At 39.5% G+C, this 57,671-nt stretch carries 60 protein-coding genes and 3 pseudogenes (1 of these 63 running past the window's edge); 59 read left to right on the plus strand and 4 right to left on the minus strand.

Going from position 1 to position 57,671, the window contains the following annotated elements:
- From JCM10596_RS30145 to JCM10596_RS08675, 36 genes and pseudogenes are all read left to right on the plus strand, one after another.
- Positions 1-87, plus strand: a pseudogene (locus JCM10596_RS30145) (GTP cyclohydrolase I FolE); the annotation flags it as partial.
- 51 nt (positions 88-138) lie between these two features.
- Complete coding sequence (mtrB, locus tag JCM10596_RS08505) at positions 139-360, plus strand: trp RNA-binding attenuation protein MtrB (protein ID WP_025026755.1); 222 nt, start codon at positions 139-141, stop codon at positions 358-360.
- A gap of 91 nt (positions 361-451) precedes the next feature.
- Complete coding sequence (locus tag JCM10596_RS08510; protein ID WP_025026756.1) at positions 452-985, plus strand: hypothetical protein; 534 nt, start codon at positions 452-454, stop codon at positions 983-985.
- A 63-nt stretch (positions 986-1,048) separates the two neighbouring features.
- Entirely contained in the window at positions 1,049-1,762 is a 714-nt protein-coding gene (locus JCM10596_RS08515) for a heptaprenyl diphosphate synthase component 1 (RefSeq protein ID WP_025026757.1), read from the plus strand.
- 21 nt (positions 1,763-1,783) lie between these two features.
- Positions 1,784-2,503, plus strand: coding sequence for a demethylmenaquinone methyltransferase (locus JCM10596_RS08520; RefSeq protein WP_034680952.1), 720 nt, complete (start codon positions 1,784-1,786; stop codon positions 2,501-2,503).
- Positions 2,504-2,533: 30 nt separating this feature from the next.
- Positions 2,534-3,421 carry a UbiA-like polyprenyltransferase gene (locus JCM10596_RS08525; RefSeq protein ID WP_034680958.1) on the plus strand — a complete coding sequence of 296 codons (888 nt, stop codon included), beginning with the start codon at positions 2,534-2,536 and terminating at the stop codon, positions 3,419-3,421.
- Positions 3,418-4,020 carry a UbiX family flavin prenyltransferase gene (locus JCM10596_RS08530; RefSeq protein WP_439644820.1) on the plus strand — a complete coding sequence of 201 codons (603 nt, stop codon included), beginning with the start codon at positions 3,418-3,420 and terminating at the stop codon, positions 4,018-4,020. The genes JCM10596_RS08525 and JCM10596_RS08530 overlap by 4 nt, the downstream gene beginning before the upstream one ends.
- Positions 4,021-4,022: 2 nt before the next feature.
- The gene (locus tag JCM10596_RS08535; protein ID WP_025026761.1) at positions 4,023-4,868 is read left to right on the plus strand and encodes a menaquinone biosynthetic enzyme MqnA/MqnD family protein; all 846 of its coding nucleotides are present in this window, start codon (positions 4,023-4,025) and stop codon (positions 4,866-4,868) included.
- Between the two features lie 41 nt (positions 4,869-4,909).
- A pseudogene (gene hepT / locus JCM10596_RS24625) lies at positions 4,910-5,874 on the plus strand (heptaprenyl diphosphate synthase component II).
- 115 nt (positions 5,875-5,989) lie between these two features.
- Positions 5,990-6,433 carry a nucleoside-diphosphate kinase gene (gene ndk, locus JCM10596_RS08545; protein WP_025026762.1) on the plus strand — a complete coding sequence of 148 codons (444 nt, stop codon included), beginning with the start codon at positions 5,990-5,992 and terminating at the stop codon, positions 6,431-6,433.
- Between the two features lie 93 nt (positions 6,434-6,526).
- Positions 6,527-7,303 (plus strand): CheR family methyltransferase, encoded by a 777-nt coding sequence (locus JCM10596_RS08550; RefSeq protein ID WP_025026763.1) that lies wholly within the window; start codon positions 6,527-6,529, stop codon positions 7,301-7,303.
- Between the two features lie 36 nt (positions 7,304-7,339).
- Positions 7,340-7,663 carry a hypothetical protein gene (locus JCM10596_RS08555; RefSeq protein ID WP_025026764.1) on the plus strand — a complete coding sequence of 108 codons (324 nt, stop codon included), beginning with the start codon at positions 7,340-7,342 and terminating at the stop codon, positions 7,661-7,663.
- A gap of 110 nt (positions 7,664-7,773) precedes the next feature.
- Positions 7,774-8,946: a chorismate synthase gene (aroC, locus tag JCM10596_RS08560; RefSeq protein WP_025026765.1), complete on the plus strand. Its 1,173-nt coding sequence runs from the start codon at positions 7,774-7,776 to the stop codon at positions 8,944-8,946.
- Positions 8,947-8,948: 2 nt separating this feature from the next.
- Entirely contained in the window at positions 8,949-10,073 is a 1,125-nt protein-coding gene (aroB, locus tag JCM10596_RS08565) for a 3-dehydroquinate synthase (protein ID WP_025026766.1), read from the plus strand.
- Entirely contained in the window at positions 10,048-10,434 is a 387-nt protein-coding gene (gene aroH / locus JCM10596_RS08570) for a chorismate mutase (protein WP_025026767.1), read from the plus strand. The genes aroB and aroH overlap by 26 nt, the downstream gene beginning before the upstream one ends.
- Positions 10,435-10,720: 286 nt before the next feature.
- Positions 10,721-12,267 (plus strand): annotated as a pseudogene (gene trpE, locus JCM10596_RS24630) (anthranilate synthase component I).
- Entirely contained in the window at positions 12,260-13,291 is a 1,032-nt protein-coding gene (trpD, locus tag JCM10596_RS08580; protein WP_025026768.1) for an anthranilate phosphoribosyltransferase, read from the plus strand. The pseudogene trpE and the gene trpD overlap by 8 nt, the downstream one beginning before the upstream one ends.
- Positions 13,284-14,063 (plus strand): indole-3-glycerol phosphate synthase TrpC, encoded by a 780-nt coding sequence (gene trpC / locus JCM10596_RS08585; protein WP_025026769.1) that lies wholly within the window; start codon positions 13,284-13,286, stop codon positions 14,061-14,063. Before trpD ends, trpC begins: the two co-directional genes overlap by 8 nt.
- On the plus strand, positions 14,050-14,709 hold the full coding sequence (locus JCM10596_RS08590) for a phosphoribosylanthranilate isomerase (protein WP_025026770.1): 660 nt from the start codon (positions 14,050-14,052) through the stop codon (positions 14,707-14,709). Before trpC ends, JCM10596_RS08590 begins: the two co-directional genes overlap by 14 nt.
- A complete protein-coding gene (gene trpB, locus JCM10596_RS08595) occupies positions 14,702-15,922 on the plus strand; it encodes a tryptophan synthase subunit beta (protein WP_025026771.1) in 1,221 nt (406 codons plus the stop codon). The genes JCM10596_RS08590 and trpB overlap by 8 nt, the downstream gene beginning before the upstream one ends.
- Positions 15,919-16,749: a tryptophan synthase subunit alpha gene (trpA, locus tag JCM10596_RS08600; protein ID WP_081791971.1), complete on the plus strand. Its 831-nt coding sequence runs from the start codon at positions 15,919-15,921 to the stop codon at positions 16,747-16,749. Before trpB ends, trpA begins: the two co-directional genes overlap by 4 nt.
- Positions 16,750-16,798: 49 nt before the next feature.
- A complete protein-coding gene (hisC, locus tag JCM10596_RS08605) occupies positions 16,799-17,884 on the plus strand; it encodes a histidinol-phosphate transaminase (RefSeq protein WP_025026773.1) in 1,086 nt (361 codons plus the stop codon).
- Between the two features lie 2 nt (positions 17,885-17,886).
- Positions 17,887-18,996, plus strand: a complete 1,110-nt coding sequence (locus tag JCM10596_RS08610) for a prephenate dehydrogenase (RefSeq protein WP_025026774.1) — start codon at positions 17,887-17,889, stop codon at positions 18,994-18,996.
- Between the two features lie 75 nt (positions 18,997-19,071).
- The gene (aroA, locus tag JCM10596_RS24635) at positions 19,072-20,382 is read left to right on the plus strand and encodes a 3-phosphoshikimate 1-carboxyvinyltransferase (RefSeq protein WP_234410452.1); all 1,311 of its coding nucleotides are present in this window, start codon (positions 19,072-19,074) and stop codon (positions 20,380-20,382) included.
- A gap of 416 nt (positions 20,383-20,798) precedes the next feature.
- Positions 20,799-21,383, plus strand: a complete 585-nt coding sequence (locus tag JCM10596_RS08620; protein WP_025026775.1) for an RNA polymerase sigma factor — start codon at positions 20,799-20,801, stop codon at positions 21,381-21,383.
- 8 nt (positions 21,384-21,391) lie between these two features.
- On the plus strand, positions 21,392-22,012 hold the full coding sequence (locus JCM10596_RS08625; protein WP_025026776.1) for a hypothetical protein: 621 nt from the start codon (positions 21,392-21,394) through the stop codon (positions 22,010-22,012).
- Between the two features lie 107 nt (positions 22,013-22,119).
- Positions 22,120-23,382, plus strand: a complete 1,263-nt coding sequence (locus JCM10596_RS08630; protein WP_025026777.1) for a tetratricopeptide repeat protein — start codon at positions 22,120-22,122, stop codon at positions 23,380-23,382.
- 72 nt (positions 23,383-23,454) lie between these two features.
- The gene (locus JCM10596_RS08635) at positions 23,455-24,552 is read left to right on the plus strand and encodes a hypothetical protein (RefSeq protein WP_025026778.1); all 1,098 of its coding nucleotides are present in this window, start codon (positions 23,455-23,457) and stop codon (positions 24,550-24,552) included.
- Between the two features lie 125 nt (positions 24,553-24,677).
- The gene (locus JCM10596_RS08640; RefSeq protein ID WP_025026779.1) at positions 24,678-25,229 is read left to right on the plus strand and encodes a ReoY family proteolytic degradation factor; all 552 of its coding nucleotides are present in this window, start codon (positions 24,678-24,680) and stop codon (positions 25,227-25,229) included.
- 202 nt (positions 25,230-25,431) lie between these two features.
- Entirely contained in the window at positions 25,432-25,884 is a 453-nt protein-coding gene (locus tag JCM10596_RS08645; RefSeq protein WP_025026780.1) for a DUF2487 family protein, read from the plus strand.
- 143 nt (positions 25,885-26,027) lie between these two features.
- Positions 26,028-26,543 (plus strand): Rieske (2Fe-2S) protein, encoded by a 516-nt coding sequence (locus tag JCM10596_RS08650; RefSeq protein ID WP_025026781.1) that lies wholly within the window; start codon positions 26,028-26,030, stop codon positions 26,541-26,543.
- 4 nt (positions 26,544-26,547) lie between these two features.
- Positions 26,548-27,219: a menaquinol-cytochrome c reductase cytochrome b subunit gene (gene qcrB, locus JCM10596_RS08655; RefSeq protein ID WP_025026782.1), complete on the plus strand. Its 672-nt coding sequence runs from the start codon at positions 26,548-26,550 to the stop codon at positions 27,217-27,219.
- A gap of 35 nt (positions 27,220-27,254) precedes the next feature.
- On the plus strand, positions 27,255-28,031 hold the full coding sequence (locus tag JCM10596_RS08660; protein WP_025026783.1) for a c-type cytochrome: 777 nt from the start codon (positions 27,255-27,257) through the stop codon (positions 28,029-28,031).
- Positions 28,032-28,218: 187 nt separating this feature from the next.
- Positions 28,219-28,764, plus strand: coding sequence for a DUF1405 domain-containing protein (locus tag JCM10596_RS08665; protein WP_081791978.1), 546 nt, complete (start codon positions 28,219-28,221; stop codon positions 28,762-28,764).
- Positions 28,765-28,825: 61 nt separating this feature from the next.
- The gene (locus JCM10596_RS08670) at positions 28,826-29,656 is read left to right on the plus strand and encodes a sporulation protein YpjB (protein WP_025026785.1); all 831 of its coding nucleotides are present in this window, start codon (positions 28,826-28,828) and stop codon (positions 29,654-29,656) included.
- Between the two features lie 104 nt (positions 29,657-29,760).
- Positions 29,761-30,438, plus strand: a complete 678-nt coding sequence (locus tag JCM10596_RS08675; RefSeq protein ID WP_025026786.1) for a zinc metallopeptidase — start codon at positions 29,761-29,763, stop codon at positions 30,436-30,438.
- 54 nt (positions 30,439-30,492) lie between these two features.
- Here the strand turns inward: JCM10596_RS08675 and JCM10596_RS08680 are convergent, their stop codons facing one another.
- Both JCM10596_RS08680 and JCM10596_RS08685 read right to left on the minus strand, forming a co-directional pair.
- Entirely contained in the window at positions 30,493-31,086 is a 594-nt protein-coding gene (locus JCM10596_RS08680) for a Spy/CpxP family protein refolding chaperone (RefSeq protein ID WP_025026787.1), read from the minus strand.
- Positions 31,087-31,530 carry a MarR family winged helix-turn-helix transcriptional regulator gene (locus tag JCM10596_RS08685; protein ID WP_025026788.1) on the minus strand — a complete coding sequence of 148 codons (444 nt, stop codon included), beginning with the start codon at positions 31,528-31,530 and terminating at the stop codon, positions 31,087-31,089.
- 189 nt (positions 31,531-31,719) lie between these two features.
- On the opposite strand from JCM10596_RS08685, the gene JCM10596_RS08690 reads away from it, so the two are divergent.
- Positions 31,720-34,623, plus strand: a complete 2,904-nt coding sequence (locus tag JCM10596_RS08690) for an EAL domain-containing protein (RefSeq protein WP_025026789.1) — start codon at positions 31,720-31,722, stop codon at positions 34,621-34,623.
- A 63-nt stretch (positions 34,624-34,686) separates the two neighbouring features.
- On the opposite strand, the gene JCM10596_RS08695 is transcribed toward JCM10596_RS08690, so the two are convergent.
- Positions 34,687-35,547: a YitT family protein gene (locus JCM10596_RS08695; RefSeq protein ID WP_025026790.1), complete on the minus strand. Its 861-nt coding sequence runs from the start codon at positions 35,545-35,547 to the stop codon at positions 34,687-34,689.
- A gap of 149 nt (positions 35,548-35,696) precedes the next feature.
- On the opposite strand from JCM10596_RS08695, the gene JCM10596_RS24640 reads away from it, so the two are divergent.
- The 15 genes from JCM10596_RS24640 to JCM10596_RS08770 all read left to right on the plus strand — a co-directional run bounded on the left by JCM10596_RS24640 (position 35,697) and on the right by JCM10596_RS08770 (position 50,538).
- Positions 35,697-36,206: a tetratricopeptide repeat protein gene (locus JCM10596_RS24640; RefSeq protein ID WP_025026791.1), complete on the plus strand. Its 510-nt coding sequence runs from the start codon at positions 35,697-35,699 to the stop codon at positions 36,204-36,206.
- Positions 36,196-36,993, plus strand: coding sequence for a 4-hydroxy-tetrahydrodipicolinate reductase (gene dapB / locus JCM10596_RS08710; protein WP_025026792.1), 798 nt, complete (start codon positions 36,196-36,198; stop codon positions 36,991-36,993). Before JCM10596_RS24640 ends, dapB begins: the two co-directional genes overlap by 11 nt.
- A gap of 36 nt (positions 36,994-37,029) precedes the next feature.
- Entirely contained in the window at positions 37,030-37,455 is a 426-nt protein-coding gene (locus tag JCM10596_RS08715) for a methylglyoxal synthase (protein WP_025026793.1), read from the plus strand.
- On the plus strand, positions 37,448-38,179 hold the full coding sequence (gene bshB1 / locus JCM10596_RS08720; RefSeq protein ID WP_025026794.1) for a bacillithiol biosynthesis deacetylase BshB1: 732 nt from the start codon (positions 37,448-37,450) through the stop codon (positions 38,177-38,179). Before JCM10596_RS08715 ends, bshB1 begins: the two co-directional genes overlap by 8 nt.
- 17 nt (positions 38,180-38,196) lie before the next feature.
- Positions 38,197-39,336: an N-acetyl-alpha-D-glucosaminyl L-malate synthase BshA gene (bshA, locus tag JCM10596_RS08725; RefSeq protein ID WP_025026795.1), complete on the plus strand. Its 1,140-nt coding sequence runs from the start codon at positions 38,197-38,199 to the stop codon at positions 39,334-39,336.
- 155 nt (positions 39,337-39,491) lie between these two features.
- Entirely contained in the window at positions 39,492-40,718 is a 1,227-nt protein-coding gene (locus JCM10596_RS08730) for a CCA tRNA nucleotidyltransferase (RefSeq protein ID WP_025026796.1), read from the plus strand.
- Positions 40,715-41,692 (plus strand): biotin--[acetyl-CoA-carboxylase] ligase, encoded by a 978-nt coding sequence (locus tag JCM10596_RS08735; protein WP_025026797.1) that lies wholly within the window; start codon positions 40,715-40,717, stop codon positions 41,690-41,692. Before JCM10596_RS08730 ends, JCM10596_RS08735 begins: the two co-directional genes overlap by 4 nt.
- A 268-nt stretch (positions 41,693-41,960) precedes the next feature.
- Positions 41,961-42,809, plus strand: coding sequence for a 3-methyl-2-oxobutanoate hydroxymethyltransferase (panB, locus tag JCM10596_RS08740; RefSeq protein WP_025026798.1), 849 nt, complete (start codon positions 41,961-41,963; stop codon positions 42,807-42,809).
- Entirely contained in the window at positions 42,810-43,652 is an 843-nt protein-coding gene (panC, locus tag JCM10596_RS08745; RefSeq protein WP_025026799.1) for a pantoate--beta-alanine ligase, read from the plus strand. It begins immediately after the preceding gene.
- A gap of 19 nt (positions 43,653-43,671) precedes the next feature.
- Positions 43,672-44,055: an aspartate 1-decarboxylase gene (gene panD / locus JCM10596_RS08750; RefSeq protein ID WP_025026800.1), complete on the plus strand. Its 384-nt coding sequence runs from the start codon at positions 43,672-43,674 to the stop codon at positions 44,053-44,055.
- A 108-nt stretch (positions 44,056-44,163) separates the two neighbouring features.
- Positions 44,164-45,423 carry a tetratricopeptide repeat protein gene (locus JCM10596_RS08755; RefSeq protein WP_025026801.1) on the plus strand — a complete coding sequence of 420 codons (1,260 nt, stop codon included), beginning with the start codon at positions 44,164-44,166 and terminating at the stop codon, positions 45,421-45,423.
- 40 nt (positions 45,424-45,463) lie between these two features.
- Positions 45,464-47,662, plus strand: coding sequence for an exonuclease domain-containing protein (locus tag JCM10596_RS24645; RefSeq protein ID WP_051541242.1), 2,199 nt, complete (start codon positions 45,464-45,466; stop codon positions 47,660-47,662).
- A 77-nt stretch (positions 47,663-47,739) separates the two neighbouring features.
- Positions 47,740-48,291 (plus strand): helicase C-terminal domain-containing protein, encoded by a 552-nt coding sequence (locus tag JCM10596_RS27660; protein ID WP_267879682.1) that lies wholly within the window; start codon positions 47,740-47,742, stop codon positions 48,289-48,291.
- Between the two features lie 4 nt (positions 48,292-48,295).
- Entirely contained in the window at positions 48,296-49,207 is a 912-nt protein-coding gene (locus JCM10596_RS08765; protein ID WP_025026802.1) for a ComEC/Rec2 family competence protein, read from the plus strand.
- Between the two features lie 38 nt (positions 49,208-49,245).
- The gene (locus tag JCM10596_RS08770; protein WP_025026803.1) at positions 49,246-50,538 is read left to right on the plus strand and encodes an amidohydrolase; all 1,293 of its coding nucleotides are present in this window, start codon (positions 49,246-49,248) and stop codon (positions 50,536-50,538) included.
- Positions 50,539-50,607: 69 nt separating this feature from the next.
- On the opposite strand, the gene JCM10596_RS29495 is transcribed toward JCM10596_RS08770, so the two are convergent.
- Positions 50,608-50,772 (minus strand): hypothetical protein, encoded by a 165-nt coding sequence (locus JCM10596_RS29495; RefSeq protein WP_159102333.1) that lies wholly within the window; start codon positions 50,770-50,772, stop codon positions 50,608-50,610.
- A 200-nt stretch (positions 50,773-50,972) separates the two neighbouring features.
- Between JCM10596_RS29495 and JCM10596_RS08780 the strand changes: the two genes are divergently transcribed.
- From JCM10596_RS08780 to JCM10596_RS08810, 7 genes are all read left to right on the plus strand, one after another.
- Positions 50,973-51,722, plus strand: a complete 750-nt coding sequence (locus JCM10596_RS08780) for a hypothetical protein (RefSeq protein ID WP_025026804.1) — start codon at positions 50,973-50,975, stop codon at positions 51,720-51,722.
- A 20-nt stretch (positions 51,723-51,742) separates the two neighbouring features.
- Complete coding sequence (locus tag JCM10596_RS08785) at positions 51,743-52,219, plus strand: hypothetical protein (protein WP_025026805.1); 477 nt, start codon at positions 51,743-51,745, stop codon at positions 52,217-52,219.
- A gap of 192 nt (positions 52,220-52,411) precedes the next feature.
- Positions 52,412-52,939 (plus strand): hypothetical protein, encoded by a 528-nt coding sequence (locus JCM10596_RS08790; protein WP_025026806.1) that lies wholly within the window; start codon positions 52,412-52,414, stop codon positions 52,937-52,939.
- A complete protein-coding gene (locus JCM10596_RS08795; protein ID WP_025026807.1) occupies positions 52,936-54,432 on the plus strand; it encodes an AAA family ATPase in 1,497 nt (498 codons plus the stop codon). The genes JCM10596_RS08790 and JCM10596_RS08795 overlap by 4 nt, the downstream gene beginning before the upstream one ends.
- 73 nt (positions 54,433-54,505) lie before the next feature.
- Positions 54,506-55,681: a pyridoxal phosphate-dependent aminotransferase gene (locus tag JCM10596_RS08800; RefSeq protein ID WP_025026808.1), complete on the plus strand. Its 1,176-nt coding sequence runs from the start codon at positions 54,506-54,508 to the stop codon at positions 55,679-55,681.
- Positions 55,682-55,735: 54 nt separating this feature from the next.
- A complete protein-coding gene (gene asnS / locus JCM10596_RS08805) occupies positions 55,736-57,025 on the plus strand; it encodes an asparagine--tRNA ligase (protein ID WP_025026809.1) in 1,290 nt (429 codons plus the stop codon).
- A gap of 48 nt (positions 57,026-57,073) precedes the next feature.
- Positions 57,074-57,671 carry the 5' portion of a DnaD domain-containing protein gene (locus tag JCM10596_RS08810; protein WP_025026810.1) on the plus strand. Its footprint extends 164 nt past the window's final position, so only the first 598 of its 762 coding nucleotides appear in the window; its start codon is at positions 57,074-57,076; its stop codon lies beyond the right edge, outside the window.

Here is a 57,671-nt window from a genome sequence, read left to right on the forward strand (position 1 = left end):
GCTAAGACTGTCACTTCAGCTGTTCGTGGTTGTTTCGAAACAGATTCGGCTGCTAGAGCAGAGGTGTTTAGCTTAATTAAAGAGTAAATATTTTCAAGCGGCGAGAGTCAGTGATATATATTGTAAGGGGATGAACGAATGGACAGAGCGAATGAGTTTTTTGTAATTAAAGCCAAAGAAAATGGAGTCAACGTCATTGGACTTACTCGTGGCAAAGATACAAGATTTCATCATTCTGAAAAGTTAGACAAAGGGGAAGTCATGATCGCCCAATTTACAGAGCATACTTCTGCAGTTAAAATTCGTGGAAAAGCAATGATTCAAACAAGACATGGGATTATTCATACCGAAGAAGAATAAAGCAGGCTCCCCTGCTTTTATTTTTATTTCCTCAATACCCTTCTATTTTCTAGTGGATGGAGAATAGATATGTAAGAGGAGGGGATGAACAATGAAGATGATTCAGGGGCTATTTTTTGCTTCTTTTATAGCGATATTGCTTGCCATGTTATTTTCTTTTTTACCAACTGTGGATTTGCAGGTAGTAGAGAATGAATCAGCTGATCATACGAATGAACAGCCTGTTTTTCAGAATTCAAAACCGATTCACTTAGAGAGAAACGAAGTCGTATCTTTTTTAAAAGGGATTCCTCTACATTATCCCTATAAGCAAGTCAAACTAGAAAATCATGATATGTTTATCGATGTTCAGGTGAACCATAAGGAATATTTTAACCCTGATGAGGTTTATTTAGATGCTTATACCCTTGTTTTGGCGTTAATGGATCAAACAGAGAACATTAATCAAGTGTTTATTCGTTTTATTCTATTAGGAGATGAACATCATAAGCTGCTTTTGGCTATTACTGCTGAAAGAAATGAACTCTTACTAGATGGCTTAACAGAGCAAAGAGAACAATTGAATATCCCTTTGTTTCTAAAAGAAAATACCAAAGTTGTTTATGGAATAGCATGGGGCGAGTAGAATCAAATTATGGTATACTTAAGGGAATGCATAAACTCTGACCGTATTATTGGAGGAGAAGGAATGATTTTACTTCAATCAGAATACACCCAGGATCTGCAACACTTGATCCATGAGGTTGAAAAACGAACCTATATTAATTATGTACAAGAGTATGTTACGTACCCTAAACTCGACATTTTGCAATTGCACTTTTCCTATTTATTTTTATCATCTATTCATTGTCATCGAGAAGAACTAGAAAGCATCTGTATTTCACAGATGATGATTCAATTAGGCTTAGATAGTCATGAAGATGTGGGTCTGGATACAGTACATGACGAAAGAAAGATTAAAAATAGACAGCTTACGATTCTTTCGGGAGATTATTTTAGTGGTCATTATTATCTCTACTTAGCAGAGAGAAGAAATATTGACTTAATCTCTAAGTGGGCGGAGGCTATCAAGGTCATTAATGAGCTGAAAATGGACTTGCATGATCGAACTCAACAACTGAGTGTGAAAGAAAAAGAACAGCTTCAATTGGAGATCAAAACGAAATTGGGAACAGCCATTTTAGATTGGTTTAAAGCACCTAGTTATTGGTATTCAATTTATCAGGGACTTATACAATTACTAATGATGAAGGAAAATGCACAACAAAATCACCGTAACTTTGGCGAGCTTTTAGAGAGAATGGAAAGCGATCTCAATAAGTTCTCTGATCTAAAGGTCCTTCAAGAGCTTAAGATGTGGTTGTTATATATTCAGGAAACCCAGTTTGCCTTAGAGCCGTAGTATGTGAAGGAGAGGGAAATCATGAGTAGTCAGAAAGAAGATAAAGAAAAATTTGTCCATCAAGTGTTTGAGAGCGTTGCTCCAAAATACGATCTTATGAATTCATTATTAAGCTTCCGCAGACACAAAGCATGGCGAGCCTTTACTATGAAAAAAATGAACGTACAAGAAAAGCAAACAGCTATAGATGTTTGCTGTGGAACGGGTGATTGGACGATTAGTATCGCCCAAAAAGTGGGTGAAAATGGACAAGTTATCGGTTTGGATTTTAGTCAGAATATGCTTGAGGTAGGGGAGCAGAAGCGCTCGAATCAAGGACTGAATCAAATCAAATTTGTTCATGGAAATGCGATGGATCTACCTTATGAAAGTGACCGCTTCGACTATGCGACGATTGGTTTTGCCTTACGCAATGTCCCCGACATTAAACAGGTGTTAAGGGAAATGGGGCGTGTAGTGAAGCCAGGTGGGATGGTCGTATCATTAGAATTATCGCAACCTGTTTGGCCTCCATTCAGAGCCCTTTACTTTTTTTATTTTAATCGTATTCTCCCATTGATGGGGAAGCTTTTTGCCAATCGTTATGAGCAGTATAGCTGGTTACCTGAATCACTGAAGGGCTTTCCAGATAGCAAGGAGCTTGCGGCAATTTTTGAAGAAGTTGGCTTGACTCGTGTAGAAACCTATCTATTAATGGGTGGAATTGCTGCCCTTCATATAGGATATAAATCAGAGGTGTAAGAGTTGAAAAAGTTAAAAATAATACTTGAGATGATTAAATTTGAGCATACTATTTTTGCTTTGCCTTTTGCTTTTTTTGGAGCTTTTCTAGGACTACAAATGGAAATCTATACTATAAAACAAGCGTATGATAGCGAACATGTTCTGATCTGGCAACCCCACCTATCATTAGCATGGGCTTCGGTCTGGATTTTACTGGCGATGGTTGGGGCAAGGAGTGCTGCAATGGCATTGAACCGAGTCATTGATCGCTATATTGATGCTAAGAATCCTAGGACAAGCACGAGAGCGATTCCAGCAGGACTTTTATCAGCGAAAGAAGTATATCTGTTCATTATAGGCTCCTTTGCTCTATTATTTGTATCAGCCTATATGTTAAATATGCTGGCTGTTAAATTATTACCGATTGCTGTCTTTTTTCTTGTTTTTTATTCTTATACCAAGCGCTTTACCTGGACATGCCACTTGTTCTTAGGAGTTGCGATTGGCTTAGCTCCTCTTGGTGGTTGGGTAGGAACAACAGGTACATTACATATAGAGTCCATTTTATTATTCCTTGCGGTAGCCTTATGGACCGCTGGATTTGATATTATTTATGCTACTCAAGATGTTCAATTCGATCAAAAGGAAAAGCTCTTTTCAATTCCTAGTCGCTTCGGGGTGGCAAAGGCCTTGGTTATTTCGCGAGCTTTACATGTTCTAACAGTGGTATTGTTTTATTCCCTCTTTTTTGTGACTCCTTTAGGTTGGATCTATCTTATTGGATGTACGATAGCTACCGGTATTTTAATCTATGAGCATACTCTTGTGAAGCACGATGATCTTTCCAAGGTAGACATGGCATTCTTCACGATGAATGGAATTATGAGTGTGATCATATCAGTATCTGCGATTGGAGATTTGGTGATATTATCATGACAGACATAACACAAAGAAAAATAGCTGTTGGCATTACAGGAGCGAGTGGAGCGATTTATGGTGTTCGACTTGTTCAAGAGTTGTTAAAAGCGGGACATCTTGTCCATCTTGTCATTACAGAAGCTGGCTGGCAAGTGTTTAAAGATGAGCTTCGCTGGGATATTTCGGATCGAGATAAGATCATAAGTGAACATTTTTCTTCTTATGGAGAACAGCTCTACTATCACACATTGCGGGATTTTTACGCTCCGATTGCCAGCGGCTCCTATCAACATGATGGCATGATCGTGATTCCTTGCTCCATGGGAACGTTATCAGGAATTGCTCATGGGGCCTCAGGGAACCTGTTAGAGCGAGCGGCTGATGTAACCCTGAAAGAAGGAAGAAAACTGATTCTAGTTCCGCGAGAAACGCCCTTACATCAAATCCATCTAGAAAACATGTTAAAAGTCACGCAGGTAGGGGGACGAATCGTACCTGCGATGCCCGGCTTTTATCAGCTACCGAGTACAATGGATGATCTAATCCATTTTGTTGTAGGGAAATCATTGGATGCACTGGGTATCCCTCATTCATTATTTAAAAGGTGGGGAGAATAAACATGATCAAAATAGGAAAAATTTCTTACACGAACATTTATCCCATCTATTATTTTTTTGATGAACTGAAATTTGCAGATCAGGTCACCTTCATTCCACAAATTCCCTCAGAGTTAAATCAGAGAATGAAAAGAGGGGACATTGATCTAGGGCCTATCTCTTCCTTTGCTTATGCAGAAAATGCAGCGTCTTACATGCTTTTGCCGGATTTGTCGATAAGCTGTAAAGGAAAAGTACGTTCCATCTATTTATTCTCAAAGCTCCCTATTGAAAAATTAGAGGGACGATCTGTAGCGTTGACCTCAAGTTCAGCAACGTCTGTGGCTTTGTTAAAGATTTTATTGCAGCATTTCTATCAGTGTCGTGTTTCGTATGAAACGATGCAACCCTCTATTGATGAAATGCTCAAAGAACATGATGCCGCTTTACTCATTGGTGATGATGCTCTTCATGCTAAGTGGCAGAATACGAACATTTCGTATATCTATGATCTAGGTGAGTTATGGTATCATTTTACACAAAAGCATATGACTTTTGCGGTGTGGGCTGTGCGTAGAGAAGTCGTAAAGGAAAGAGCAATGTTATTAGAGGAAATCTCAGCCGAATTTCAGAGGAGTAAGCAAAAAGGACTCCAGAATTTAGGGATGATTACAGGAGAATTAAGCCGCTCTTTTGGAGGCTCCTTATCTTTTTGGGAGACTTATTATCAGGGGCTCTCTTATGATCTCTCAGGCGAGCAACAAGAAAGCTTAGAATATTTCTATCGCTTAGCATTTGAATTAGGTCTGTTAAAAGAGGCAACCCAAGTAGAAGTTTGGGTTCCTGAGAAGAAGAGTATTCCCCAGTAAATAAGATAGTAAAAGTAAAGAAGCTTAAGGTGGAACATTGCATGAAATTAGTAGATATATACAAGGAATTAAAAGATGATCTAGGTTTGATTGAGGACGAATTACATCGAGCGATCCAAACACCCCATGTCTTAATGGAAGAAACGTCAGCTCATCTTCTAAAAGCAGGTGGAAAGAGGATACGCCCCATATTCGTGCTATTGGGTGGAAAACAAGGCACATATGATATAGAGCGGCTAAAAAGTGTGGCAGTAGCTCTTGAACTCATCCATATGGCTTCTTTAGTACATGACGATGTCATTGACGATGCCCAAACAAGAAGAGGGATTCATACAGTCAAAGCGAAGTGGGATAATAAAATAGCCATGTATACTGGAGATTATATTTTTGCCAATGCTTTGCATTATATTAGTCAACTTCAAAACACTATATTACACCAGGTTTTGTCCAAGGCGATTGTTGATATGTGTTATGGGGAAATCGAGCAAATAAGAGCATTGTATGTTTGGGATCAATCCATTAAGACCTATTTCCAGAGGATCAAGAGAAAGACAGCCTTATTGATGGCTGTGAGCTGTCAATTAGGAGGCGTAGCTGTAAAGCCGATGAAAAAAGCCTACGCGCCCTTTACCGTTATGGTTATAATGTGGGTATGGCATTTCAGATCACGGACGATATTCTGGATTTTACAGCTACAGAAAAGCAACTAGGAAAGCCTGCGGGTAGTGATTTGCTGCAAGGGAATATCACGTTGCCTGTTTTAGCTGCATTTAATGACCCAGTTATACGCTCTAGTATTATGGCTGAGTTTTCAGACAATACTTCTCGTCCTAACATTCCTCAGATTATTGAATGGGTAAAAAAGAGTGGGGGAATTGACTGTTCAAAAGAAGTGGCTAAAAAGTATCTGCAAAAAGCTCGCGATGCTGTTCTATCATTACCTGAGAGAAAAAGTAGAAATACGTTAACCCACATTGCTGATTTTATTGAACAGAGAAATTTTTAATTGTTCCTTGAAATGATTTGCTAGTTTGCAGTCAATTTGATATAATCATCATCGGCGCAGCTAATGAAGCGCTTACAGATTAATTCTTTTGATTGGAGCTGACTGAATCATGGCAGTGGAAAAAACATTTTTAATGGTAAAACCAGATGGAGTTCAACGTAATTTAGTTGGAGAAATTGTTCAACGATTTGAGAGAAAAGGCTTCAAATTAGTAGGAGCTAAATTAATGACCATTTCTCAAGAGCTAGCTGAGCAACATTATGCTGAACATAAGGAAAGACCATTTTTTGGCGAGCTTGTTTCTTTTATTACATCAGGTCCTGTGTTTGCTATGGTCTGGCAAGGAGAGAATGTAATTAAGACGGCGAGAGAAATGATGGGAAAAACAAATCCTAGCGAAGCTGCACCAGGAACAATCAGAGGAGATTTTGCTGCTCAAGTAAGCATGAACATTATTCATGGTTCAGACGGCAATGAGAGTGCTGAAAGAGAAATCAATTTATTCTTTAATGCGGAAGAACTCGTTGAGTATTCTCGTGAAATTGATCGTTGGATCTAATCTTCGTACATAGTGAACAAAAAAGTCCTAATCAGGACTTTTTTTTATTTGCAATTTAGTGGTATATTAAGTTTAAGGGAAGGTGAACTAAAAATGGATGATAAAGATTTCCTACATTTTATAAGCCAAGTAAAACAGAAAACGGGAATTGACTTAAGCCTTTATAAAGAAGCTCAAATGAAAAGAAGGCTCACTTCTCTTAGAGAAAAAAGAGGATATCGCACCTTTGATGATTACTTTAAAGCCATGGTCAAAGACTCCTCCTTATTTGATGAGTTTTTAGATCGCATGACGATCAATGTTTCTGAATTCTTTCGCAACCCGAATCGTTGGGAGGCATTAGAAAAGAAGATATTACCAAGACTCTTCAAAGAAAATAAAAAGCTGAAAGTATGGAGTGCTGCCTGTTCGACTGGGGAAGAACCTTATTCCTTGGTCATGCTCTTAACACGCTTTCTTCCGCTTTCTGAAATACGGATAAAAGCAACGGATTTAGATACGAATGTAATGAATAAAGCCAAACAAGGAGTATATATTGAACGTGCCTTGCAGGATGTTCCCAAGGATCTTGTTAGCAAATACTTTACGAAACAAGATATGATGTACCATGTTACACCCGAAATTAAGCAACGGGTTGCTTTTGAGAAACAGAATTTGTTAGCGGATACTTTTGACTCTGGGTATGACCTCATCGTCTGTCGAAATGTAATGATTTACTTTACGGAGGAAGCGAAATCTGCTTTATATCAAAAGTTTTCCGATGCGCTTCGTCCCGGTGGTGTTCTATTTGTAGGGAGTACGGAACAAATTTTTCAACCACAAAAATATTCTTTTGAAGCAGAAGATACCTTTTTCTATAAAAAAGTATAACTTCTTCATTTAAAAGAGCACTCTGAAGGAGTTTATATGATTATTCAAGTAATCTGTGTTATTCTTGTTTCTTTTATTGTTTATAGACAGGGGATTCGTTATTTATTTAAAAGCCGAATCATGGATAACAATAAGAAGGCAGATCATTTCGCTTACACTGCTTTTATGATCACAGGTGTGATAGTGGGATCTTACTTTACCTTATCGTTTCTTCACAACTGGTTCCCCGCTACCCCAGTCTATCTGCAAATCATCGTGACATTCGTATCCTGTATTTTAATTGGAGAAGGAATGTACCATCGAAACAAGAATTTGATCTATAAAATTATTTCATTCGAAGAAAAAAAAGAAAAAAAGTAAATAGCCTCTGAAAAGGGGCTTTTTTATATAACACGCTTCGTTTATAATGATAAAATATATATTAAATCATTTTAATGCTTAGACGCAGTAAAGTGGAGGAGGAGAGAAGGATGAGATACTTAACTGCAGGAGAGTCACACGGACCTAAATTAACAGCGATTATTGAAGGGGTCCCTGCTCATTTACCTTTGTTAAAAGAGCATATCGATCTGGATCTTAGCAGACGTCAAAAAGGATATGGGCGCGGTCGAAGAATGCAGATCGAAAAGGATCAGGTCGAAATTACTGCGGGTGTGCGTAATGGTCATACAACAGGCGCTCCCATTGCCTTAGTTGTAGAAAATAATGATTGGACTCATTGGCAAAAAATTATGGGCTCAGAGCCTTTATTAGAGGATGATGTGAACAAGAGAAGAGTTTCTCGTCCAAGACCAGGGCATGCTGACTTAAATGGAGCTATTAAATATCAGCATCGAGATATGAGAAATATTCTTGAACGTTCTAGCGCAAGAGAAACGACGATTCGAGTGGCTTGTGGAGCCGTGGCTAAACAATTATTGTCTTACTTTGGGATTAAAGTAGCAAGTCATGTTCGACGGATCGGCTCTATTGAAGCAGATCTTTCTACTTTACAAGAGCTGAGCATAGAAGAAATTCAACAAATCACAGAAGAATCTCCAGTGCGTTGTATTGATGCTTCATCTGCAAAGCAAATGATGGAGGAGATTGACCTAGCGAAAGAAGAAGGGGACTCCATTGGTGGAATTGTTGAAGTTATTATAGAAGGTGTTCCGGTCGGGCTTGGTTCTCATGTGCAATGGGATCGGAAGCTGGATGGTAAGATTGGGCAAGCCATTCTAAGTATTCAAGCCTTTAAAGGTGTTGAAATCGGAATCGGTTTTGAAGCGGCTGAGAAAAGAGGAAGCCAGGTACATGATGAGATAGCTTGGTCAGAAGAAAGAGGATATTATCGAAAAACAAATCGTTTAGGTGGCTTTGAAGGTGGGATGACAACAGGAATGCCTATCGTCGTTCGTGGAGTCATGAAGCCGATTCCTACGTTATACAAACCACTAGAAAGTGTAGATATAGACACGAAAGAGCCTTTCTTAGCAACGGTTGAAAGATCAGATAGCTGTGCAGTTCCAGCTGCAGCCGTCGTTGCAGAGGCGGTAGTTGCCTGGGAAATAGCCAATGCATTATGTGAGAAATTTGGTCATGATCATGTCAGAGATATGAAAGATCATGTGGACCGCTATCTAGAGGAGGCGAAGAGGTTCTAATGATGGAAATGAAAGAACTAACCGTCCATCTCGGAGAACGAGCCTACCCTATTTGGATTGGTCACGGATTGTTGAAAAAAATAGCGACGTTTTTAGAACAACTCCACATCCATCAAAATCAAAAGATTCTTTTAATCACAGACTCAAATATCGGGCCGCTCTATGCTGATAAGTTGATGAACCAGCTGCGAGAAAGTGGTTATGTGGCATTCAGCTACATTGTTCCAGCAGGAGAAGGTTCAAAATCTCTAGAGCAATATGATCAGATTATGACCTTCGCTATTGAAAAGAAATTAGATCGTCATAGTTTAATCTTAGCTCTTGGTGGGGGAGTTGTAGGGGATTTAGCGGGGTTTGTAGCCAGTACTTTTATGAGAGGAATTCCTTTTATTCAACTACCGACGACGATCTTAGCACATGATAGCAGTGTGGGAGGGAAGGTAGCGATTAACCACTCCTTAGGAAAGAACCTCATTGGTTCTTTTTATCAGCCATTAGCTGTTATTTACGATACGGAAACATTGTCTACACTGCCTTACCGTGAAATCACTTCGGGATTTGCCGAAGTGATCAAACATGGGTTTATTTGGGATGCGGAATTTGTCCAGTGGCTAGACCAACATCGTGACGAGTGTCTAGCGCTTCAAGAACCTTTTCTATCTAAAGCCTTACATAGGGCTTGTGAAATTAAGACCATTGTGGTGGCGCAGGATGAGAAAGAGCATGGGATTAGAGCTCTACTTAATTACGGTCATACCTTTGGTCACGCTTTTGAAGCTCTTGGTGGCTACTCCAGCTTAACCCATGGAGAGGCCATTTCGATTGGGATGGTCTTAGCGGCGAAGCTTAGTGAAGAAATTTATGATCGACAGGATCTAATGGTTCCAGTGAGAAACCTGTTGGCTAAATATGACTTGCCTGTATCTCATCAGAACTTATCATGGAGCCCAGAAGAAGTCTTAGAAAAAATGTACTCTGATAAAAAAGTAGTTGCAGAAAATCTAAACCTCGTTCTTCTCAGAGAAATGGGGCAGGCTGAGCTTGTGAAAAATGTATCTCCTGATAAAGTGCTTAACGTTCTTATGAAAGGAGGAGATTCACTTGACACTGAGAGTCCGAGGAATTAGAGGAGCAGTGACCGTTGAAAAAGATCAGGCAGAAGAGGTTGTACAAACCACTGAAACCCTTTTGCGTGAAATGATTCAAGCCAATCAATTAGAGGCTGAAGATGTAGCAAGTATTTGGATTACGGCAACGGAAGACATTGTATCTGCGTTCCCTGCCCAAGCCATACGCAACATTGAAGGCTGGAGCATGGTTCCAGTGCTGTGTGCTAGAGAGATACCTGTCCCGCAATCTTTAGCTATGTGTATTCGAATCATGCTTCATGTCAATACCACCCTTCGTCAGGATGAAATCAATCATGTCTATTTAAAAGGAGCTAAACAACTTAGACCTGATTTAAACTTGACGCAGAAAAGATCCTAGTATAAAATGCAAATAAGTTAGTTTAGACGTAGAGTTCAAGTTAGAGTTAGAGTGAGTAATAACAAAGAAACAAAGTATGTTTAGTAGAGAGCAAACAGAATGTTTAGAATTTTTTGATGAGTTTAGTTTTTAATAAGAGATTAGATGAGAGAGAATTGAGTTGAGGAGAGCCAATAAACATCATTTGTTTATAAACAGGGCTAGCCATGTCCTGTTTTTATTTTGTATACCTATTTTTTCCTCTCTTAATTCCTCTTCATTTATTAAATGAAGGGGTGTTTGTCTTATGTTTTATCCTTCCTTTTCGGAGGTGCTTGAATTAAAATCCTCCGCCACACTAATTCCTATCAGTCAAAAGGTTTGGTCTGATAATGTAACTCCAATCCGCTTATTTCAACAAATTAAAGGTCCTTATTCCTTCTTGCTCGAGAGTGTCGAAGGGGGAGAAAAATGGGCTAGATATTCTTTCATCGGCGATCAGCCATTTTTGATTTTTTCTGCTAGAGATGGAAAGGCTTATCTTGAAGAAGGGAAAGTAGAGCCTAAGATCAAGGTAGAACTAGAAGGGCATCCAAGGCAGCTCTTGCAAGAATTATTACGAAAATACAAAGCTCCTGAGAGCTTAAAACTCCCGAGATTTTCTGGTGGGGCTGTAGGCTATATTGGTTATGATGCTGTATCACTAATAGAGAATATTCCGGCTCATATGGATGACTCCTTGCAGCAAGATCAAATGAGACTCATGTTTTGCGACGATATTATTGCTTTTGACCATTTGCAACAAGAAATAACCTTTATTTCACACTTGTTTATCGAACCTGGTCAAGACGAGCTAGAAATTCAAAGAAACTATGAACGAGTTTGTCAGCGCCTCAAGGAAAGAGTGGATCAAGTTTTTCAAAAATTACAAAAAGACCATCTTCGCTTATTTCAAGCACCTACTGAAAAAATAGATGTCGATTGGGAACGAGTTCAATCCAATTTTAGTAAGGAAACATTTATTGAAGCTGTTGAACAGGTTAAAGAGTATATTCGAGCGGGGGATATTTTTCAGACTGTGCTTTCTCAGCGTTTTGCTCTAGACATAGAAACAGATCCATTTAACCTCTATCGGGTTCTTCGTGTAGTGAATCCTTCTCCCTACTTGTATTACCTAGACTTAGGTGATGGCTCGCAATTAGTGGGAAGCTCCCCTGAAAGATTAGTACAACTAGAAGAAGGAAGGTAGAAACCAATCCGATTGCCGGGACACGTCATAGGGGGAAAACAGTAGAAGAGGATCATGCCTTAGCAGAAGATCTCTTAGCGGATGAAAAGGAGAGAGCCGAGCATCATATGCTTTTAGATTTGGGGAGAAATGACATTGGGCGTATTAGTGAGTATGGCTCAGTGACTGTTAAGAAAAAAATGGAAATTGAAAGATTCTCTCATGTCATGCATATTGTTTCAACCGTAGAAGGGCAAATCAAAAAAGATGTGGATGCAGTAGATTGCTTATTTTCCTGCTTCCCTGCCGGAACTGTTTCTGGTGCACCCAAAATTAGAGCGATGGAAATTATCGCTGAACTCGAAAGAGAAGCAAGAAATACTTATGCTGGTGCTATTGGATATTTTTCTTTTTCAGGGAACCTAGATTCTTGTATTACGATCAGAACAATTCTGGTCCATGAAGGGAAGGCGTATGTTCAGGCTGGTGCAGGGATTGTGGCTGATTCGGTACCTGAGAAGGAGTGGGAAGAAACAAGAAACAAAGCCAAAGCATTATTAGTTGCGATCCAAATGGCAGATGAACTATTTCAAAATAAGGGAGAGGGGGAGTCCATCTATGTTTAAAGCGATGCTGGCAAAAATGATGGAAAGAAAAAACCTTACAAGGGATGAAGCTTACCTGATGATGAAGGAGATTTTATCGGGAAATGCAACCCCCTCTCAAATTAGCTGCTTTATTTCACTTGTCACTTTTCGTGGAGTAGAAGCGGAAGAATTAATTGGACTGACGGAAGCAATGAGAGATTTTGCGCAAATTCTTCCAGTTCAAACTCACTACCCTATTGTGGATACATGTGGTACGGGAGGAGCTGGAGCGAAAACCTTTAACGTTTCCACAGCAAGCGCACTAGTAGCTTCCTCTACAGGATTAAGAGTAGCGAAACATGGAAATCGGGCAGTAACTAGTCAGACGGGGAGTGCGGATGTACTTCAAGAGCTGGGCTTAGAAGTAGACCTGACTCCAGAAGAGATGGCAAGGTGCTTAGAAGAGTATCATATGTGCTTTATGTTTGCCCCTTTGTATCATCAAGCGATGAGATTTGCGGCAACGACTCGAAAGGAAATAGGAATCAGAACCGTATTCAATTTATTAGGTCCGATGACTAATCCAGCTGGAGCTAAGCATCAAGTCATTGGTGTCTTTGATTTTAAATACAGTCTGATCATGGCTGAAGCTTTGAGAGAATTAGGATCTGAGCATGTCTTAATTGTAGCTGCAGAAGATGGTTTGGATGAATTCTCCATTGCTTCCTCAACAAGAGTGACAGAATTAAAGGACGGAGAGATTAGACAATACAGTATAGAGCCAGAAGATGTAGGAATCACAAGAATATCTTCACTTGAGTCCCTACGTGTGAGCTCCCCTGTTCAGAGTGCTGAGGTGATCACGAGAATTTTGCGTGGTGAAGAGAAAGGCTCAGCTTATGATATGGTTTGCTATAATGCAGGAGCTGCTCTCTACGTAGGAAAAAAGGTGGCAAATATAGCAGAAGGTGTGCAACTGGCAAGGCAAGCCATTGACTCTAAACAAGCGTTGGAGCATTACCTAAAAATGAGAATGGTCAGAGGAGCGGTCGAAAATGCTTAATAAAATTATTGAAGTAAAGAAAACAGAAGTTGAACAATTATATCAATCTGGTTATGAGTACAACTTATCGGTTTCCGAGCGTACTATCCCCTCTTTTTCCTTTGTCAAAGCACTTCAGAATCCTAAAAGAAGCTCAGCTCTCATTGCTGAGGTAAAGAAAGCTTCTCCATCTAAGGGAGTCATCAGAGAGGATTTTCAGCCTGTTCAGATTGCTGATGAATATGAAAGAGGCGGTGCTGACTGTCTTTCTGTATTAACAGATCGTTCATTCTTTCAAGGGCATGAAAGCTATATACAAGCCATCAAAGAACGTGTTTCCCTTCCCATTCTTCGAAAGGATTTTATTATAGATCCAATCCAAGTGTACCAGAGCGTCGAATTGGGAGCAGATGCGATTCTCTTAATTGCCAAAGCCTTACCTACTGATAAACTGGTCGAACTATATGAGCTAGCTGCGAAGGTAGGATTAGATGTATTAATCGAAGTGGCTAATCGAGAAGAGGTCGAAAATGTGTTGGCTCATGTGACACCGTCAATTATAGGAATCAATAATCGTGATCTATCCACTTTTACTACAAGTACAGAGGTGACAAAATCTTTACTAACTTCCATTCCAGAAGAAGTACTCGTGATCAGTGAAAGTGGGATTCATTCTGCAGAAACTGTAAGAGATCTTGAACGTCATGGAGTGAGAGGCTTCCTGATTGGTGAGCATTTCATGCGACAGGAGAAGATTAAAGAAGCGGTGGAGGCCCTCTATGTCCAAGCTTAAGGTATGTGGAAATTATCTTTCAAGTGATTTGGAGCTATTAGCCACTGTGGAAGAGCAGATAGACTATATTGGCTTTATTTTCACCCCTGTAAGTAAACGAATGGTACGGCCAGAGCTTGTAGAAGAGTGGATGAAGCACTATTCTTTTTTGCAGAAGAAAGCGGTTGGAGTCTTTCTGAACCAAGAGCTAGAGGATGTTATGAGCATCTTGCAACAAACAGGAATCAAATATGCTCAGTTACATGGTGAGGAGTCCCCTGTCTATTGTCAGGAAATAAGGGAGCGTGCAGATGTTCAGATCTGGAAGGTTTTTTCAGTAGAAGATGGAAAAGTTGCCGCTGATCTAGCAAGCTATCGTTCTTATATTGACCATCTATTATTAGATACCAAAATCAAAGGTGTTTCTGGAGGTACTGGCGTTCAATTTGACTGGAGAATTATTCCTGGGATTTACGAAGAAGTAAAGAAGCTCAATGGTTCACTCTGGATTGCAGGAGGAATTACTCCAGAGAATGTGGGACATTTACTTCAAGAATATCCCCTAGATGGAATTGATCTAGCGAGTGGTGTTGAAGGCGAAAACGGAAAAGATCGTGAGAAATTAATGAACCTGCTGAAAGGGATGAAAAGTGATGGCAATGAATGAAGCACAAATAAAGCAAAACATACCTGATCTCTATGGAAGATTTGGGATCTTTGGCGGTAAGTATGTTCCAGAAACGTTAATGAATGCTTTAGAAGAGTTGGAAATAGCCTATCAGGAGGTCAAAAAGGACCCGATCTTTCAACAAGAATATCTTCACTTATTACAAGAGTATTCTGGAAGACCGACCTCGCTATACCATGCGGAAAACCTAAGCAAGGCATGGGGAGGCAAGGCGAAGATCTACTTAAAACGTGAGGATTTGAATCATACAGGGGCACATAAAATTAATAATGCCATTGGGCAGGCACTCCTTGCTAAAAGAATGGGGAAAAAATCGATTATTGCTGAAACAGGAGCAGGGCAGCACGGGGTAGCCTCCGCTACAGTAGCAGCTCGATTTGGACTTTCTTGTAAGGTTTTCATGGGGGAAGAGGATATTAAGCGTCAAGCTTTAAACGTCTTTAGAATGAAGCTTCTAGGCGCTGAAGTGATTCCAGCCGTTTCGGGTTCTAGAACGCTGAAAGATGCGACAAATGAGGCGATTCGATACTGGGTTACACACGTGGAAGAATGTTATTACTTGATTGGCTCTGTTGTTGGACCTCATCCATATCCAGCGCTTGTCCGGGATTTTCAGCGTATTATTGGAGATGAAACAAAGCGTCAAATCATAGAGAAGGAAGGCAGATTGCCCGACACCATCATTGCTTGTGTTGGGGGAGGGAGTAATGCCATAGGGATTTTCTATCCTTTTATTGAAGACAAGTCAGTTCAACTTGTTGGAGTAGAAGCAGCAGGAAAAGGAGTGGAAACCTCGCAGCATGCAGCTACCATTACGAAGGGGCGAATTGGAGTCATGCATGGAGCCATGACCTATGTATTACAGGATGAAGAAGGACAAATTCAAGAAGCCCATTCTATTTCTGCTGGCTTAGATTATCCAGGAGTAGGTCCAGAGCATGCTTATCTAGCAAAAGAAGGAAGAGTGAGCTATCAGCATGCGACGGATTCAGAAGCCTTAGAAGCACTGGAAGAGCTCTGTCTAACAGAAGGGATCCTACCAGCTATCGAAAGTGCACATGCCCTAGCAGAAACGAAAAAAAGGGCATTGCAGGCTGAAGAGGGGCAGATCATTGTAGTCAATTTGTCGGGGCGCGGTGATAAAGATGTTCATACACTTCAGGAGAAATTAGGAAAGGAGGAGAGCCGATGAAGCAATGCATAACTCCTAGTCAAGAAATTAGCCATACATTTAACCGATGCAGGGAAGAGAATCAACCCGTTTTTATGCCTTTTGTGATGGGAGGATATCCAACCTATACAGATTCAATAGAAATTGCCTTAACTCTTCAAGAGGCAGGCGCACACTTACTAGAAATAGGCTTTCCTTACTCTGATCCCTTAGCCGATGGACCAACGATTCAACATGCTAGTGAAATAGCTTTAAAGCAAGGATTAACTCTCACGAAGGGCTTTCAACTGATCGCAGATATGAGAAAAGCGGGAATCACCATTCCTTTGGTTATCATGGGGTACTACAATCCGATCCTACAGTTTGGCATCAAAGCCTTTGTGGAAAGAGCCATTGAAATTGGAGCAAGTGGTGTTATTATTCCCGACCTTCCTTATGAAGAGTCTGCTGAGATTAGAAGTATTTCCAAGGAACTTGATTTTGCCTATATTTCTTTAATTGCACCTAATTCGAAGAAAAGAATCAAGGAAATAGCAAGTCAGGCAGAAGGATTTATCTATTGTGTTTCATCGCTTGGTGTAACAGGAGCGCGCGATACTTTCTCACATGCCTTAGAGGATTACCTTCAGGAGGTCCGACTTCATGCCAAGGTTCCGCTTGCGATCGGATTTGGGATATCTAAAAAAGAGCATGTGCAATTCTTTCAAAGCAAGGTGGATGGAATCATTGTCGCTAGTGCTTTAATCGACCTTATTCGCAAACAACTCCCTCTCTTCGAAAACCCTTCTACAAAAAAAGAAGCACTAAATTCACTAAAAAGGTTTGTAGAAGTTCTATTTTCAAAGTAATATAGAAGATAGAAATTTCCATGTAGATATCGTAGATGAGGTGAAAAGAATGAGAGCAAAATCACAAATTGCAGGCTTGCCAGTATATCAACCAGGAAAACCTATTGAAGAGGTTAAGAGAGAATTTAATTTAACGGAGATCATCAAGCTCGCATCAAATGAGAATCCGTTTGGATCTTCTCCCAAAGCAGTGGAAGCTGCGAAGGATGCTTGCGTCAATCTAGCCATTTATCCAGACGGTGCAGGATTTGAATTGCGCCAAAAAATTGCTCAATTTTATGATGTTGAAGTAGGACAGGTTATTCTCGGCAATGGATCAGATGAAATTGTCCAGATGATTTGTCGTACATATTTAACCCCTGGTAGTAATACAGTGATGGCAGAGCCGACATTTCCTATGTATAAGATAAATGCTGTTATTGAAGGAGCTGATGCGATTGAAGTGCCCTTGAAAGAGGGGGTACATGATCTTGATGCCATGCTCCAACGCATTGATTCCAATACAAAAGTGGTCTGGGTCTGTAACCCTAATAATCCTTCTGGGACCTATAATTCTGCTGAAGAAGTGGAAAGCTTCCTGCAGAAGGTACCGAGTGACGTCTTAGTGGTATTAGATGAGGCTTACTATGAATATGCTTACGCAAAGGATTACCCGGAGTCCTTACCGCTCCTAGAAAAGTATCCTAATCTCATCATTCTACGCACCTTTTCGAAAATATATGGCTTAGCTGCTTTGCGCATTGGATATGGTCTTGCTTCGAAAGAAATCATCCACTTGACGAATCATGTTCGTGAACCGTTTAACGCGAATCGAGTAGCACAAAGCGCGGCACAAGCTGCTTTGGATGATCAGGAATACGTACAATATTGTAAGGAGAAAAACCGTCAGGGGCTTGAGCAATTTTACAAAGCTTTTGATCAAATGAACTTGTTTTACTACCCTTCTCAAGGGAACTTTATTTTAGTGGATACAGGGTTGCCTGGCAATGATGTGTTTCAAACGTTGTTAAGACAAGGGCTCATTGTTCGTTCAGGACAGGCACTTGGCTTCCCGACATTTGTTCGAATTACAGTGGGTACAGAAGAACAAAATGAAAAAATGATACAGGCGCTTAGAAAAATAGTAGGGAGATAATCATGATTCATGTTTCAATGATTGGAATCGGGCTGATCGGGGGATCGATCGCCCTTTCTTTAAAAAAGCAATACGGTCAACAAATTCAAATTAAAGGTTTTGACAATCAGACCTCACAATTGCACCTTGCTGAATCCTTAGGGGTTATTGATCAAGCTGCCTTGCGAATGGAAGATGTCATCAAAGGAGCTGATGTCATCTTTTTGTGTACCCCTGTCCAAGTGCTGTGTGAACTATTAGAAAAAGTAATGGCTTCTCCTTATCTGAAGATAGGAGCTATCATCACAGATGTGGGCAGTACCAAAGAACAAATTGTTCGATTAAGTAATGAAATTGGCGGCAGTTCCAATGGTGTATTTATTGGGGGACACCCGATGGCTGGATCACATAAGTCAGGAGTGGAAGCGGCGCATGACCGATTATTTGAAAATGCGTATTATGTTTTAACTCCAGATCATCAAATCGATGCACAAAAAGTGGCGATGCTAGAGGAATTATTATTGTCAACCCAAGCGAAGATTGTAAAAATGGCACCAGCAGAGCATGACCAAATCGTAGGAGCTATTAGTCATTTTCCGCACCTTATAGCTTCTTCCTTAGTGGAACAGGTACACCATTATCATGAAGAGAATGAATGGTACCTGCGCCTAGCCGCGGGTGGCTTCAGAGATATCACACGAATTGCGTCTAGCAACCCTCGAATGTGGCGAGATATTATTCTAAGTAATAAATCCCATCTCTTAAAGCAAATGGAGGACTGGCAAGCCAAGATGGAGCAAGTTAAAGATATGATTGCTACTGGAGATGCCAGTCAGATTGAACATTTTTTTGCCCATGCTAAGCAAGTCAGGGATGGCTTGCCTGAAAGAACAAAAGGAGCCATTCCTTCATTTTATGATCTCTATGTCGATGTACCCGATCATCCTGGTGTGATTGGTCAGGTGACTACCTTGCTTGGAGAAAAAAAAATTAGTATTACCAACCTAGAAATTTTAGAAACACGTGAAGACATCATGGGAGTGTTGAGGTTAAGCTTCCGTCATGAAGAAGATCTAGAAGAAGCAAAAAACATTATGAGTCAAGCGAATTATGCTGTATATCGAAGAGAATAAAGATAGAGAAAAGAATGATAACTGAGGATGGAAGGAGTGAAGAGAGTTGAGTGAACACGTAAGTTCAAGATCACCATGGTCACAATCAACTACCTATCACCAAGCAACTGTAACCCTGCAACGGGACCTATTAATGGCGAGATTTATGTACCGGGTTCTAAGAGCTATACAAATAGAGCCTTGATCATTGCTGCGTTAGCAAAGGGGACTTCTAAGTTAAAAGGAATTCTTAGAAGTGATGATTCTTATTGGTGCATTGATGCATTAAAACGATTAGGGATCCATATCGAAGTAGAGGGAGATAGTGTCATCATTCAAGGCTGCAATGGAAAATGGCCATCAAAAGAAGGAGAGCTATTTATCGGGGCAGCAGGGACGATCGCCCGCTTCTTACCAGGAGCTTTAGCAGTAGCGAAAGGTGGGAACTGGATGGTAGACGGAATTCCTCAATTGCGTGAGCGTCCACTAAAGCCGTTGATTGATGCACTTCGAGAATTAGGGGGAGAGATTGAATACCTAACCGATAATCCTGGCTTACCACTGAGAGTGCATGGAACAGGATTACAAGGAAAGAAGATACAGATCCCAGGAAACGTATCCAGTCAGTTCTTAAGTGGACTATTAATTGCTAGTGCGTATGCCGATGAGCCAGTTACAATTGAGGTCATAAATGGACTTGTTCAACCTGCGTATATTGGAATCACACTCCAATTAATGAAGCAGTTTGGAGCGAAAATTGAACACTCTGAGGACTATAGTCTGCTTACTGTATATCCTACGGGATATGAGGCGAAAGAAGTTGTCTTAGAAGCAGATGCTTCAACGGCATGCTATTTTCTATCTTTAGCTGCCTTAACCCAAGGGACAATCCGTGTCACAAATGTTGGGTACCATTCCTTTCAGCCAGATGCTAAATTCATTGACGTACTGGAGAAAATGGGCTGTACCGTTCAAAAAACGGACGAGTATTTAGAAGTGAAAGGACCTCAGCAGCTAAAAGGTGGCTTTGATGTTGATATGAAACCAATGTCTGACCAAGCTCTGACGATTGGAGCTTTAGCTCCATTTGCTGATGCTCCAATTCATGTTCATAATGTCGCCCATATTCGATCTCATGAGTCAGATCGTATCTCGGTGATCTGTCACTCCTTAAAAGCAATGGGGCTGCAAGTGGAGGAAAAGGAAGATGGGTTTACCATTTATCCTGGAGAATTACAGGGAACTACTTTAGATCCGCATGATGATCATCGTAATGCTATGGTATTTGGACTGCTAGGAACGAAGGTTCCTCATATTCATATCTTAGACCCTGGGTGTGTGTCGAAGACATGTCCGGCTTATTTTGAGGAGTTAAGGAAGCTAGGTCTTGATGTAGAATTAAAATAAACAGGAATAAAACAGAAAAAAAATAAAAAAAATAAAAAAGTTAAAAATAATGGTTGACTTTGGCAGTGGAGAGGGTATAATAAAAGTACAGTATGGTTTCTCTCCACTCCTATCCATAAATGATTCGACGTATTGTCGATCCGTATATTGTAAGCCTTTTCATAGGCTTGATATACGGTTTTTTTTTATGCTTTTTGACTCTCTATTCATTTTAACTAGAAAAAGAAATCAAAATGGCAAAAAACGAATCTATTATGTTATGATAGTGTTGAGAAAAAGAAGAAAAAGTCTGCTTTTGTCGAATGACGATAAAATATTACCATAAATTTTTTCAAGTAAGGTCGAAACAAATTTTTGAACCTAGCGTCTATTACTTTTAGAGAAATAGAAGCTGGGGAATGAATGGGGGTATAAACATGAATGATTCCCAGTTGATACGTGAAATCAAAGATGGTCGAATTGAGTTGTATTCACTTTTAATCGAACGGTATGAAAAAAAGATTCATTTATTTATTATGCATATGTTAAAACCATATGGCTATGAGGGTTTAGCTGAGGATTTGTGCCAAGAAACCTTCTACAAAGCCTATAAAAGCTTACAGTCTTTTCGTGATGTGGAAGCTACTTTCTCCACTTGGTTATATACGATTGCTCGTAATACGGTATTAAGTGAGCTTAGAAAAAGTAAGAATAAAGAACTGTTTTTGGAAGATAGTTACTCTATTCCTAAAGTAGCACTAGAAAAACTTCCTGAACAAGAGCTGCTAAAAAACGAACGCGAGCACTTAGTCAGGCAAGCCATTAATAACCTGCCTGAAAAACAACGTTCTGCTTTGATTTTAAGAGAGTATGAACAATTAGATTATAAGGAAATTGCTCATATATTAGATGCCTCCGTTAGCTCGGTGAAATCATTGTTATTTAGAGGAAGAGCCAATGTCAAAACACAGCTGGAGTCTTATTTTGTTGATTATATAGCTATGGAGAGCAATAAAGGATGAATTGATGAATGAGATGTGTAGAGGTGCAATCACTGACAGCTCAATATTATGCGGATCAAGTTGATGAGTATACACGAATACGAATTCACCACCATCTATCTCAATGTCCACACTGTACGGAAGCTTATGAGATGTGGAAAAGAGGAGAAGAATATCTTTCATCGTTAGCTCAGGTTCCTTCCCCTACAGGGCAGCAATCCTTGAATCTGAAGCAGAGTGTGATGGGGAGAATCCAGCAGGAAGAAAAATGGGCAAATCCTGTCGTGAATCGTCCAACAAACAATGTGAAAAAGCCGAAGGTCATTTTTTCATTTTTTCTCTCCATGCTATTGATCCTTGTAATATTAGCCTCTGCTACTTTATTTATTCCGGAGCAAACGATTTCTACGGATTCTGTTACGCAGGTCAAGCTCCTTGATGGTTTTGATATTAATAAGATTGTAATTAAGGATTCAGTCGGAGCCGAAACGGACTCAACCTCTATGAAATTCACAGTTGTATCCAGTTTGCAGGATCCCATTATTTATTCGTTACCTGTAGAAACCAATGAGCCTCCTTATGTCCTTATTTTAGCCGTGTTTAGCATTGTTTGTATTATTTTAGGTATGAGTTGGATAACAAGAGTCTAATACTATGAACAAAGGAGACTTCGAATGTGAAGTCTTTTATTGCATTAGTGGAGAAAACATAAGATATAAAATAGATTGTATCAATTGAAAGTTCAGGAGATGAAAAAATGTTTGAAACTAAAATCGAACGCTATTTTGAAATGCTTGAAGCTGGGATGGTAGAGGATGCGTTACAGAAGCTAAAGAAAATATGGGAGGACCCTTTTGTTTCTGATGATTTACTGTATACGATTGCAGAAAATCTACATCATTATGGTTTTGTACAAGAAGCGATTGAGATTGTTCAGGGATTACTAGTTAGGTATCCTGAAGAAAATGAATTAACGCTGTTTCTGGCAGAGTTATTTGTCGACGCTGGTCAGGAGGAAGAGGTTCTTTCTTTGTTACATGAGATTCAGCCACAGGCTGAAGAGGACTATATTCGGGCGATATTGCTTTCCTCAGAAATTTATCTCATGCAAGGGCTATTTGAAGTAGCGGAGCATAAAATCAAAGGCGCTCTTCGTTATTATCCAGATGAGAAAATCCTGCATTCTGCTCTAGGAGAGGTCTTTTATCAGCAGGAGAATTACTCTTTAGCGCTTCATAGCTTTCAAAGAGGGACTGAAATTTCAACTTATGCTAAGATGGCAGATTGTTATGCCCATGTGGGGCAATTTGAAGAAGCCTTAAGTTATTATGAAAAAGCGCTGTCTACTCAGCCAGATCAAGTCGATCTGCTATTTGGTTATGGGATTGTTGCTCATCAGCTCCAAGAATATGATAAAGCGATCGAGAAATTAGTAAAGGTGACTAGGCTTGATCCTTTTTACACTTCTGTGTACCCGGTGATTGTAGATAGCTATAGAAACACTAATCAAATAGATAAAGCTCTAGAATACGTGGAGCAGGGACTCAAATATGATCAATATAACCCCCATCTATTTTATATAAAAGGAGAAATCCATCATAAACTTGGTCAATTGAATGAGGCTATGCAGCAGTTCCTAAGATCGATAGAAATAGATGATACCTATCTCCCTTCACTTGAATCTCTAGTTGAAATTCATAAGGAAGAAGAGTCGTGGGAAGATGGAATTATTGTATTACATAAGATGATCGATGTCATACCTGAGCGCGGAGATTTATATACGAAGCTGGGGCAACTCTATGAAGAAATAGAAGAATGGGCTAAGGCTGAAACTGCTTACAGAGAAGCAATTCAGCTTGATGAAGAAGATGTAGAGGCGCTTAATAGACTTGCTTTTCTTCTTCGGGATGAAGGAAAGAGAGAAGAAGCCATCACATATTGGAGAAAATCTCTTTCTATTATACCTGACCAATGGGAAATTGAAGAAATTCTTAGTGAGTACGATGCTAGGAAAGAATAGATAGGTATAACTTGATGAAAATCACCTCATAATGAGTAATAGGATTTCTGGAAAATGAGGTGATTTTGTGATATGAAGCTTTCAGAATATTTATTATATAGAGATATACAAGAATTAAGTCAAATGGCTTCTCTATACCGGTGTGATTGTAATGTCAATTCTAAATTAGAACTGGTTCAAAGTATTCATCATTCCATGATGAGCAAAAACGCTTACCCCAGCATATTAAAGGAATTAGATAAAAATGTACTGCATTTTTTGTTGTATATTTTATATCAAAATACATCGACGTTTAGTATAGATGAATTAATGGCAAAAGCGAAGTATGTACGCGATCAATTTCAATCAGAGGAATCACCTAGAACATGGATCACTCAGCTCCTCAAACGAGGATGGTTATTTCCTAGCTCTTCCAGGTTTCAAGTGCAGCTTGATATGGCAGATGATCTAAACAGATTGTTGAGGAGCCAGATAATGGACTATATCAAGCAAGAGTACCAGATTAGTACAAGGGCTGAACTCGACCTTAGCTATCGAGATGAAGGAAAAGCTATTCAATATGATGTAGGGATCTTTTTGGCGCATATCGCTAAAGAACCGGTACCCATCACCGTCGAAGGAGTTATCCATAAAAGAAATCAGCAGCTTTTGCTAAAAAAGCTAAGTGTTGAAGAGGAATTAATTCTAGACAAGAGCTGGAGATTCGGCTATGGTAGAAGATTTCCTGCCTACCCCAATCGTTTCTCTCTTATTTATGATTTTTGTTTTGCTCAAAAATGGATTGAGGAAGAAGCGGGTGGCTATGTTACATTAAGTTATTTAGGAGATAAAGCCTTAGAGCAGGAAGAGTGGAAGCTACCTTCTACCTTTAAAAGAATGGTGATGTTTTGGGTTAAGCTTTATAAACAGCCGATTCCAAGTCTCCCTTTCCTTATCTTATTAGTAAATGAGCTTACACAAGGAGAATGGATTGATACAATACAGCTTTTTAATGTAACAAAACCGTGGTTAAAGAAATATTATTATGATGAGATTGAAACGATCTATCGGGAAAGATTTTTACAAATGCTTGTTCACTTGGGGCTTTTGCATATGACAGTGGAAAAGCAAGGGCAGCCTGTATACTGTCGATTAAATCCGATCTTAATTGAAGAGATATTTAAGAGCTAAAATTCATAAAATTATATTTTTAAAAATTGAGAAAAAAGCAGGGAATTTTTAAATCAACACGAATACAATATAGTAAAGACACGAAAGATCTTTCATTCACCTTGCAGTAAAAAGGAGGGGTGGGCATGAGTCAGATTATCACAATTTCAGAAAAGAAAAAGTTCCTGCAATGGTTTCTTTCTAAGTATGAGCTTAAGAAAAGGGAATGCGCTTGGTTATTAACGTACCTCATGTCAGATGACGAATTAATTGACAAAGTACGATTTGTTGACGAAACGAACTCCGATGATATTCGCTCTATGTTCATGTCTACCAAATGTGTACGGGGTAATGCTTTTCGATTTATTAAAGGCAAGTTAACTACTTCAGATGTCGAGAGAGCTTTTCATGATATTCGTTTGCATCCTGAAGAAGAGATCCTAATTACACTTTCGTTCCATCAGTCAGAATCATGCTATGAATATGCGGCTGTACGGGAGGTTGATCCTATGGAGAGGTATAATGTTACTTCGAACAGTTGGTATAGTTTACTTGCAGAAATGGTTCTAGATGAGGCTATTGAAAGATTCCAAAAAGAAAGACTGTATCAACAGATTAATCAGTCATTAGAGGATAAGGACAAAGAAAGCTTTCTAAGATTAAGTCGTCGCTGGACAGAACTTCATACTGAAGAATAATGAATCAATAAATAAGAGTTTATCCTGTTCTAACCATCGATAAGACTCCTCCTCTATAGAGGAAGATAACCGACGGCTAGAACCAGATAAAGGCTCGGCAATCGCCGAGTTTTCTTTATGTCAAGTTCAATTTTTTATAGTTTATAAGGAATAGAATCGTACACGGTAATAAAAGATATAATATAGAAAGTAGGCATCAATTATGAAATGGGATATTCATTCGATTGAAAAATTTCTTGCAGCAAGAGAATACATAGATACTGCCTTAATACCTATTGCGAAATTAGATATGGGTCCCACATGCAAGCAATCCGTAGAAAAGCTCAATACCCAGCTTAAAGTAGCTCAATACATTGAAGATCAGCTTCAGGGACGCTTAATGCTTTTTCCTCTGTATACCTATGTTAGACAAGCCAGTGGTTCAGCATTAACGGAACAGGTTTCGCTTTATACTGAGTATTTGTTAGAGCATGGATTTCAGTATGTGGTATGGCTTGGGACTGAGGAGCAACGTGCTGAAATCAATAATCCTGCTGGAGAATGGCTTTTCCTCTCAGAACAAAATGAAACAAATCTAACTGAAGAAGCTGTTCAGATTAGGGGAGTGGCTGAGGAATTTTTACCAAATATCATGAATTTGTGGAAAAAAGGATAAAATATGAAATAAGTTTACCTTTTTTTAGACATCCTATTCTTGACGTGACATGAAGATTGGACTATTATTGATATGTCCTAGTATATAATTATGTTATTCATGTCCGTAGAGGACTTATTTTATTGTGTAGGGAGGTTAGACAAATGAGTGAAAGAAAGCAACAAAGTGTATCAAGAAGACAGTTTCTGAACTACACTTTAATGGGAGTTGGCGGGTTCTTAGTGGCAGGAGTAACTACACCAATGTTAGGGTTTGCTATCGATCCTGCTTTAAGACCTGAAGCGGAACGTGATATGGTTGCTGTCGGAAATATGAAAGACTTTTCTGAAGAACCAAAACGCGTCGACTTTAAACTCCCTGTTCAAGATGGTTGGGCCAATTATGATGTTTCACTATCTGCATGGGTTACCAAGACAGGTCCGGCTTCAGTGCTAGCGCTTTCGCCAATCTGTAAACACTTGGGATGCACCGTCACTTGGGGAAGTGATAAGGCTCCCGCAGATCATTTCTATTGTCCGTGCCATGATGGGTTGTACACGAAGGATGGATCGAATGTACCTAATACACCGCCCAATGCTCCATTAGATGTGTATCAATATGTAGTTGAAGAGGACGGAACATTGAAGTTAGGAAAACCTGTTCCTCGAGAGGAGTTGTAGAAACGTGCTTAAAAAAATGTATGATTGGGTTGACGAACGAGTAGATATTACCCCGATGTGGCGAGATATCGCAGACCATGAAGTACCTGAGCATGTTAACCCTGCTCATCACTTTTCAGCATTCGTATATTGCTTTGGCGGCTTGACCTTTTTTATTACCGTCATTCAAATCCTATCAGGAATGTTTCTAACCATGTATTATGTACCTGATATTGTGAATGCTTGGGAATCTGTAAGATATTTACAGAATGAAGTGGCTTACGGTCAGATTGTTAGAGGGATGCATCACTGGGGTGCTAGCCTTGTTATCGTAATGATGTTCTTACATACCTTGAGGGTGTTTTTCCAAGGTGCTTACAAGAAGCCGAGAGAACTTAACTGGGTTGTCGGTGTGTCTATTTTCGGAGTTATGTTAGGTTTAGGATTCACAGGATATCTTTTACCATGGGATATCAAAGCTTACTTCGCAACACAAGTAGGATTAGAAATTGCTGCCGGATTACCTTACATAGGGGATTTCGTCTATACTCTGCTTAATGGAGGCGACATCGTGGGAGCGCAAACATTAGCGCGTTTCTTTGCGATTCATGTTTTCTTCTTACCAGGGGCCCTTCTTGCTTTAATGGGGGCGCATTTCATTCTGATTCGTAAGCAAGGAATTTCTGGACCACTATAAAATGGAGGTCTCTCCAGCAATAAGGGGGGTAAATAATGGCTAACAATCACGATAAGGATATTAAGTATGTTGGGGATTCGAGGATTACTGCGAAACGTACTCCTAATATCCCACCTGATTATTCTGAATTTCCCGGGAAGACAGAGCCTTTCTGGCCGAACTTCCTACTAAGAGAATGGATGGTAGGAGCAGTTGTATTAATTGGATTCTTAGTCTTAACGGTTTCACATGAACCACCACTTCAAATTAAGGCTGACCCCACTGATACAAACTATCTACCTATACCTGACTGGTATTTTCTATTCTTATATCAATTATTAAAGTATACGTATGCTTCAGGACCTTATGAGTTAATCGGCTCCGTTGTTATTCCTGGTTTGGCTTTCGGTGGCTTGTTTTTAGCACCGTGGTTAGATAACGGTCCTGAAAGAAGACCTTCTAAACGTCCTGTTGCTACCGGTTTAATGCTGATGACCATCGTAGCTATTTTCTACTTAACATGGCAAGCGGCTGATCACCATGATTGGACGCAGGATGAGCGGTACTCAGCCAAGAATCAAGTAGCCATAGATACCAATACAGACGGCTATATCCAATATTCAAGTTATTCCTGTATAGGATGTCATGGAGATCAGCTTCAAGGTGGAGCCGCTGGACCTTCCCTTGCGAAGGTTGGTGCAGAACACGATGCTGACTATATCAGAGATGTTATAGTCAATGGTAGTGAAAACCAAGCAATGCCTGGCGGACAATTTGGAGGTACTGAAGAGGAATTAGAAGTATTAGTAGAATGGTTATCAAGTCTAGAATAAAGCTTAAGAGAAAGCTGACTCAGAATGAGTCAGCTTTCTTTATCACGTTCTAAGCATCGGTAAGACTCCCTCCTCTATAAGGAGGGAGATAGAAGTCTACTTTACATAAGGTGGGGGTGTTTTCGTGTTTCTTTGGAGTTATTTCATCTCTTGGTTAGGGAAAAGATCGACTCTATGGTTGGTACTGATGATTAATTTTCTGGGTACGATCTACGGTTACTATTGGTATAAGGAGCAGTTACTTCAAACAAGCTGGTGGCTATGGCCTTTTGTGCCTGATAGTCCGACGGCAAGTTTATTTTTTTGTTTCGTATTAATTGCTTTATTATTACATAAAAAATGGCCACTTGTTGAAGCATATGCAGCAGTAACATTATTTAAGTATGGGATCTGGGCAACCATTATGATTCTGTGGACCAATCAGCTTGGAGGTAAGCTTCAATGGGAGCACTATATGCTAATGACCTCACATGTAGCCATGGCAGTACAAGCCCTGCTATACAATCGCTATTATTCATTTAAGCTCAAGCATGTAGCCATTGTTGCTTTATTAACAATCACCAATGACCTATATGACTATACATTAGGGATTTATCCTACACTGGATTGGCGCTTGGAATCCTATCTATCTACAGTCTATTTATTTACTTTTAGTTTAAGTATTCTAAGTGTATTTTTATTTAGTTTATTAGTAAAATTAAGGTTAGAAGAAAAAAATAAAATCCTTTCCTGATTTTTTAGCATAAACTTGTCCTTTTCCCCATAGTATGAATTACTAAGGGAGGGGTTTCATAATGAAATTTATAACTAAAGGAACTATTCATGTACTAATGATCGTTGTCTTATTACTTTCATTTCATCACTTAGGGTATGCGAGTCATGGACCGGATGATCTTGAATCGATTCGGGAGTGGCAAAGGCTTAATGAATTTGCAGAAGAGGCCCTCTTTTTGTTGAATAAAAATGAGTTTGAGGCAACAAAAAAAACATTGAATGATTTATCCGCACACTTTTTAACGTTGGACACGGCGAAATATTTGGGACAGGTTGAACAGGTACATGTGATATTAAGTACAATAGTAGAAGCAAAAGAAACCTTAAACAAGGTTGAATTTGATATCAAACAGGCAGAAAGTAAATTGCTGAGAATGAGATTAGCATTAGATGCAGTTTCTCATCATCAACAACCATTGTGGATTAATTATTATCCTTCCTTTGTGAAAACAATGGATGACTTGCAGTATTCCTTAGAACATAATAATCGGGATCTTTTTTACCACTCGATCAATCTACTAGAAAAACACTTTGAAATGGTGCGCCCTTCTATGTATGTTAGTCATCCAGGCTCCGTGGTTGAAAAGCTTCATTCTCAGCTTGTCTATTTGACCACAAATAAAGAGGAGCTATGGAGGGAAAAGGATCGAGCAGTTGACATGCTCTCCTCCTTAGAACATGATGTAAATATTGCTTTCCTGAAGAAAAAAGAGGAGAGCTTGCAGTCCATTACTCTTCTCATCTTTGGTATTAGCACACTTATTCTTTCTGTATTATCTTATGTTGCTTGGAGAAAGTATAGAGGAGAACGAGAAAGAAGACCAATTACATGGAAAAAATTCATGGATTAAATATTGACTATTTTTGACCAAAAATCTTATAATATAGATAGAAAAGCGAACAGAGAAGATACAGCAGCTTTTCAACATTGTTCAAAACTTTTAGGAGGTAAGATATGGGATTTCTTGTCTATTTTATCATTATTTTAGCTGTACCAATACTCATTCAATTGTATCTAAAAAGAACATATGCAAGCTTCTTAAAAGTGTCCGCCTCATCCGGATTAACTGGTGCTGAAGCCGCTAGAAAAATCTTAGATGAAAACGGCTTATATAACGTGACCGTTGAAGTGGTCAAAGGAAAGCTGTCCGATCATTATGATCCAACTGCGAAAGTAGTCCGTTTGTCAGAGGATAACTACTTTGGAACATCTATTGCTTCTATTTCAGTGGCGATTCATGAGGTAGGTCATGCAATTCAGGATCAAGAAGGATATCCTGCCTTAAGACTTAGACATTCCCTAGTACCTATAGCTAACTTAGGCTCTAACTTTTCATTTTTCCTTATTCTTGGCGGAATTCTTTTTCAGGTTTCAGGGCTCTTCTTATTAGGAATTGCTTTTTTTGCCGCAGCGGTGCTTTTCCAGGTAGTTACCTTGCCTGTAGAGTTTAATGCTTCTTCAAGAGCATTAACAGCTATGGTGGGCTCAGGGTTGATCAAGAATAATGAAGAAGCAGGAGCTAGAAAAGTTCTGAATGCAGCAGCATTAACCTATGTTGCCGCAACGGTAATTGCCATCATGGAATTATTGCGGTTTGTATTAATGTATGTTGGAATGAATAATGACGATTAAAATTAAAATGTTGAACCTCTCCAATTGGAGAGGTTTTTTTCGTGCAACGAAATATTAATGATGCTTACCATGATTTTGGTGAGAAGGATGGGGGCTACCGTTATTCATGGAGTACCCTCGAAGTTGATCATACAATTCAATTTGTTCAGCGCTGAAAATTTCCGCAGTAGCAAGATGGGCATTTAAATGAATGCTTCTTAATTCCCCATCTAATAAGGCAATCTTTTGGCTCATCATTTCCACGTCTTGAAGCGTGATTCTTCGGTTTCTAAACTCTTCTTCAAATTGTGTTTCAAGGTCAATGATTTTAGCTCCTACTTTTTTTGCTTCGTCCTTCATTTCCTGAAAAAGTTCCTTTAGTGTTTGCTCTTGTTCATTGGTTAGAGAAAGCTCAGCCGCTAGCTCTAGGGCATGGAGAGGACCTGGATAACTATTCAATTCTGCCGTTAAGGCGTAGCCTGCTCCTGCCCCATTAAGTAAAGCATGAATCCTGTCTTCAGACATCGCCTTGATTTCTCTGTCGGTCATATCAACGTAGGGGCTTATGGACTCAGGTGATGTAAGAGTGTTGCCTTCGTTATGTAATGAGAAGCATCCTGATAAAAAGAAGGTGATTGCCACAAGTAAGAGGTAAGCTTTGTTCTGCATTCATATGTCTCCTTTCTTATTTTCTTCATCAATAGCCCGAATAAGGATATTCATTGACTCTACAACTTGCTCAAGTTTTTCTTCTGGAATATTGGCTGCAATACGATCAAATTTCTCTTTTCTAGATTGGTCTAGCCTGTGCGCCACATTTTCGCCTTTTTCACTAAGCTTTAGTAATTTTACGCGTTGATCGGAGGCAGAAGCTTCTCGCTCTAACCATCCTTTTCTTTCTAACTGCTGGAGCAACCGACTGACTGAGCTTTTTTCGAGCTGAAGTATTTGTGTTAACTCTGTTTGTGTCAGCCGCTTTTTTTTGTGAAGTTCCATAATTGTATGAGCTTCCGAAATGGATAAAGGCTGTCCACAGGGGGTTCGCTCGGCATGATGAAGTCCCAAAGAGCGAATAATTGTAATCATTTGATTATGAAAATGAAAATGGGTCAATCGCTCCTCTCCTTTCATTCGAAATAAGTTGTATGAAACAACCTTCTTTTAGTTGTATTATACAACTAAAAATGGATCTTGTAAAGAGCGTGATCATTTCTCTGCTTGAACAAAATCCTTTGAGTTATACAAGTCCACTTGGATTAGTGCTATAATATAAAGTAACTTGGCTACAGGGGGTAATTGTCATTGCGCACTATTAACGTAGAATACTCTGACCAATTTGATTTATATACATTTATTCGCGATCAGGAGATACACAAAAAAGATCAGATATTGATACAGGTGTTCACGTCTTATGTGGATGAAGAATACATTCATTCGTTACGTAGTCATTTACTTGATGTATTACCTCAGGCAACCATCATAGGAACAACAACTGATGGTGAAATATTAAATGGCCAAATTCTAACCCAAAGCACAGTTTTATCTTTTACAATATTTGAAAAAACAAGTCTATCGGCAACCTGCATCGAGTATGCCAGCAGCTCTTGTTATCAGACAGGAGTGGAACTGGCAAGGAGAGTGGTGACTAAACGGACTAAAGCCCTTCTTGTTTTCGCTGATGGTTTAAATACGAATGGAAATCAATTATTAAATGGAATTGAATCTGTTGCAGAATCTCTAGTCGTAGCTGGTGGTTTAGCAGGAGACGGAGGTTTCTTTGTCAATACCTTTGTCTTTACCAATCATAAGCTGACGAATAATGGTGTTGTGGCAGTTGCCTTAGATAGTGACGACCTACTTATTAATACCGCCTTCAGCATAGATTGGCATAATATTGGGAAGGTATTTACAGTGACGAATGCTGTTGATAATAGAGTTTACACCATTGATCATAAACCAGTGCTTGATATCTACAAGCGCTACCTTGGGGAAGCCATTCTAGAAAGAATGCCCCTTCCTAGTTTTCCATTAATTGTGGAGCGAGATGGATTACCTATCGCACGATCCGTGCTTGCGATTCATTCAGATGGTTCAATCTCTTACACAGGAGATCTGTTAGACGGAGAGAAGGTTCAATTTGCTTTCGGGAATACGGAAAAGTTACTATCTTCAACTAGAAAACTAGCCCACTCGATAAGCAAACAACCTGTAGAATCAATGTTTATCTACTCTTGTATGGCAAGGAGAAGATATTTATTTAATGGAGAGGATGTTCAAACATCCCCCTTACAATCAGTGGCACCAACGGTAGGGTTCTACTCCTATGGAGAGTTTTATCATAATAAAGGTAGAAATGAGTTATTATCTCAAAGTCTAACCATTCTGATTCTTTCAGAAAGTGAGGAAGTGCCGCATAAAGAATTTACATTAGAAGAGGAAATGGAAAATCATCAACCCATGATTGATAATTTACAAGTACTCTCTAACCTTGTTAAGGTTTCCACTGAAGATTTTCAGCTTCTCAACGAATCATTAGAGGAATCTGAACAGCGTTATAAATCTCTTTTTGAACATAATCCAGATATTGTTTACTCGCTGGACCTTAATGGAAAGCTCGTTTCTATGAATAAAGCGTATTCTAAAATATTGGGCTATCAATTAGATGATATTGAAACGATATTTAAGAGAATGGATCGTAAGGAAAAGCGGAGAATCATCAAATATTGGAGAAAGATTATTCAAGGTCATTCAGAAGCATTTGAAGTAAAAGCAACGCATCAAAATGGATCAAAGATGTATTTTCATTTAACGAAAATTCCGATTATCGTAAATCAAAAAGTGGTAGGGGTCTATGGAATAGCCAAGGATATCACTCAGCAGAAAAAAGTTGAAAATCAAATTGCCCAGCTTGCCTATTATGATTCATTGACGGATTTGCCCAATAGGGTCCTCTTTAATGAAATATTGAAGACAAGCCTCCAAAAGGCAAAGCAGAAACAACGAATGCTGGCGCTCCTCTTTATTGATTTGGATCGCTTTAAAACAATTAATGATACCTTAGGTCATTTTGTGGGAGATCAGCTACTGAAGAGAATCGCCAAACGTTTACGCAACGTAATTAGCACCAAAGGAACCGTAGCGAGATTTAGTGGGGATGAATTTATTATCTTACTTGATTCGATAGAGGACGTAAGAGAAGTTGAAGATATGGTTCGAAGTTTGTTGCAAGCCATGAAAGAACCGAATCTGGTGAATGGTCAAGAGCTTATTATTTCTACTAGTATTGGAGTTAGTATGTACCCAGAAAACGGGCATGATGCTGATTCCCTCATGAAAAATGCGGATAGTGCGATGCACAAGGCTAAAAAACAAGGAAGAAATCGATACCAATTCTTTACCACGGAGCTGAATGAAAAAAAAGCTTTAGAAAGCTTATTGCTTGAAAATCATTTGCGTAAAGCCTTAGAAAAAAATGAATTTATTCTGCATTATCAGCCCTTTATTTCTTTGCATACGAATCAGATCGAAGGCTGTGAAGCTCTGATTCGTTGGAAGCATCCAGAGTTAGGTTTAATTTCGCCCGCGACCTTTATTCCTTTAGCGGAGGAAATGGGACTGATTGATGAAATCGGTAATTGGGTGATTCGAACAGCATGTCATCAGAATAGGGTATGGCAATTGCTGGGTTACTCTCCTATCACCATGTCAGTCAATGTATCTGGACAGCAGTTTCAGAGGTCTGATTTTGTCGATCAAGTGAAGGAGATCTTAGAAGAAACGTTTTTAGACCCAGAGTATCTACACTTGGAAATTACAGAGAGTATTGCTCTAGAAGATGTTTTGCATACAATGAGTGTATTGAATGAACTAAGTGAACTAGGTGTTGGAGTAGCGATGGATGACTTTGGAACAGGGTACTCCTCCTTAAGCTATTTAAAGGATTTTCCCATCGATATTTTAAAAATTGACCGTTCCTTTATTCGTAATATTTCACTATTTGAAAGAGAAACAGCCATTGTGAAAGCGATTATTTCCATGTCCAAGAGCTTAATGATTCGAGTCTTAGCAGAAGGTGTAGAAACAGAGGAGCAGCTCTATAATTTGAGAGAGTGTGGCTGTGATATCATTCAAGGCTTCTTATTCAGTAAGCCCCTTCCTCAAAAAGAATTTGAAGTGCTTCTCCAAAATAAATATTCCTTAGACTAACAGGAAAAAAACGGGTATCTTTGCAGTAGACACAAGATACCCGTTTTGTTGTCTCTTTCTTCCTTACTCTTCTCTTAATGGTTTCTTCTGTTCGTCATGGGTGAATCCTTCACCAAGCACATCATGCACATCATTGACAGCTACGAAGGCATACGGGTCAATGGATTTTACTAAATTTTTTAAGCGAACAATCTCATTACGACTCACGACACAGTAGAGGATTTCTTTTTCACTTCCAGTAAAAGCCCCTCTGCCTTGGAGCATAGTCGTTCCTCTATCCATTTCCTTTAGAATTTTACTGGCAATCTCCTGAGCCGATTCGGAAATGATCATGGTTGCTTTTGCTGCATAAGCTCCCTCTTGCATAAAATCAATAACTCTAGCCCCGACGAAGACCGCCACGATGGTATACATAGCCAGCTTATGATCTAGATAGATTAGGGAGAAGGTAATCACAGCTAAATCGAAGGCAAACATCGTTCTCCCCATACTCCAGCCATAGTACTTGGCACAGAGTCTGGCAATGATATCGACTCCCCCTGTTGTCCCTCCATAGCGAAAAACAATCCCTAAGCCAACACCAGCACAAACCCCTGCATAAAGGGCTGCAAGAAGCAAATCATCTCCAAGATAGAGTTTGAAATCCTCGAAAAGCCATAGAAAAATAGATACAGATACCGTTCCAATAATGGTATAAATAAATGAGTTCTTACCAAGTACTTTCCAACCAATGAAGAACAGTGGGATGTTTAAGACAAGATTCGTGATCGCTGGATTAAATTCAAACACATATTTAAGAAGGAGTGTGATTCCAGTGAATCCCCCTTCAACAAGCCTGTTGGCAATATTAAAATAATTTAATCCAAAAGAAAAAATAGCACAACCGATCAAAATCATAATGATGTTCTTCAGCTTAATTGACATGTCAAATCCCCTCCGTATTCATAGCCAAAGCGAGCTCTCTGTAGTAAAATAAACTTACATGATAAATTCCACCCAAGATTGTTTCGTCTTGCTCAAACATATCATATATTGTACCATGAGCGCTATGAGAAAAGGGAGTGAAGGATATCATGGAGATGAAGAACAAGTATGTGCATGAAGCCTACTCAGCCATTTTTCAGCAAGATTTCAAAAGGGCGATAGACTCCTTTCGAAAAGCGATAAAAATTCATCCCAAAAACCATTCACTATACTACAAGCTATCGATCACTTATGCTAGAAATCAGAACCTGCAGCAAGCGATCGAAGCCATCCAGCAAGCCATTCACTTATCGCCGGAAAAACCGTCTTATTTAATACATTTGCAATCCTTAAAAATCAAGCAATTGGCTCGAGAAGCTAAGAAAGCTCTAGAGAATAAAAGCGATGTTGAGCCATTTATTGAGCCATTACTCGAATCTATTGAGCTAGACCCTTTGCAAATTGAACTAAAGTGGATTTTGGGATTAATTTATATGTACCTTGAAGATGATCAAAAGGCTGAAGAACAGATGCTAGAAATACTCAAGATAGATCCAGAACACAATGAAGCTTTACACTATATTAAAAATAGGAGTGAACAAAAGAGAGATGTCCATTAACGTAGTCGTAGCAGGTGCAAAAGGAAGAATGGGTAGTGAGGCAGTCAGAATGATTCAACAGGATCCCGAGCTAAAGTTAGTTGGTGCTGTAGACTTAAAGCTTTCTGGTGTAGATGTAGGAGAAGTGATTGGAATTGGCAAGATAGGCAGCTCCTTCTATACAGATCTAGAAGAAGTATTAAGTACATTTGAAGTAGATGTTCTGGTTGATTTTACAACGCCCATGAGTGTAAAGAAGAATATGGAACTAGCTATTCGACATGGGGTTCGTCCTGTAGTAGGTACGACAGGATTAACCCCAACAGATATTGAAGAATTGGACAACTTATGTCAGGAACATCAAGTAGGGGGGATCATTGCTCCTAATTTTGCTATTGGTGCCATTCTGATGATGAAGTTTGCTAGACAAGCAGCGAAGTATCTACCTGATGTTGAGATTATCGAGATGCATCATGATCGTAAGCTTGATGCGCCTTCAGGTACTGCCATCAAAACAGCAGAAATGATCGCTGAGGTTCGTGAAGAGCATAGACAGGGGCATCCTGATGAAAAGGAAGAGATAGATGGAGCAAGAGGTGCCTTCTTTCAAGGGTTTCCAATACATAGTGTGCGCTTGCCCGGCTTAGTTGCCCATCAGCAGGTGATTTTCGGCAGTGAAGGAGAAACGTTAACCATTCGGCACGATTCCATTCATCGTTCTTCCTTTATGCCTGGGGTTAATCTGGCGATCAAGAAGGTCCTTGAAATCAATCATTTAATTTATGGCTTAGATAAGATTATAGATTAGCACTTCGGGAATATAATAGAACAGGGAGATGGGAACATGAATATAGCCTTAATTGCTCATGATGGAAAAAAAACGGACATGATCAACTTCAGTATTGCGTATGAACATATTTTACAAAAACATTCGCTTTATGCAACTGGAACAACAGGTCAAAGAATCATGGAGAACACTGCCTTGAACATCCATAGACTTATGTCAGGGCCTCTTGGTGGAGATCAGCAAATTGGTTCAATGATCGCAGAAAATAGAATGGATCTCGTGCTTTTTTTCCGTGACCCGCTCACTGCTCAGCCTCATGAACCAGATATTATCGCTTTATTACGCTTATGTGATGTATATGGGATTCCTCTAGCGACGAATATTGGAACAGCCGAAGTTTTAGTTAAATCGATCGAACAAGGCGGTTTGGATTGGAGAAATGAAGTAAACAAAGAAGGGAAGGGAGTTATTCTAAATGAATGACCATAAATTGAATATTCTTTGTTTTGGTGCTCATCCCGATGATGTCGAAATTGGCATGGGTGGAACAATTAAGAAGCAGGTTGATTTAGGATATAAGGTTGGAATCTGTGATCTTACCTTAGCTGAGCTTTCATCCAATGGGACCGTCACACAAAGACAAAAGGAAGCAGAAGAAGCGTCAACGATTTTAGGAGTGACGGAGAGAATAAATCTAGGATTTCCTGATCGAGGCTTAGAACCAAGTCGAGATCTGTTAGGAAAAGTAGTTTCTGTTATACGGAAATATAAGCCCGAAGTCATTTTCCTACCTTATGAAGAAGATCGTCATCCCGATCATGGGATGACAACAAAGCTGGTAGAGGAAGCGATTTTCACCTCTAATATTCGCAAGTTTCAATGGGCGGGGGAGGAAGAAGAAGCACACAAAGTATCACAAGTCTATTACTATTTTATTAATGGCATGGCCAAGCCACACATTATGGTTGATATTTCTTCGTACATAGATAGTAAGAAAAAGGCACTAGAGGCCTATGAATCTCAATTTATGAATTCTTCTGGAAGTGTATCTACAAGGTTAAATCGCGGTTTTGTCGAGGTAGTTGAGGGCAGAGAAAAATGGTTTGGAAAAATGATTGATGTGAGTTATGCAGAAGGCTTTATGGTCAAGGAGCCAATGGTACTATCTAATCTTGTTCCCCAATTTGGAGAAGGAAGTGGCCTATGAAATCATCCGAAAATAAATTGAAGATTGGGATTACTTGCTATCCTTCTCTTGGTGGTTCTGGAGTGATTGCCACTGAATTAGGAAAGCTGCTGGCTGAAGAGGGGCATGAAGTTCATTTTATTACTTCAAGTATGCCGTTTCGTTTAGGGAAGTATTACCCTAATATTTTCTTCCACGAAGTAGAGGTTAATCATTACTCTGTGTTTAGATATCCACCCTATGACCTTACGTTAGCAAGCAGGATGGCTCAGGTAGCCAATAGAGAAAAGCTGGATATTCTGCACGTACACTATGCCGTTCCACATGCCATATGTGCCTATTTAGCGAAACAAATGATTGAGCATCCTATTAAAATTATTACCACTCTTCATGGGACAGATATTACTGTCTTAGGGTATGATCAAACATTAAAAGACATGATCAAATTTGGTATTGAAAAATCTGATGTAGTGACGGCTGTTTCAGAAAGTTTGATCAAAGAAACCGTAGATCTATTGCAAATCTCTCGCCCCATTCATAAAGTATATAATTTTGTGGATAAGCGAGTTTATTTTAAAAGAGACAGCAAGGAATTGAGAGAACGCCTGGCACCAAATGGAGAGAAGCTAATTGTGCATATTTCTAATTTTAGACCTGTCAAAAGGGTTATGGATGTTGCCAAGATTTTTCAGCAGATCTCTACAGAAATAAATGCCAAATTAGTTCTCATTGGAGAAGGACCTGAGTTTCCTAAAGTATGTCAATGGCTAACAGAGCACTCTCTATGTGATGATGCGATCTATCTCGGGAAACAGGAGGACACATCTGTCATCCTATCACAGATGGATTTGATGTTATTGCCATCAGAGCAAGAAAGCTTTGGCTTAGTTGCTCTAGAAGCAATGGCTTGTGGTGTGCCTGTGATTGCTTCAAATGCTGGAGGGCTACCCGAAGTGGTCGTGAACGGTCAGAGTGGGTATACCTTTCCGATTGGTGCAGTAGATGAAATGGCGAATGCGGCGATAACCTTACTTAAAGATCCTATTCTATATGAAACATTAGCTGAAGAAGCTATACATATGGCGAAAAACAAGTTCTGTGGTCACGAAATTCTTAAGGACTATGAGAATTTATACTACTCCGTCTTGAATGATCAAGTGAACCTAACAGAGTCATGAGTAAATCCTACTTTTTTCTTTTATTCGACTGGAATATCTTAGAAAGTACAATCATGATAACAAATAGTTTTTTCATCAGAAATGGCTCCCTTCAGTCTGTTCATAATAGTATATGGAAACAAGATGGAATTTGGTGAAAGTGTGAGTGATATCAGATGAATCTATTTGAATTAGGAAAAAATGTAATTCTGGTTTTGGAGGAGCATGGACACCAAGCTTATTTTGTAGGTGGTTTTGTTCGAGATGTATTGTTAGATCGACCTATTCAGGATATTGATATTTGCACTTCAGCCTTACCTGATGAAGTGATCACATTATTTGAACATGTGATACCTACAGGGATTCAACATGGGACGGTGACCGTGATGATCGAAGGTGCGCCAATAGAAGTGACTACATTTAGAACAGAGGAAGGGTATCTGGATCATAGACGCCCTTCGTCTGTTTCTTTTGTTACTTCTCTTAAAGAAGATTTATTGAGAAGAGATTTTTCTATGAATGCAATGGCAATGGACAAAGACCGAAATATATATGATTATTTTCAAGGGAGTGAAGCTCTAGAGAATAAGGTCATCACCACCGTGGGACAAGCGTTTGAGCGATTTAGTGAAGATGCTCTACGTATCATGAGAGCCATTCGTTTCAGCGCTCAGTTAGGTTTTACCATTTCAGAAGATGTTATTCATAGCATGATTCATTTCAGAGAGTCGCTTGAGCTTGTTGCGATTGAAAGGACGGCGGCAGAATGGATGAAAATCATGGATTCCCCCTATCCGAATCAGGCGATCCACTACCTCATCCAAACAAAAATTCATCAGGAGGTCTATCCCTTCCGTTGCATTGCTCGTCAATTAGAGCTTGTTCAAAAGTTTTCCTTGTCTGGATTAGAACCTATAGAGAGATGGGGGCTTCTGCTGACAGCAGAAGAACAGGATATGGACGGAGCTTATTCATTTTTAGCTTCATTGACTCTGACCAAAAAAATGAAAAATCAGGTGCTTCTCTTGGTAGAAAATCTACTGAGATACCCTACTATAACCCTCTTACAAGATTTATCGGCATTCGAACTGTATCATTTAGGTGTCGAAAACACCTTTCATCTTATTAGAATCAATCATTTAAAGACCAATGGAACCCTGCCGAACTTATCGAAACAAGTTGTGCAGGAAGGGATTATGAAACTACCACTAAAGAAAGAAACAGGTCTTGCGCTGAAAGGGCATGAAATGGCATTATATCTTCAAAAGGAGCCAGGTAAATGGATAGGCGAGACGATAGAAAGCTTGATAAGGGCTGTTCTAGAAGGAAAGGTAAGCAATAACCAAGAAGAACTGTTACAGTATCTAACAAACCTAGTGAAGCTGGAGGATGAGAATGAATGAGCTCTGTAAGGATTCAAGTACTACATCAATTATTAGAAAATGAAAAGGAATACTTGTCTGGTGAGGAGCTAAGTAAGGTATTACAGATCTCTCGTACTGCTGTATGGAAGCATATCGAAGAACTACGCAAAGAAGGGTATGTGATTGAAGCGCAAAAAAAACAAGGGTATCGTATTTTGGAGATTCCAACCACTTTATCAGCATCAACACTACTACCCAAGCTCAGCACGAAATGGTTGGGGCATGAGCTTCATGTGTATAAAGAAGTGGAATCGACCCAATTGATTGCTCAAAAATTAGCTCGAGAGGGAGCGCCATCAGGAACCATTGTGATTGCAGATACACAATTAGCCGGTAAGGGGAGGCTGGGACGGAAATGGTATTCTCCACCAGGAACAGGCGCTTGGCTGAGCTTGATTCTTCGTCCAGAAATCCCTGTTCCTTCAGCACCACAGCTTACATTATTAGCTGCGGTTGCCATTCTGAAAGGAATACGGAAAGTGACTCCGCTGGAAGCAGGCATCAAATGGCCGAATGATGTATTAATTAATGGCAAAAAAGTGGCTGGTATTTTGACAGAGCTAAGTGCAGAAGCAGATCAAATCAATCATGTGATTGTAGGTGTGGGGATTAATGTAAGTCAAGAAGAAAAGGATTTTCCTGAAGAGCTTCAGCAGATGGCGACGTCCTTGGAACAAGAGCAAGGAGAATCAATTGATCGAAATGATCTGATCGTCAGCGTATTAAAGGAATGGGAAGAATTATATGAAATGTATATACAGTATGGATTTTCTCCAATAAAAACATTGTGGGAAGCCTACACAGTTTCCTTGGGAAAAGAAATTGTTGCTAGAACTTTGCAAGGGCAATACCAAGGGTTGGCATTAGGAATTACAGATGAAGGAGTCTTATTACTCCAGGATAGGGAAGGCGTTATTCATAAAATTTATTCAGCAGATATAAAGACAGTCTAATCTGGTTTTGGTATAATAACAAGGAAGGTGGTATCCAGCTTATTGGAACCATACTTGTTCTTACTAGCAACTAGAATAATCACATATTTTGCCTACGAAAGTGTTCTGCCTTGAACCACAGTTTGGACAGGGACAGAGGGATCGTTAGCATATTAGCTATGTCTATGAACCTTCTGCCAGTAATCGACTGTCAGAAGGTTTTTCTGCATATTATCGAAATGTCAGAACGAGCCCTCCTCCAACTTCACACCAAAAGGAGGAAGAAAAAATGAAAAGAATAACAACTGCTTCACTAAAAGAGATGAAGGAAAAAAAGGAACCCATCACAATGGTGACAGCCTATGACTACCCAACCGCTAAGATTGTCGATCAGGCAGGGGTAGAGATCATTCTAGTAGGAGATTCCTTAGGCATGGTGGTCTTAGGGTATGATTCTACTGTACCTGTTACAGTGGATGACATGCTTCACCACACCAAAGCAGTGACCAGAGCTAATACGAGTGCGCTTGTTGTTACAGATTTGCCCTTTCTAAGCTATCATGGGTCTTTTGATCGCACATTAGAAACCGCAGGAAGGCTGATGCAGGAAGGGAAGGCTCATGCCGTCAAATTAGAGGGGGGAAGCGAAGTCGCTCCCACTATTCAGAGGCTGACCCAAGCAGGAGTCCCAGTCATGGGGCATATTGGGTTGACACCACAATCTGTTCACCAGCTAGGTGGCTATAAAGTACAAGGAAAAAGTGTAGAATCAGCTAAAAAGCTGTTAGAAGACGCTAAAGAGCTAGAAAAAGCAGGTGCATTTTCGATCGTTATGGAGTGTATACCAAGTGATTTAGCCAAAGAAATTAGTGAACAGCTAACAATTCCAACGATTGGAATTGGAGCAGGTGTTGAATGTGATGGTCAGGTACTCGTTTTTCATGATATTGTAGGCTTTGGAAGTGAAATTCAACCGAAATTTGTTAAACAATATACAAATATCGATACACATATAGAGCAAGCTATAACTACCTTTGTACAGGATACAAAGACGAGAGCGTTTCCAACAAAAGAACACTCTTTTTCAATCAATCACGAGGTTTTACAACAATTGTACGGGGGAAAGGAATCCATCTAGATGAAAATAATAACAAGCATAGCAGAATGGAGAAGCATTCGCTCTCAGCTTCGTAACCGAAGTATTGGTTTCGTCCCAACAATGGGCTACTTACACGCAGGGCATTTGAGCTTATTTCAGCAGGCCAAACAAGAATCAGACATTGTTATAGGGAGTATCTTTGTCAATCCTCTCCAATTTGGTGTAAATGAGGACTTCTCAACCTACCCTCGTGATTTAGAACGAGATGTAAAATGGCTTGAGGAAATGGATGTTGATTACGTTTTTGCTCCTTCAGTAGAAGAAATGTATCCTTCTCCAATTTCAACCCTTGTATCAGTCAAGAATATTACAGAAATGTTGTGCGGCGCTTCACGTCCAGGACATTTTGATGGAGTGGCTACTGTCGTACTTAAATTATTTCAAATCATTCAACCAGACTTTGCCTATTTTGGCTTAAAGGATGCTCAACAAGTAGCCGTGATTAATCAAATGGTATATGATCTTAATGTACCTGTTCAGATTCGTCCATGTCCGATCTTGCGCGAAAAGGATGGTCTGGCAATGAGTTCGCGAAATGTATATCTTTCTGCGGAAGAAAGAGATGAAGCCACCATATTGTATAAAACCCTTCAATGGGCTAAAGAGCAAATAGAAGCAGGCTTAAGGGATACGGAACGTCTAGAGAAGGGGCTCCTTGAGCAACTTAAGAACTCTCCTCTGGCGAATGTTGATTATGCAGAGATTCGACACTATCCAGATCTACAGAAAAAGAAGCAAATTGAGGGTCAGGTTTTGATTGCTCTAGCTGTTCGAATAGGTAAGACAAGATTGATTGATAATGTAATCCTTGAGATTAAGTGATAAGGGAGGAAGCGTCCAAATGTTTAGACATATGATGAAAGCTAAGATCCACCGTGCCACTGTAACAGAAGCGAATCTCCATTATGTTGGGAGTATTACTATTGATGAGGATTTATTAGATAAGGTTGACATCCTTCCCAATGAAAAAGTGCAAATTGTCAATAATAATAATGGGGCACGCTTAGAAACCTATGTTATTCCAGGTAAGCGAGGCTCGGGGGTTATCTGTTTAAATGGTGCAGCGGCTAGGCTTGTTCAGCCAGGTGATACCGTGATTATTATTTCTTATGCTATGGTTGAAGAGGCTAAAGCAAGAGATTTTAAACCGAAGGTAGCGATTATGGGTGAAGGTAATCAGATTATCGAACTCATGGATCACGAACTTCACGGTACCATTCGCTAAAGAATATGATAGGCAGGCTAAATAGTTAATTCTAACCATCTTTCATGTTTGGTATATCCTGTTTCTACTGGTGAAACACTTAAAAAAAACATGAATGGTGGTTTTCTTATGGACATAAAAGAGATCTTCGCTAAAATGAATCAAAAGCTGGAGAAAATGAATATACAAGTAGAACAACCATTTTATAATGAAAATGATATTCATAAAGAAGTGGAAGTGTTAAAAAATCAAAGTGAAACCATTGTAGATGAATGGTTAAAGTTCGAAGAAAAACTAGGTTTTTTTCTAAAGAAAACCAAAGAGAAAAAAACAAATTCCTCTTCTGTACCCGACTTTAGTCAGGAGCATTATGAAGCATCCTATAAGAAACTACTTCAGCTTGATCATGAAGGGGATCCCAACACTCAGCTAGGTAATTCATCTACAACTACGACCAATGAGCCTCAATCGGAATGGTGGAGAAAAGGAAAAGCGCTTTATGATTTAAACATGTATGACCAATCCGTTCAATTTTTACAAAAAGTGCTTGAAGAAGAGCCTGAGTTTGAACCCGCTTGTTTTTATGTGGCTCACTCCTATTTAGAATTAAATCAATATGATAAAGCTCGTTATTATTGGCAATTTCTTGCTGATACCAGTGATAATCAGCGAATGAAGCTTTTAGCTCTACATGCTTTGGCATGTTTAGAAGCCACACTTGAAAAGTATGAACGGGCGCTTGTTTTCTTTCGGAAAATCAACTTGAAGGATGTAGATAGCTTATGGAAGCCTACTATTGTCTTCAATTATGCACAGGCTTTATACCACACCAGTCAGCTTGAGGAATGTCTAGATCAACTCATGTGTTATTATGAATTGGAGCCACAGGATTGGAAGGGACCTTATCTCATAGGTAAAGTGTATCATCAGCAAGGAAATGAAGAGGTTGGCTTTGCTTTTTGGTTTGAAGCCTTACAGCTACAGCAAAGCAAAGATTTATTGAAGAAAATGGCGCGTCATTTTGAAGAAAAAACCTATTACCAGATGGCAGCCCAATGCTATGAACGCTGTTTAAAAGAAGAAACATTATCCTCTGATGAAGAGATCTGGTTTGGTTTAGCTTGGAACTATGGACTAGCTAATCAGAAGGAAAAGAGTAGATCAGCCTATTTGAAAGGCTTAAGTATCTTCCCTGATCACCTTCAATTACAATTATCATATGTATGGATGCTCTTCTTTTGGGGCGATGATGATGAAGCCAATCGACGTTTACAAAGGCTTCAAGTAAAGTATGTTGACCACCCAATGGTTGAAGGCTTACACCATCTTTCTGTGGGCGAATATGAACATGCGTTATCCGTTTTACACGAGGCATCGGAGCAGCTCTAATAGAGAAAGGGGTCTGCGTGAAGAGGGGGTGTAAGTAGTAATGAACTTACTGCACGAGGAGAAATATGTAGTTATTGATATAGAAACAACAGGGAATAGAATTAAATCTGGGGATGAGATTATACAAATCGGATTATGTACGATTCAGGGTGGAGAGATTATAGAAACCTTTTCATCCTATGTTAAGCCTTCCATTGAGATCCCCCCCTTTATTCAAAAACTAACAGGAATTACAGAGGTGGATGTGCAAGATTCCCCCGTTATCAAGGAATTGTTGCCTGTCATTCAAGAAAAAATGGAAGGAAGTATTCTTGTTGCCCACAATATTCATTTTGATTTGGGTGTTCTTCAGCATTACCTAACAGAGCATGACTATCCACCGTTCAAAGGAATGATCATTGATACGGTTGAACTGTCTAGGATTTTGTACCCCAATCGCTCAGGCTATCGCTTAAGTGAATTGGCTGTAGATTTTCAGATTCAGCATGAAACACCTCATCAAGCTGACAGTGATGCATTGGCAACGGCTAAGCTCTTTTTGTTGCTTTGTTCAAGGATGAGAAAACTGCCTCTTCTGACGATCCAAAGAATGATTCCTTTGGCTCAATCCCTCTATTCAGATATTGAGCTTCTCTTTCGTAAAATAGAACATGAAAAATGTCTGCGCCCTGTTATTCAGACAGAGGAAGAGATGGAGGAATTTCGTCATCTGGTCTTACGAAGGAAAGAAGAAGAATTGAACACCAGCATAGAAAACCATTTTATCGAACAGATTCCGATCGAGGAAATAAAGCCAAGTGTGATTCTTGGCTCTAAAATAGAGAACTATGAGTATCGTGAAGCCCAAGATCAGCTTTCAGAGGAGATTTTAAAAGCGTTTCAGGCTGAGGAACATGCTTTGTTTGAAGCAGGTACAGGGACAGGTAAGACATTGGCATACCTATTAGCTTCGATCTACTGGGCAAAACGAACAAAGAGCAAAGTCGTCATTAGCACTCATACCATTCAATTACAGGAGCAAATACGTGATAAAGAAATTCCTAAGCTACAGGAGATTCTGCCTTTCACTTTTGAGGATGCCTTGATCAAAGGGAGAACTCATTATCTTTGTTTGCGTAAATTTGAGCAATCACTATATCAAACAAATGAAAAAAACTATGATTACGAATTAACCAAATTGCAGCTCTTAGTTTGGCTAACAGAAACAGAAACGGGAGATGTAGAAGAATTAAATCTTCCTTCTGGTGGGAAGGACTATTGGTTGAAGATTCAAAGTGAAACAGATTCATGTCTTCACCATAAGTGTCCATGGTTTGAGCGTTGCTTTTATTTTCGTAGCAGGAAGAAGACGCAACAGGCAGATCTCATTATTACCAATCATTCCTTGTTATTAGCTGATTTTGAAGGGCAAAAGCTTCTTCCTCATTATGACTATGTTATTTTGGATGAAGCCCATCATGTAGAACAAATCGCCTCAGGACAATTTGGTCAGAATATGACCTATACCAGACTTCATTTTGTTCTCCAACGTCTGTATTCAGAAGATAAGCCAACGCTGACACAAAGGTTCCTAGAGCTGCTGGAATTGTCCGAAGAAGGATTTCGTGTCATGCCGACAGTGAACGAAATTCAAGAACAGCTTCAGGAAATGAAAAGTGGGATTGACCAGTTATTTACGCATTTGTACATTCTAGCAGAGAAAAAACAAGGAAATGATCGTACAGATTCACGTCGTGCGGTTCGTTTGATCCATCCACTGGAGGATGAAGAAGAATGGTATCTGGTTCTGCAATTGACAGACCAGTTAAGAAGCAGGAAGGATCAGCTAAATCATGCGTATCATACCCTCGTTCAGTGGTATGATTCTCTTCAGGCAGAATGGTTACATGACTTACGTAGCACGTATACAGATTGGAGCTCTGCCATAAGAACATTAGCGGAGTACATAGATCAGCTTGAGGCATTGATCCTGCATTATGATCGAAATCATGTGTATTGGATTGAATATGAACCGAAGGGGGCACGGAACTCTTCGGGTGTCTTTCAGCAGCCACTTGAAGTAACTACTTTTCTACAGCCTCTTTTTCAAGAAAAGAAAAGTGCCATCCTTACTTCAGCAACATTACAAGTAAACCGTTCTTTTCAATACTTTATCGACCAATTGGGGATGCCGCTAGAAAGACTTAGAGTCCAAGCATTTGCTTCTCCATTTGATTATAGTCAACAATCCAGCTGTTAGTAGCCAAGGAAATCAGTTCTGTTCAAGACTCTGACGAAGCCCTATTCTCAAAAGAAATTGCAGAGTCTATCATTGAGATTGTTAAGGTTACTCAGGGGCGTATGCTAGTCTTATTCACGTCGCATCATATGTTAAAAATGACTCATCAAAATCTCAAGCAGGCACTTCATGAAATGGGCATATTTTTGTATGCACAAGGAATTGATTCCGGTAGTAGAGGAAAACTAACAAAAAACTTTGAGAGCCAAGAGCAAGCAATTTTATTGGGAACAAACAGTTTTTGGGAAGGTGTAGATTTGCCAGGAAAGCAGTTATCCTGTCTTGTGATCGTCAAGCTGCCCTTTACACCTCCACATACACCTTATTTTGAAGCGAAATCTGAGCAATTAAAGGAGAGTGGTAAAAATCCATTTATGGACTACGCCCTTCCTCAGGCAGTCATACGTTTTAAACAAGGATTCGGCAGACTCATTAGAAGAGCGGATGACAAAGGAGTTGTTGTGGTCTTTGACCGTCGGATTATAGAAGCTCGATACGGGAAGTTTTTCTTAAACTCTTTACCTCCATTGACAGTGGAAAGCCTCGACTTAGAGGGACTTATTCATGACATACAAAATTGGTTAGGGTGATGATGTGGCTAAGAAAAAAGGGAGTATGTATTTCATAGCTTTGATCTCAATGACTCTTCTGCTCATGATCAGTATAGGTCATAACCAGTCTACAGTGCTTATGGGAAGCCAGGATAGTAAGAAAGTGAATCTCAACCAAAGCTTTCAGCGAAGAATTCCAGATACAGGAACGAAGGTTCACTTTATTCAATTAACAAATGGAGAAGCAAGTCTTATTCAGCTCGAGAATGGAGAGAATGTTCTCATTGACACTGGAGGTCATTCCTCCTATACAGAGCTTCTTACCTATCTAGAGGCATTACGAGTTCAAGAAATAAAACACCTTATTCTGACCAATATGAAGGATGAACATAGTGGGAATGCTCAAGAAATCATGAAGCAATACCATGTTGCTAATGTTTATTACGCTTATCCCTTTGACTCGTCTGTTCAAGAAATGGTCAAGGACGAGAGTGTGAAATTGACAGCTTTAAGCAGAAATGATGAGCTTACATTAAGTTCAAACGGTAAGCTGAAAATCCTGCATCCGAGTGATCAGCTTTCACGTTCTCCACAGGATCATTCGCTTGTCTTTCAGCTCAGCTTGTGGGATCATATTTTTCTATTTACCAGTTCGATTACGGATCAAGTAGAAAAAGAACTTCGAGCTTTGTATAATGTTCGATCGCATATTCTGAAGGTTTCTGATTTCGGAAGTAATCAAGCCTCACACGCTGATTTTTTAGAAGAAGTGGATGCTCATGTGGCGATTATTTTTCATAGACCGGGTTTTTACCTTGATGCCGACGTCTTAGAAAGGTTAGAAGAAACATGGATGGATATCTATCCTTTGAAGAAGCATGGTCATATTATTATTTCGTGTGATGAAGATGATTACGAATTATTTGTTGTTGAATCGGAGAATGAATTAAAATAGAACTAGCAAGCTATTATTTAGAAATGAGTGATAGAAAAATGAAAACTCTGTTTAAGAATGGTGTAGTAATCACTGCAAATGAGAAAAACGAATGGTTTGAGTGCGGATATATCCTTGTCGAAGATCAGGTCATTGTCGAAGTAGGAGCAGGGAATGGGCCTGCTGAAGAATCTGTTGACCAAGTTATTGATTTAAAAGGGAAATGGCTGATGCCCGGCTGGGTGAATACACATGGTCATGCAGCCATGTCGATCTTAAGAGGACATGGAGATGACCTTCCGCTTCAGGAGTGGTTAGAAAATAAAATGTGGCCAATGGAGGCTAAGTTTACGGCTGAAACAGTTCGGTGGGGAACATCACTAGCCGTTCTAGAGATGCTTAAATCAGGGACAACCTGCTTTGTTGATATGTATGATCATATGGGGACTGTTGCTGAGGTTGTGGATCAATCAGGAATGAGAGCTGTCTTATCTCGCGGAGTAATTGGTTTATGCCCAGAGGATGTACAGAAGAAGAAGCTAGAAGAAGCAACGGAATTTGCTGTACGCTGGAATCAGGCAGCAGGGGGAAGAATCACGACGATGATGTCACCACATGCTCCCTATACGTGTCCTCCAGATTATATTCAACGAATTGTGGAAAAAGCAGTAGAACTAAACCTGCCTGTTCATATTCACATGTCGGAAACAGAGCGTGAAGTTCTTCAAAATGTGCAGGACTATGGTCAGCGACCTGTTGCCCATCTAAGGGACCTTGGAGTGTTTGAGCGTCCAACCTTAGTAGCGCATGCTGTCCATCTAGAAGAGGATGAGATGGAAATATTGCAACATCACAATGTAAAGATTTCTCACAATCCTGCCAGTAATTTAAAATTAGGCTCGGGTATTGCTCCCATTCCACGATTACTGGAGCGAGGATTCCGTGTTTCTGTAGGAACAGATAGTACAGCCTCTAACAATAATTTAGATATGTTTCAAGAAATACGTTTAGCTGCCTTGATCCATAAGGGAATGTCTCAGGATCCAACCGTAGTTCCAGCTGAGGTTGCCTTGAAAATGGGAACAAGCTGGGGAGCCGAAGCGGTATTCCTTGAGAATGTAGGATCCTTAGAAGCAGGAAAAGAAGCTGATTTTATCATTCTTAATCCGCAACAAGCCCATTTACAACCCGTTAAGCATCCGCTTTCACATATTATTTATTCGGCTACGGGACATGATGTTGAAGATGTCTACGTTCAAGGAAAAGCGGTTGTCAAAAACAAAAAATGTGTAGCCTTAGACGAAGAAAAGATTATCTATGAGGCAAATCGAATGTATCAATCACTAATGTAAGAATAGCAACAACCTGTATGAGCAAGAAATGTTCATACAGGTTGTTTTTTGGAGTGGAGGTAGGGGTTTTTAAAGTTTAGTTGGAAAGATATGACGGTAATAACACTCTTCTGATTCTTTTTTCTTCAGAATCGGGGAATGCGGGCCATACCAATAATAAGTGGCTCTGAGATTGAGAATCGTTGTATGATTATCCAATCTTAGATCGCAATCCTGAGCTTCTTTCCTGTTCACATTAAGCCCCCCTTTAAGAGCGGTACTTATAGTATCACCACTCCCAGACGCGCTATGAGTAACATTATTTAGGGGCTCTTTTAGATCATAATGCTTTAGATACACGAATAGGATAGAGAAAGATTGTGGACGAAAGTAACCTTTGTTTGTCTAAGCATGAATCTGTACAGAACTTAAATGAACGGGCAGGAGGGTTTCCTATGTATTCCACTAAAAGAAAAGAATTGTTTCTCTATTCTGTTGTAGCTGTGATGATCTGTTCGGTATTGATTTCGCTGTTTGTCTACTTAGGTACAGAAAAAAAAGAAAATCAATCGATGTTGGAAGCATTTGAGCATATTGAACAGAAGGAGGAGAAGTTTGTCTTTCTTGAACCGATTCAAGTATCCGATTTGGTTCAGCGTAAGATGGAAAGATGGAAAGACCAGCCTGCTGAAACGATTCTTTACACGTTATCAGATTCAATAAGTCAATTTGATGGGAGATTAGATCAGAATAAACATTGGGTTGTTGAAGGAAAGAATCATTCAGGAAAGGATTTTACGATCGCTTTTCAAGAAGAAAAGGCTATTTTTACTATTGGAGAGTACACGGAATCCTTATTTAAGGAAGAGGTTCAATACATAACTCCTACAGCCCACTTAGATATCATTTACAAGCAATTAAGAGATGAGGAATACGAATTAACGTCTTGGGAACAAACAGAAAATGGGTATCAATTAGAGTTAGTGACACAGCCGTCTTGGCTACAGGAGGATTTTAGAGAATACCTTCATTCTCATTTAAAGCGTAAGGAAAAAGTTGATAATCTCATGCTAGATCATTATACTTTACATTATATCCTTTCCTTCCAAGGAGAAGGTGTTAGCACATTTGAACTCGATTCATTGACTGTTTTTTTAGATCGAACAGGAGTAGGAGTCGAGAAAATGTTTTTTGATTTTAAATAATAGAAAAAGGAAAGTATAAAATGATACGTAAAGTAATGATCGTTGGAATTATCATAATGCTTCTCATCATCTGGCAGTCAGTGAGCCTGTATTTTAGTGTTGTAGACAACAAAAATAGCCCTCTTCTCGCAGCAACAAGACAGATGGAGCAGGAAGGGATTCGTATAGAAAAAGTGGATCGGTTTCATGGAGATCAGCTCTACATTATGACCAAAAGTCAAGATGATGAGGGGAAAGAATGGTATATTGCTTCTACACAAGAAGGAAAAGTAGATCAGATTGCTGTACAAGAAATAAAATTAGCAGAAGAAGCCGTCATTCAAGCGGTGAAGAATCAGTTTTCGGAAATCCAAGAAATTCAAAGGATTCATCCTGCCTATTCCCAAAAAGAGTTCTCTTGGGAAGTGATTGGTATAGATGAGAAAAATATGATGCATTATATTTATTTTAGAATGAGGGATGGCAGCTTTCAAAAGCGATATGTTTTGAGTCATTAAGCTTCCTAATCAGGATCTCCTGACATCTAACCATGCCCAAAAAATCCTCTTCAATAAGCTTTTGTAAGAGTTGAACAAAAACTCTTTCAGGGGCTTTTTTTTGCGTTGAATGGAAAGCAATGTTAAGGAAAAGAGGGAGTGACTGTGGTATACTTTTAGATAGCTTGAATTGAGTAAAGGGAGAGGTTTGAATTGAAAAAATTAAACAGTAAAATTATTTTCCTTTCCTTTATCATTACTTCTATTCTTTTATTCGGAGGTTGGTTTGGTGCCCAATTCTTTGGTCAAGAAAAGCCAATTCGAGATTGGATTAGTGAGCAGGAAGGATTAGAGCTAAAAGACTTAAAAATTGAACAAGATGCCATCTTTGTTGAACTTTCCTTTCACAATGGTGGGTCCTTTGGTCTCTCGTATATACAATTAGTAAAAGAACTGAATCAGTTGGCTAAGGGCAAAGAGATTCGAATTGGGATAGATACTGAACAAAGTGAGTACCATCCTTGGTGGCTAACACACTCAGCTCCTGTTATCGAAGCTCTGAAAAATGATCAATATCCATTAATTGAACAAATCATTATGGATTGGAAGGCGGCTGGACTTTTACAAGAGGGTAAAAGTATGATGAACAGCCAATATGTTTTAATTTATTTAGAGCCTTCAGAGGGCGACGAAATATACCTTTCATTTACACTCCAACAGGGGAAGGGGGAGGCTGAATGACAAAAGAATGGTTGATTGGGGCAGTACCTGTTGTCATTATCTTTTTATTGTTTATGGGAATTAATATTGGACCTATTTTGTTTATTGCCCTAATTGGTGCACTTCTTTACTTTACTTTAAATGGACAAGGACCGTTCGGGGGGAATAAGAGATCGAAAACCTCTCATGAAATTAAAGAAAGTGTCACAACCTTTGATCAGATCGGCGGTCAAGAAAGAGCCAAGCAAGAATTAAAAGAGGCGATTGATTTTCTGAAAGAGGACCAGCTAGCTAAAGATTATGGGATACGTCCCTTGAAGGGGATTCTTCTTACAGGTCCTCCGGGAACAGGAAAAACCTTAATGGCGAAAGCAGCTGCCAATTATGCCGAAGCTGCATTTGTGGCAGCCTCTGGCAGTGAGTTTGTAGAAATGTACGTGGGTGTTGGAGCTGGACGTATTCGTGATTTGTTTAAAGAAGTAAAACAGCTAACGGAAGAGAAAAACTTGAATAGAGGGATCATTTTCATTGATGAAATTGATGCGATTGGTGGAAAGCGAGAGGGAAAGCAGCAAAAAGAATATGACCAAACGTTAAACCAATTGCTTACTGAGATGGATGGGATGGCGACCAACGAGCAGCCGAGGATTCTTATTATTGCTGCAACGAATCGCAAGGATATGCTTGACCCTGCCCTGCTTCGTCCAGGGAGATTTGATCGCCATATTGTCGTTGATCTGCCTGACCTAACGGCAAGAAAGCAAATCCTAACGATTCACTTTAAACAGAAGCCGATTGATCCAAAGTGTGATGTAGATCAGGTGGCAAAGGATACATTTGGTTTTTCAGGAGCCCAATTAGAAAGTGTAGCGAATGAAGCGGCGATATATGCCTTTAGAGAAAAATCACCGACGATTACCATGCTGCATATCTCTGCTGCCATAGATAAAGTCATGATGGGGGAACAGACTGACAAAGAATCGACTGATGAAGAAAAGAAGCGAGTTGCCTTTCATGAATTAGGACATGCCATCGTTTCTGAAATTCTCCGACCACATTCTGTATCCCAAGTTGTCCTAACCCCAAGGGGAGGAGCACTAGGATATGTTAGACAATCTCCGCCAAAGGAACAATATCTCTATACCAAATCCAATATCGAGGAGCAGATTATGGTCTGCCTTGCAGGAGCTGTCACCGAGGAGATTTATTATGGTGAACGAAGCACAGGCTCCAAAAATGATTTCGAACAAGCCATGAACTATGTTCATCATATGATTGACACAGGGCTCTCTTCCCTAGGGATTGTGACCCTGGAGCATTTATCCAAGGAACAAATTCAAAAAGAAGCTGATGCTATTATCTCTTATTTACTTGAAAAAACACATCAAATGCTTAAAAAGTATGATCCTGTATTCCATGATTCATTTCAAATTTTATTAGATGAAGAGCGAATGAATGGAGAACGATTTAGAGAACTTTTGCATGGAAACAAAAATGTAAAAGAAATTTCCTAAAACCCTTTCTGTATTGAAAGGGTTTTTTGTATAATATAAACATTACATATATACCTAGGAGGATTTGAACCATATGTCACTATCTGAAAGAGTGTCCACATTAACCCCATCATCCACATTGGCGATTACAGCAAAAGCAAAGGAATTGAAAGCTCAGGGTTTTGATGTTGTTGGCTTAGGAGCTGGTGAACCTGATTTTAATACACCAGAGCATATTATTGAGGCAGCGATTAAATCCATGCATGAAGGTCAAACAAAATATACACCCGCTGAAGGGATCCTTCCTCTAAGAGAGGCAATCTGCCAAAAGCTTCTAGAAGATAACCAATTGAAATATACCCCAAAACAAATCATCGTGTGTTCAGGTGCAAAGCACGCCTTATATAATATTTTTCAAGTGATTATTAATCCTGGAGATGAAGTGATCATTCCAACTCCATATTGGGTAAGTTATCCCGAACAGGTGAAATTAGCAGGAGGTCATCCTGTATATGTTGAAGGGAAAGAAGAAAATGGCTTTAAAGTGACACCAGAGCAGATTCAGCAAGCTGTTACTTCAAAAACCAAAGCCATTATTATTAACTCACCAAGTAACCCGACAGGAAGTATCTACGATAAAGCTGAGCTAGAAGCATTAGCTGAGGTCTGCCTGAAAAATGATCTATTTATCCTTTCTGATGAGATTTATGAGAAGCTAATCTATGGAGATGCAGAGCATGTTAGCATCGCTTCTTTATCATCGGAGTTGTATGAGAGAACGTTTGTTGTCAATGGGATGTCTAAACCCTATTCTATGACGGGCTGGAGAATTGGTTATGCTGCTGGACCAGAAAAATACATCAGAGCGATGGTTGATCTATCTAGCCATAGTACCTCAAATCCAACCTCTATTGCCCAATATGGAGCTTTAGCAGCTCTTGTTGGAACCCAAGAACCACTGGAAATGATGAAAAAAGAATTTGCTCAACGCAGAGATGTTACTCTTGCCTTATTAAATGAACTTCCTGGCGTAAGCTGCCTAGAGCCAAAAGGAGCTTTCTATCTCTTCCCTAATGTAAGTGAAGCTGTTAAAAACAGTTCCTACTCAACGACAGATGAATGGGTAGCCGCCTTATTAGAAGAGGAAAAGGTAGCGCTTGTTCCTGGTAGTGGCTTTGGTGCTCCCGATAACATTCGTATTTCGTATGCGACCTCTCTTGATGTACTTAAGGAAGGTGTAAAGAGAATAGAGCGCTTTCTTAAGAAATAGAGAAGTAGTATAATAAGGAATGATTTAGACTACAAGCTGTTGGAGGTTATCCTTTTGAAAATTACAATATCTCAAGTTGGAAAACATGTTGGAGAAGAAGTTATAATCGGAGTTTGGTTGTACAATAAACGTTCAAGTGGAAAAATACAATTTTTACAACTAAGAGATGGAACAGGCTTTATCCAAGGCGTGATCGTGAAGAAAGAGATTGCTGAAGAGGATTGGAATGCAGCAAAAGAATTAACTCAGGAAAGCTCGATGTATGTAAAGGGAATTGTACGCGAGGACGAACGTGCGCCAAGTGGTTATGAACTGACGATAACAGGAGTAGAGGTTCTGCAAATTGCTGAAGAATATCCGATTACTCCAAAGGAGCATGGAACTGAGTTCTTGATGGATCATCGCCACCTATGGATTCGTTCGAAAAAACAGCACGCTGTTCTTAAAATACGCTCCGAAATCATACGAGCTGTATACGAATTTTTTGCTGAGAATGGGTATATCAAGGTCGATCCACCTATTCTAACCCCTACGTCTGCTGAGGGGACAACCAACCTATTCCATACCAAGTATTTTGATGAAGATGCTTATCTCTCACAAAGTGGGCAGCTCTATATGGAAGCAGCTGCAATGGCATTAGGAAAGGTTTATTCGTTCGGTCCAACCTTCCGTGCCGAGAAATCGAAAACAAGACGTCATTTAATTGAGTTCTGGATGATTGAGCCCGAGATGGCGTTTGTTGATCATGAAGAAAACCTACAAATTCAAGAGAATTTTGTTAGTTATATTATTCAATCAGTCTTGAAAAATTGTCGTTTAGAGCTGGCTGCTCTTGAACGAGATATTTCTAAATTAGAAAAAATCGTTGCTCCATTTCCTCGAATTACCTATGATGAAGCCATTGACCTACTTCAAAAGAAGGGTCATGATATTAAGTGGGGAGAAGATTTTGGTGCTCCAGATGAAACCGCCATTGCGGAACATTATGAGATGCCTGTGTTTATTACGCATTATCCGACGGAGATCAAAGCATTTTATATGAAGCCTGATCCACAACGTCCGGAAGTGGTGTTATGTGCGGATCTTATTGCTCCTGAAGGGTATGGAGAGATTATAGGTGGTAGTCAACGTATTGATGACCCAGCTTTATTAGAAGAGAGATTTGATGAACATCACCTGTCCAAGGAGGCGTATCAATGGTATCTTGATTTGAGGAAATATGGAACTGTTCCTCACTCTGGATTTGGTTTAGGACTTGAACGTACAGTGGCTTGGATCTCTGGAACAGAGCATGTCAGAGAAACCATTCCGTTTCCACGATTATTAAATCGATTATACCCGTAAGCAGAAGATTTCATTTCCTTGCGAGTGATCAGAAAAAGGAGAGAGGCTATGCTTTCTATACAACAATGCGCCAAGATAATGAACAAAGGAAATGTATCCATCCCTCTTCTTCTTCTTGAACATTATAAAAAGATTAAGCTAAATGAATTAGAGATGGTTCTTCTTATACACATTCATTCATTTATCGTCGAAGGAGTTCACTTTCCCAGCTTTGATCAGCTGTTAGACAGAATGACCTGCTCTCAAATGGAATTAAGCGGGATGCTTAACCGGCTTCATAAAGAAGGGTATATTGACTTAGAACAAAGTAAAAATGGAGAAGGAAAGATGGAAGAGGCATATTCATTAGAACCCTTATGGGTCAAGCTTCTCCTCTATATAAATCAAGAAAATGCCGAAGCAGAGATTGCTTGTGTAACAGATGAAGTGGATAAAGTGGATAGCCTTTGGCCCAATGAGTCTATTGAAGGGTCAAAAAAAATGGAGGGTGAGATCTTCAAGCGCTTTGAACAAGAGTTTGGACGTCCACTCTCTCCTATTGAATGTGAAACGATTATTCACTGGATTGATACAGATCAATATGATTCACAGCTTATTTTTTTAGCTTTAAAGGAAGCTGTGATCGCCAATAAACTTTCTCTAAGAT

This window comes from Caldalkalibacillus mannanilyticus JCM 10596 (genome assembly GCF_000615945.1).
Lineage (GTDB): Bacteria > Bacillota > Bacilli > Caldalkalibacillales > JCM-10596 > Bacillus_AT > Bacillus_AT mannanilyticus.

Coding starts and splice junctions, on each gene's coding strand:
- JCM10596_RS08510 (WP_025026756.1), top strand. CDS start 452: ATGAAGATGATTCAGGGGCTATTTTTTGCTTCTTTTATAGCGATATTG.
- JCM10596_RS08520 (WP_034680952.1), top strand. CDS start 1,784: ATGAGTAGTCAGAAAGAAGATAAAGAAAAATTTGTCCATCAAGTGTTT.
- JCM10596_RS08675 (WP_025026786.1), top strand. CDS start 29,761: ATGGGATTTCTTGTCTATTTTATCATTATTTTAGCTGTACCAATACTC.
- JCM10596_RS08680 (WP_025026787.1), bottom strand. CDS start 31,086: ATGCAGAACAAAGCTTACCTCTTACTTGTGGCAATCACCTTCTTTTTA.
- mtrB (WP_025026755.1), top strand. CDS start 139: ATGGACAGAGCGAATGAGTTTTTTGTAATTAAAGCCAAAGAAAATGGA.
- hisC (WP_025026773.1), top strand. CDS start 16,799: ATGAGAGCAAAATCACAAATTGCAGGCTTGCCAGTATATCAACCAGGA.
- trpC (WP_025026769.1), top strand. CDS start 13,284: ATGCTTAATAAAATTATTGAAGTAAAGAAAACAGAAGTTGAACAATTA.
- JCM10596_RS08550 (WP_025026763.1), top strand. CDS start 6,527: ATGGATGATAAAGATTTCCTACATTTTATAAGCCAAGTAAAACAGAAA.
- JCM10596_RS08735 (WP_025026797.1), top strand. CDS start 40,715: ATGAGCTCTGTAAGGATTCAAGTACTACATCAATTATTAGAAAATGAA.
- JCM10596_RS08555 (WP_025026764.1), top strand. CDS start 7,340: ATGATTATTCAAGTAATCTGTGTTATTCTTGTTTCTTTTATTGTTTAT.
- trpD (WP_025026768.1), top strand. CDS start 12,260: ATGTTTAAAGCGATGCTGGCAAAAATGATGGAAAGAAAAAACCTTACA.
- JCM10596_RS08630 (WP_025026777.1), top strand. CDS start 22,120: ATGTTTGAAACTAAAATCGAACGCTATTTTGAAATGCTTGAAGCTGGG.
- JCM10596_RS08645 (WP_025026780.1), top strand. CDS start 25,432: ATGAAATGGGATATTCATTCGATTGAAAAATTTCTTGCAGCAAGAGAA.
- JCM10596_RS08660 (WP_025026783.1), top strand. CDS start 27,255: ATGGCTAACAATCACGATAAGGATATTAAGTATGTTGGGGATTCGAGG.
- dapB (WP_025026792.1), top strand. CDS start 36,196: ATGTCCATTAACGTAGTCGTAGCAGGTGCAAAAGGAAGAATGGGTAGT.
- JCM10596_RS08635 (WP_025026778.1), top strand. CDS start 23,455: ATGAAGCTTTCAGAATATTTATTATATAGAGATATACAAGAATTAAGT.
- JCM10596_RS24645 (WP_051541242.1), top strand. CDS start 45,464: ATGAACTTACTGCACGAGGAGAAATATGTAGTTATTGATATAGAAACA.
- trpA (WP_081791971.1), top strand. CDS start 15,919: ATGAAGCAATGCATAACTCCTAGTCAAGAAATTAGCCATACATTTAAC.
- JCM10596_RS08715 (WP_025026793.1), top strand. CDS start 37,030: ATGAATATAGCCTTAATTGCTCATGATGGAAAAAAAACGGACATGATC.
- JCM10596_RS08535 (WP_025026761.1), top strand. CDS start 4,023: ATGATCAAAATAGGAAAAATTTCTTACACGAACATTTATCCCATCTAT.
- panB (WP_025026798.1), top strand. CDS start 41,961: ATGAAAAGAATAACAACTGCTTCACTAAAAGAGATGAAGGAAAAAAAG.
- panC (WP_025026799.1), top strand. CDS start 42,810: ATGAAAATAATAACAAGCATAGCAGAATGGAGAAGCATTCGCTCTCAG.
- trpB (WP_025026771.1), top strand. CDS start 14,702: ATGAATGAAGCACAAATAAAGCAAAACATACCTGATCTCTATGGAAGA.
- JCM10596_RS08695 (WP_025026790.1), bottom strand. CDS start 35,547: ATGTCAATTAAGCTGAAGAACATCATTATGATTTTGATCGGTTGTGCT.
- JCM10596_RS08770 (WP_025026803.1), top strand. CDS start 49,246: ATGAAAACTCTGTTTAAGAATGGTGTAGTAATCACTGCAAATGAGAAA.
- JCM10596_RS08665 (WP_081791978.1), top strand. CDS start 28,219: ATGATTAATTTTCTGGGTACGATCTACGGTTACTATTGGTATAAGGAG.
- JCM10596_RS08670 (WP_025026785.1), top strand. CDS start 28,826: ATGAAATTTATAACTAAAGGAACTATTCATGTACTAATGATCGTTGTC.
- JCM10596_RS08610 (WP_025026774.1), top strand. CDS start 17,887: ATGATTCATGTTTCAATGATTGGAATCGGGCTGATCGGGGGATCGATC.
- JCM10596_RS08620 (WP_025026775.1), top strand. CDS start 20,799: ATGAATGATTCCCAGTTGATACGTGAAATCAAAGATGGTCGAATTGAG.
- JCM10596_RS08785 (WP_025026805.1), top strand. CDS start 51,743: ATGATACGTAAAGTAATGATCGTTGGAATTATCATAATGCTTCTCATC.
- JCM10596_RS08590 (WP_025026770.1), top strand. CDS start 14,050: ATGTCCAAGCTTAAGGTATGTGGAAATTATCTTTCAAGTGATTTGGAG.
- JCM10596_RS08780 (WP_025026804.1), top strand. CDS start 50,973: ATGTATTCCACTAAAAGAAAAGAATTGTTTCTCTATTCTGTTGTAGCT.
- JCM10596_RS08795 (WP_025026807.1), top strand. CDS start 52,936: ATGACAAAAGAATGGTTGATTGGGGCAGTACCTGTTGTCATTATCTTT.
- aroA (WP_234410452.1), top strand. CDS start 19,072: ATGGTCACAATCAACTACCTATCACCAAGCAACTGTAACCCTGCAACG.
- JCM10596_RS08625 (WP_025026776.1), top strand. CDS start 21,392: ATGAGATGTGTAGAGGTGCAATCACTGACAGCTCAATATTATGCGGAT.
- JCM10596_RS08730 (WP_025026796.1), top strand. CDS start 39,492: ATGAATCTATTTGAATTAGGAAAAAATGTAATTCTGGTTTTGGAGGAG.
- aroB (WP_025026766.1), top strand. CDS start 8,949: ATGGAAATGAAAGAACTAACCGTCCATCTCGGAGAACGAGCCTACCCT.
- JCM10596_RS08530 (WP_439644820.1), top strand. CDS start 3,418: ATGACAGACATAACACAAAGAAAAATAGCTGTTGGCATTACAGGAGCG.
- JCM10596_RS08525 (WP_034680958.1), top strand. CDS start 2,534: ATGATTAAATTTGAGCATACTATTTTTGCTTTGCCTTTTGCTTTTTTT.
- JCM10596_RS24640 (WP_025026791.1), top strand. CDS start 35,697: ATGGAGATGAAGAACAAGTATGTGCATGAAGCCTACTCAGCCATTTTT.
- JCM10596_RS08515 (WP_025026757.1), top strand. CDS start 1,049: ATGATTTTACTTCAATCAGAATACACCCAGGATCTGCAACACTTGATC.
- JCM10596_RS08800 (WP_025026808.1), top strand. CDS start 54,506: ATGTCACTATCTGAAAGAGTGTCCACATTAACCCCATCATCCACATTG.
- aroC (WP_025026765.1), top strand. CDS start 7,774: ATGAGATACTTAACTGCAGGAGAGTCACACGGACCTAAATTAACAGCG.
- JCM10596_RS08650 (WP_025026781.1), top strand. CDS start 26,028: ATGAGTGAAAGAAAGCAACAAAGTGTATCAAGAAGACAGTTTCTGAAC.
- JCM10596_RS08640 (WP_025026779.1), top strand. CDS start 24,678: ATGAGTCAGATTATCACAATTTCAGAAAAGAAAAAGTTCCTGCAATGG.
- JCM10596_RS08755 (WP_025026801.1), top strand. CDS start 44,164: ATGGACATAAAAGAGATCTTCGCTAAAATGAATCAAAAGCTGGAGAAA.
- panD (WP_025026800.1), top strand. CDS start 43,672: ATGTTTAGACATATGATGAAAGCTAAGATCCACCGTGCCACTGTAACA.
- bshB1 (WP_025026794.1), top strand. CDS start 37,448: ATGAATGACCATAAATTGAATATTCTTTGTTTTGGTGCTCATCCCGAT.